57 protein-coding genes and 1 pseudogene (1 of these 58 running past the window's edge) are annotated in these 55643 nt (G+C 67.8%); 37 read left to right on the plus strand and 21 right to left on the minus strand.

All coding sequences use genetic code 11. The annotated features are described in order from the left end of the window. The first annotated feature begins 243 nt into the window (after positions 1–243). A complete protein-coding gene (locus ACFFN1_RS11270; RefSeq protein ID WP_376840841.1) occupies positions 244–957 on the plus strand; it encodes a DUF8548 family protein in 714 nt (237 codons plus the stop codon). A gap of 30 nt (positions 958–987) precedes the next feature. Here the strand turns inward: ACFFN1_RS11270 and ACFFN1_RS11275 are convergent, their stop codons facing one another. From ACFFN1_RS11275 to ACFFN1_RS11285, 3 genes are all read right to left on the minus strand, one after another. Next, on the minus strand, positions 988–1302 hold the full coding sequence (locus ACFFN1_RS11275) for a DMT family transporter (RefSeq protein WP_446680476.1): 315 nt from the start codon (positions 1300–1302) through the stop codon (positions 988–990). Next, positions 1299–1694 (minus strand): DMT family transporter, encoded by a 396-nt coding sequence (locus ACFFN1_RS11280; RefSeq protein ID WP_376840842.1) that lies wholly within the window; start codon positions 1692–1694, stop codon positions 1299–1301. Before ACFFN1_RS11280 ends, ACFFN1_RS11275 begins: the two co-directional genes overlap by 4 nt. Before the next feature lie 72 nt (positions 1695–1766). Next, complete coding sequence (locus tag ACFFN1_RS11285; protein WP_376840843.1) at positions 1767–2111, minus strand: hypothetical protein; 345 nt, start codon at positions 2109–2111, stop codon at positions 1767–1769. 240 nt (positions 2112–2351) lie between these two features. On the opposite strand from ACFFN1_RS11285, the gene ACFFN1_RS11290 reads away from it, so the two are divergent. The 8 genes from ACFFN1_RS11290 to ACFFN1_RS11325 all read left to right on the plus strand — a co-directional run bounded on the left by ACFFN1_RS11290 (position 2352) and on the right by ACFFN1_RS11325 (position 10045). Beyond that, positions 2352–3671 carry a YjiH family protein gene (locus ACFFN1_RS11290; protein ID WP_376840844.1) on the plus strand — a complete coding sequence of 440 codons (1320 nt, stop codon included), beginning with the start codon at positions 2352–2354 and terminating at the stop codon, positions 3669–3671. A 165-nt stretch (positions 3672–3836) separates the two neighbouring features. Beyond that, a complete protein-coding gene (locus tag ACFFN1_RS11295) occupies positions 3837–4271 on the plus strand; it encodes a hypothetical protein (RefSeq protein ID WP_376840845.1) in 435 nt (144 codons plus the stop codon). A gap of 22 nt (positions 4272–4293) precedes the next feature. Beyond that, positions 4294–5256, plus strand: coding sequence for a hypothetical protein (locus ACFFN1_RS11300; RefSeq protein ID WP_376840846.1), 963 nt, complete (start codon positions 4294–4296; stop codon positions 5254–5256). Next, a complete protein-coding gene (locus ACFFN1_RS11305; RefSeq protein ID WP_376840847.1) occupies positions 5253–6596 on the plus strand; it encodes a hypothetical protein in 1344 nt (447 codons plus the stop codon). Before ACFFN1_RS11300 ends, ACFFN1_RS11305 begins: the two co-directional genes overlap by 4 nt. Beyond that, positions 6583–7245: an ABC transporter ATP-binding protein gene (locus ACFFN1_RS11310; RefSeq protein ID WP_376840848.1), complete on the plus strand. Its 663-nt coding sequence runs from the start codon at positions 6583–6585 to the stop codon at positions 7243–7245. The genes ACFFN1_RS11305 and ACFFN1_RS11310 overlap by 14 nt, the downstream gene beginning before the upstream one ends. Before the next feature lie 352 nt (positions 7246–7597). Further along, entirely contained in the window at positions 7598–7885 is a 288-nt protein-coding gene (locus ACFFN1_RS11315) for a hypothetical protein (protein WP_376840850.1), read from the plus strand. 92 nt (positions 7886–7977) lie between these two features. Beyond that, positions 7978–8205 (plus strand): GNAT family N-acetyltransferase, encoded by a 228-nt coding sequence (locus tag ACFFN1_RS11320; RefSeq protein WP_376840852.1) that lies wholly within the window; start codon positions 7978–7980, stop codon positions 8203–8205. Between the two features lie 109 nt (positions 8206–8314). Continuing rightward, the gene (locus ACFFN1_RS11325; RefSeq protein WP_376840853.1) at positions 8315–10045 is read left to right on the plus strand and encodes an ABC transporter ATP-binding protein; all 1731 of its coding nucleotides are present in this window, start codon (positions 8315–8317) and stop codon (positions 10043–10045) included. Positions 10046–10159: 114 nt separating this feature from the next. On the opposite strand, the gene ACFFN1_RS11330 is transcribed toward ACFFN1_RS11325, so the two are convergent. After that, positions 10160–10672 carry a M23 family metallopeptidase gene (locus ACFFN1_RS11330; RefSeq protein ID WP_376840855.1) on the minus strand — a complete coding sequence of 171 codons (513 nt, stop codon included), beginning with the start codon at positions 10670–10672 and terminating at the stop codon, positions 10160–10162. A 240-nt stretch (positions 10673–10912) separates the two neighbouring features. Between ACFFN1_RS11330 and ACFFN1_RS11335 the strand changes: the two genes are divergently transcribed. After that, positions 10913–11665 (plus strand): trimeric intracellular cation channel family protein, encoded by a 753-nt coding sequence (locus ACFFN1_RS11335; protein ID WP_376840856.1) that lies wholly within the window; start codon positions 10913–10915, stop codon positions 11663–11665. Between the two features lie 101 nt (positions 11666–11766). Here the strand turns inward: ACFFN1_RS11335 and ACFFN1_RS11340 are convergent, their stop codons facing one another. Next, positions 11767–13056, minus strand: a complete 1290-nt coding sequence (locus tag ACFFN1_RS11340; RefSeq protein WP_376840858.1) for an aspartate aminotransferase family protein — start codon at positions 13054–13056, stop codon at positions 11767–11769. Positions 13057–13126: 70 nt separating this feature from the next. Between ACFFN1_RS11340 and ACFFN1_RS11345 the strand changes: the two genes are divergently transcribed. From ACFFN1_RS11345 to ACFFN1_RS11355, 3 genes are read left to right on the plus strand one after another with little or no spacing between them, the layout of a single operon-like run. Then, on the plus strand, positions 13127–14164 hold the full coding sequence (locus ACFFN1_RS11345) for a phosphotransferase (RefSeq protein WP_376840859.1): 1038 nt from the start codon (positions 13127–13129) through the stop codon (positions 14162–14164). Next, positions 14161–14826: a DUF421 domain-containing protein gene (locus ACFFN1_RS11350; protein WP_376840861.1), complete on the plus strand. Its 666-nt coding sequence runs from the start codon at positions 14161–14163 to the stop codon at positions 14824–14826. Before ACFFN1_RS11345 ends, ACFFN1_RS11350 begins: the two co-directional genes overlap by 4 nt. Beyond that, positions 14823–15233, plus strand: coding sequence for a Rieske (2Fe-2S) protein (locus tag ACFFN1_RS11355; RefSeq protein ID WP_376840862.1), 411 nt, complete (start codon positions 14823–14825; stop codon positions 15231–15233). Before ACFFN1_RS11350 ends, ACFFN1_RS11355 begins: the two co-directional genes overlap by 4 nt. A 58-nt stretch (positions 15234–15291) precedes the next feature. On the opposite strand, the gene ACFFN1_RS11360 is transcribed toward ACFFN1_RS11355, so the two are convergent. From ACFFN1_RS11360 to ACFFN1_RS11375, 4 genes are read right to left on the minus strand one after another with little or no spacing between them, the layout of a single operon-like run. After that, on the minus strand, positions 15292–15690 hold the full coding sequence (locus ACFFN1_RS11360; protein ID WP_376840864.1) for a hypothetical protein: 399 nt from the start codon (positions 15688–15690) through the stop codon (positions 15292–15294). Continuing rightward, the gene (locus tag ACFFN1_RS11365; RefSeq protein WP_376840865.1) at positions 15687–16844 is read right to left on the minus strand and encodes a serine hydrolase domain-containing protein; all 1158 of its coding nucleotides are present in this window, start codon (positions 16842–16844) and stop codon (positions 15687–15689) included. Before ACFFN1_RS11365 ends, ACFFN1_RS11360 begins: the two co-directional genes overlap by 4 nt. Positions 16845–16861: 17 nt before the next feature. Continuing rightward, positions 16862–17443, minus strand: coding sequence for an ArsR/SmtB family transcription factor (locus ACFFN1_RS11370; RefSeq protein ID WP_376840867.1), 582 nt, complete (start codon positions 17441–17443; stop codon positions 16862–16864). A gap of 55 nt (positions 17444–17498) precedes the next feature. Then, positions 17499–17690, minus strand: coding sequence for a hypothetical protein (locus tag ACFFN1_RS11375; RefSeq protein ID WP_376840868.1), 192 nt, complete (start codon positions 17688–17690; stop codon positions 17499–17501). Positions 17691–17790: 100 nt separating this feature from the next. Between ACFFN1_RS11375 and ACFFN1_RS11380 the strand changes: the two genes are divergently transcribed. From ACFFN1_RS11380 to ACFFN1_RS11400, 5 genes are all read left to right on the plus strand, one after another. Next, positions 17791–18471, plus strand: coding sequence for a hypothetical protein (locus tag ACFFN1_RS11380; RefSeq protein ID WP_376840869.1), 681 nt, complete (start codon positions 17791–17793; stop codon positions 18469–18471). A 147-nt stretch (positions 18472–18618) separates the two neighbouring features. Further along, positions 18619–19026, plus strand: a complete 408-nt coding sequence (locus ACFFN1_RS11385; RefSeq protein ID WP_376840916.1) for an acyl-CoA thioesterase — start codon at positions 18619–18621, stop codon at positions 19024–19026. 155 nt (positions 19027–19181) lie between these two features. Then, positions 19182–21995, plus strand: coding sequence for a trehalose-phosphatase (gene otsB / locus ACFFN1_RS11390; protein ID WP_376840871.1), 2814 nt, complete (start codon positions 19182–19184; stop codon positions 21993–21995). Positions 21996–22153: 158 nt separating this feature from the next. Then, positions 22154–23008, plus strand: coding sequence for a 23S ribosomal RNA methyltransferase Erm (gene erm / locus ACFFN1_RS11395; RefSeq protein ID WP_376840872.1), 855 nt, complete (start codon positions 22154–22156; stop codon positions 23006–23008). Between the two features lie 404 nt (positions 23009–23412). Then, the gene (locus tag ACFFN1_RS11400; RefSeq protein ID WP_376840917.1) at positions 23413–23574 is read left to right on the plus strand and encodes a hypothetical protein; all 162 of its coding nucleotides are present in this window, start codon (positions 23413–23415) and stop codon (positions 23572–23574) included. Between the two features lie 124 nt (positions 23575–23698). Here ACFFN1_RS11400 and ACFFN1_RS11405 read toward each other — a convergent pair. From ACFFN1_RS11405 to ACFFN1_RS11420, 4 genes and pseudogenes are all read right to left on the minus strand, one after another. Next, positions 23699–23800, minus strand: a pseudogene (locus ACFFN1_RS11405) (hypothetical protein); the annotation flags it as partial. Positions 23801–24048: 248 nt separating this feature from the next. Beyond that, entirely contained in the window at positions 24049–25338 is a 1290-nt protein-coding gene (locus tag ACFFN1_RS11410) for a sensor histidine kinase (protein ID WP_376840874.1), read from the minus strand. 9 nt (positions 25339–25347) lie between these two features. Next, the gene (locus tag ACFFN1_RS11415; protein WP_376840875.1) at positions 25348–26262 is read right to left on the minus strand and encodes a response regulator transcription factor; all 915 of its coding nucleotides are present in this window, start codon (positions 26260–26262) and stop codon (positions 25348–25350) included. A 106-nt stretch (positions 26263–26368) separates the two neighbouring features. Beyond that, a complete protein-coding gene (locus tag ACFFN1_RS11420; RefSeq protein WP_376840876.1) occupies positions 26369–26983 on the minus strand; it encodes a hypothetical protein in 615 nt (204 codons plus the stop codon). Between the two features lie 64 nt (positions 26984–27047). Between ACFFN1_RS11420 and ACFFN1_RS11425 the strand changes: the two genes are divergently transcribed. Beyond that, a complete protein-coding gene (locus tag ACFFN1_RS11425; RefSeq protein WP_376840877.1) occupies positions 27048–27323 on the plus strand; it encodes a hypothetical protein in 276 nt (91 codons plus the stop codon). A 123-nt stretch (positions 27324–27446) separates the two neighbouring features. Here ACFFN1_RS11425 and ACFFN1_RS11430 read toward each other — a convergent pair whose 3' ends face one another. The 5 genes from ACFFN1_RS11430 to ACFFN1_RS11450 all read right to left on the minus strand — a co-directional run bounded on the left by ACFFN1_RS11430 (position 27447) and on the right by ACFFN1_RS11450 (position 33114). After that, on the minus strand, positions 27447–28532 hold the full coding sequence (locus ACFFN1_RS11430; protein ID WP_376840878.1) for a Fic family protein: 1086 nt from the start codon (positions 28530–28532) through the stop codon (positions 27447–27449). Between the two features lie 89 nt (positions 28533–28621). Next, on the minus strand, positions 28622–30841 hold the full coding sequence (locus ACFFN1_RS11435) for a heavy metal translocating P-type ATPase (RefSeq protein ID WP_376840879.1): 2220 nt from the start codon (positions 30839–30841) through the stop codon (positions 28622–28624). Next, positions 30841–31053, minus strand: coding sequence for a heavy-metal-associated domain-containing protein (locus tag ACFFN1_RS11440; protein WP_376840880.1), 213 nt, complete (start codon positions 31051–31053; stop codon positions 30841–30843). The genes ACFFN1_RS11435 and ACFFN1_RS11440 overlap by 1 nt, the downstream gene beginning before the upstream one ends. Before the next feature lie 14 nt (positions 31054–31067). Next, entirely contained in the window at positions 31068–31400 is a 333-nt protein-coding gene (locus tag ACFFN1_RS11445) for a metal-sensitive transcriptional regulator (RefSeq protein WP_376840882.1), read from the minus strand. A 70-nt stretch (positions 31401–31470) separates the two neighbouring features. Further along, positions 31471–33114 (minus strand): succinic semialdehyde dehydrogenase, encoded by a 1644-nt coding sequence (locus tag ACFFN1_RS11450; RefSeq protein ID WP_376840883.1) that lies wholly within the window; start codon positions 33112–33114, stop codon positions 31471–31473. Positions 33115–33161: 47 nt separating this feature from the next. Here ACFFN1_RS11450 and ACFFN1_RS11455 point away from each other — a divergent pair, with 47 nt between their 5' ends. Both ACFFN1_RS11455 and ACFFN1_RS11460 read left to right on the plus strand, forming a co-directional pair. Then, a complete protein-coding gene (locus ACFFN1_RS11455; RefSeq protein WP_376840885.1) occupies positions 33162–34478 on the plus strand; it encodes an amino acid deaminase/aldolase in 1317 nt (438 codons plus the stop codon). Beyond that, on the plus strand, positions 34399–35736 hold the full coding sequence (locus ACFFN1_RS11460) for a D-arabinono-1,4-lactone oxidase (RefSeq protein ID WP_376840886.1): 1338 nt from the start codon (positions 34399–34401) through the stop codon (positions 35734–35736). The genes ACFFN1_RS11455 and ACFFN1_RS11460 overlap by 80 nt, the downstream gene beginning before the upstream one ends. 31 nt (positions 35737–35767) lie before the next feature. Here the strand turns inward: ACFFN1_RS11460 and purB are convergent, their stop codons facing one another. Next, a complete protein-coding gene (purB, locus tag ACFFN1_RS11465; protein WP_376840888.1) occupies positions 35768–37189 on the minus strand; it encodes an adenylosuccinate lyase in 1422 nt (473 codons plus the stop codon). 112 nt (positions 37190–37301) lie between these two features. On the opposite strand from purB, the gene ACFFN1_RS11470 reads away from it, so the two are divergent. From ACFFN1_RS11470 to ACFFN1_RS11495, 6 genes are all read left to right on the plus strand, one after another. Then, positions 37302–37724 carry a hypothetical protein gene (locus tag ACFFN1_RS11470; protein WP_376840889.1) on the plus strand — a complete coding sequence of 141 codons (423 nt, stop codon included), beginning with the start codon at positions 37302–37304 and terminating at the stop codon, positions 37722–37724. A gap of 14 nt (positions 37725–37738) precedes the next feature. Beyond that, positions 37739–38452: a hypothetical protein gene (locus ACFFN1_RS11475; RefSeq protein WP_376840891.1), complete on the plus strand. Its 714-nt coding sequence runs from the start codon at positions 37739–37741 to the stop codon at positions 38450–38452. Next, the gene (locus tag ACFFN1_RS11480; RefSeq protein WP_376840893.1) at positions 38449–39975 is read left to right on the plus strand and encodes a hypothetical protein; all 1527 of its coding nucleotides are present in this window, start codon (positions 38449–38451) and stop codon (positions 39973–39975) included. Before ACFFN1_RS11475 ends, ACFFN1_RS11480 begins: the two co-directional genes overlap by 4 nt. Before the next feature lie 379 nt (positions 39976–40354). Continuing rightward, a complete protein-coding gene (gene pdhA, locus ACFFN1_RS11485) occupies positions 40355–41455 on the plus strand; it encodes a pyruvate dehydrogenase (acetyl-transferring) E1 component subunit alpha (RefSeq protein WP_376840895.1) in 1101 nt (366 codons plus the stop codon). Further along, complete coding sequence (locus ACFFN1_RS11490) at positions 41456–42430, plus strand: alpha-ketoacid dehydrogenase subunit beta (RefSeq protein ID WP_376840896.1); 975 nt, start codon at positions 41456–41458, stop codon at positions 42428–42430. 8 nt (positions 42431–42438) lie between these two features. Beyond that, positions 42439–43827 carry a dihydrolipoamide acetyltransferase family protein gene (locus ACFFN1_RS11495; protein WP_376840897.1) on the plus strand — a complete coding sequence of 463 codons (1389 nt, stop codon included), beginning with the start codon at positions 42439–42441 and terminating at the stop codon, positions 43825–43827. A gap of 145 nt (positions 43828–43972) precedes the next feature. On the opposite strand, the gene ACFFN1_RS11500 is transcribed toward ACFFN1_RS11495, so the two are convergent. After that, positions 43973–45148 (minus strand): hypothetical protein, encoded by a 1176-nt coding sequence (locus ACFFN1_RS11500; protein WP_376840899.1) that lies wholly within the window; start codon positions 45146–45148, stop codon positions 43973–43975. A gap of 473 nt (positions 45149–45621) precedes the next feature. On the opposite strand from ACFFN1_RS11500, the gene rpmB reads away from it, so the two are divergent. The 8 genes from rpmB (at position 45622) to mmsB (ending at position 52267) form a co-directional block, all read left to right on the plus strand. After that, positions 45622–45858 (plus strand): 50S ribosomal protein L28, encoded by a 237-nt coding sequence (gene rpmB / locus ACFFN1_RS11505; RefSeq protein ID WP_376840900.1) that lies wholly within the window; start codon positions 45622–45624, stop codon positions 45856–45858. Next, the gene (gene rpmG, locus ACFFN1_RS11510; RefSeq protein ID WP_376840902.1) at positions 45858–46028 is read left to right on the plus strand and encodes a 50S ribosomal protein L33; all 171 of its coding nucleotides are present in this window, start codon (positions 45858–45860) and stop codon (positions 46026–46028) included. Before rpmB ends, rpmG begins: the two co-directional genes overlap by 1 nt. 9 nt (positions 46029–46037) lie before the next feature. Next, positions 46038–46343 (plus strand): 30S ribosomal protein S14, encoded by a 306-nt coding sequence (gene rpsN / locus ACFFN1_RS11515; protein WP_376840903.1) that lies wholly within the window; start codon positions 46038–46040, stop codon positions 46341–46343. A gap of 60 nt (positions 46344–46403) precedes the next feature. Then, positions 46404–46694 carry an HU family DNA-binding protein gene (locus ACFFN1_RS11520; protein ID WP_376840904.1) on the plus strand — a complete coding sequence of 97 codons (291 nt, stop codon included), beginning with the start codon at positions 46404–46406 and terminating at the stop codon, positions 46692–46694. A gap of 199 nt (positions 46695–46893) precedes the next feature. Beyond that, on the plus strand, positions 46894–48993 hold the full coding sequence (locus tag ACFFN1_RS11525; protein ID WP_376840906.1) for a bifunctional copper resistance protein CopD/cytochrome c oxidase assembly protein: 2100 nt from the start codon (positions 46894–46896) through the stop codon (positions 48991–48993). A 155-nt stretch (positions 48994–49148) separates the two neighbouring features. Next, a complete protein-coding gene (locus ACFFN1_RS11530; protein ID WP_376840908.1) occupies positions 49149–50531 on the plus strand; it encodes an MFS transporter in 1383 nt (460 codons plus the stop codon). Between the two features lie 9 nt (positions 50532–50540). Next, the gene (locus ACFFN1_RS11535) at positions 50541–51314 is read left to right on the plus strand and encodes a 3-hydroxybutyrate dehydrogenase (RefSeq protein WP_376840909.1); all 774 of its coding nucleotides are present in this window, start codon (positions 50541–50543) and stop codon (positions 51312–51314) included. A gap of 44 nt (positions 51315–51358) precedes the next feature. Beyond that, entirely contained in the window at positions 51359–52267 is a 909-nt protein-coding gene (gene mmsB / locus ACFFN1_RS11540; RefSeq protein ID WP_376840910.1) for a 3-hydroxyisobutyrate dehydrogenase, read from the plus strand. Positions 52268–52319: 52 nt separating this feature from the next. On the opposite strand, the gene ACFFN1_RS11545 is transcribed toward mmsB, so the two are convergent. Continuing rightward, positions 52320–53084 carry a YggS family pyridoxal phosphate-dependent enzyme gene (locus ACFFN1_RS11545; RefSeq protein WP_376840912.1) on the minus strand — a complete coding sequence of 255 codons (765 nt, stop codon included), beginning with the start codon at positions 53082–53084 and terminating at the stop codon, positions 52320–52322. Positions 53085–53193: 109 nt separating this feature from the next. Here ACFFN1_RS11545 and ACFFN1_RS11550 point away from each other — a divergent pair, with 109 nt between their 5' ends. After that, positions 53194–55101: an NHL domain-containing thioredoxin family protein gene (locus tag ACFFN1_RS11550; RefSeq protein WP_376840913.1), complete on the plus strand. Its 1908-nt coding sequence runs from the start codon at positions 53194–53196 to the stop codon at positions 55099–55101. A gap of 283 nt (positions 55102–55384) precedes the next feature. Next, positions 55385–55643, plus strand: partial view of a hypothetical protein gene (locus ACFFN1_RS11555; RefSeq protein ID WP_376840914.1) — the start only. The gene runs 743 nt beyond the window's last position; only the first 259 of its 1002 coding nucleotides appear in the window; its start codon is at positions 55385–55387; the stop codon falls past the right edge of the window.

Consider the following 55643-nt stretch of genomic DNA (forward strand, 5'->3'; position numbering starts at 1 on the left):
ATTCCGCTCACCCGAGCCCCTGATCGGCCTCGCCATGCTCACACTCGGAGGCCACCGCCCCCTCCTGCCCGGCCGCTGAAGACCCACGGATCAGTCAGTAGAGCCGGAATTAAGCACTGAGGACATGCCGACAGACTACGTGACCACCTTGGCGACACAGCTGGAAACGGACCAGTGGATAGACTCTCTTTACGGCGGCGATTCAAGGGAGAGGCCGACATGGAGTGTTCAGATGAGGACGTAATGGCTCTTTGCAAGCTCATCAAAGAAGAGCTGGGCACCGATGAGCAGAAGCGGTTCCAGCCTGATGGGTATGGCTGCGTTGCCTTGTCCGTCATCGACGCGATCTACTCGACCGGCAACCATTATTCAGGTGTTCTGAACGTTGTTTCTCGGTATCGTGCGCGACGCTCCAGTGAGAGCGGCAGCTGCGATGAAGAGAAGTGCGAGGACACTGCGTCGGACTTGGTGGAGGCCTTCGACCGATGGGGAGGAATCGAAGGATTCGTTGAAGCAACCGCGAATCGCTGGAAGACCTCGTCGAAGAAAGGCGCTCCGTACAAGGCATACGCGGTGTATGAGGCTGCCAAAATTCTGAAAGAGCATGGACTCGAAACGCCGCACGACTTGAAGGACAAATTCTCCTGTCGTGAGAATCGCGAAAAGTCAGACGTCACTCACAAGTGGAAGGCCATTACTGGTCAGCGCAGCGACCTGACGTGGCATTACTTTCTCATGCTCGTCGGAATTCCTGGGGTCAAGGGCGATCGAATGATCACCAGTTACGTCTCACGGGCGCTAGGGAACCGCCATGTTTCGCCGACTGAAGCCTCCCGGCTCGTTGAAAGAGCCGCAGACGAACTGAACCTCGCATACGGCCGACTCGATCATGCAATGTGGCGAAAGGAATCGGGGCGCGACTTCATTGACGATTCGGCCCAAAAGTCGATGACGTGACCACCGCCTCGGCGGCGGCTTCCTCCCTCGTTACCCGAGCTCAACCATCAGCACACCGGCTGCCACGAGCACAATGCCCAATCCCATCACCCAGGTGAGCGGCTCGCGGAAGAGCAGGTGGGTCAGCACCGCGGTCAGGGCGACGCCGCCGGCGGCCCAGATGCCGTAGGCGACGGACAGATCCATGCCGCTGGCGAGCGTGAGCGACAGGCATGAGAACGCGATGACATAACCGAGACCGACGGCGACGTACCAGCCGCGGCCGGCAGTGACGGCCATGCGCAGACACAGCGTGCCGGCGACCTCGGAGACGACCGCGGCGGTGAGGAACACCCAGGCGATCATGCCGGCCCCTCAGCGGTTTCGAGCCCATCGATTGAACGATTCGCGGCGTGGGCGCCGAGCTCGATGCACAGCACCCCGGCGATGATGACGATGATGCCCGCACTCATGAGCCAAGAAAACGGCTCGGCGTAGATGATGACCGAAAACACCGCGGTGAGTGCGACCCCGAAGGCCGCCCACACGCTGTAGGCGACCCCCAGGCTGATCCCGGCGCGCAGCACCCCGGCCAGGCAGCTGAAGGCGATGAGGAACCCCGCCGCCACAGCGACATAGAGCAGCGGTTGGCTCAGGGCGCCCTTGAGCGAGAGCGAACCGGACGCCTCGGCGCCGATCGCAGCGATGAGCAGCACCCAGCCGCGCGCACGCCGCGGCGCCTCAGCAGTCTCCGCCACCGATCCCTCCCGTCATCTGCAGACCCGGCAGAACTCGGGTCAGCTCAGCGGTTCGGCGCAGGCTTCGGCAGCTCAGAGTCCAGCGGACGGGCTGCCCGGCAGGTCGGTCTGGCGTTCGCCGTAGACGAGGACGAACTCCTCGATCGCCTTGCTGACGAGGTGGGCGATATCGCGGTTGAGCTGCTCCTGCAGCCGCAGCTGCTCGGCGAGGAGTTCGGCGTGGGCTTCGCGGGCTTCATCAGCGGCTTCGAAGAGGGCTTCGCGCTCCTCTCCATCGAGGTCCGGATCACCGGCGGTGATGCGCAGGCACTGCTCGCAGCGAGCGAGCTCGCGCCGGGCCTGCTCGGCGGCTTCGGCGAGGTCGTTGAGGACGGATTGGTTGTCGAGGCAGTCTTCCCAATGGATCTGCGGCGTCATGGCTTTCACCTTTCTCGCTCCCCTGATCCAAGCATAAGCAACACCGCTGACATTCGAGCTGTGAATCGCTGATGCCCGCCTGTGGGCACGGACTGGACCCCCACCTCGGGCGCGGCCCCAACCCACCCGCCGAGATTCCGCTATTTCGGACAGCGGTTCATGCGCTGTGGCGCATCAAACAGGTGATGTACCTTACAGTGAGCGGGAGAGGCCCACCTGAACGACCGCGGAGACCCGACCATGACGACACACACCGAAGCGAGTTCCCCGACCCGGCCGCGGGGCATCTGGCGGATCTTCGTCTACTCCGCCATCGGCATCTTCATGTTCTTCGTGCCGATCACCATCGGCGGCACCAACACGATCCCACTCGACCACATCGTCACCGGCATCAAGACCTACGCCGCACCGGTCGTGCCCTTCATCGTCCTGGCGATCATCCTGCTGGGCACGGTGCGCCCATTCCTCACCGGCAGCTGGCGGGACTCACCGACCCGCACCGTGTTCTCCTTCCTCAACATCGCAGGCCTCATCGTCGCGATCCTCATCCTCACCTCACCGCCGGCCTGGCTGGCGGCTGAGGACATCGGGCCGTTCCTGTGGGAGAAGCTCGTCATCTCCGTCGGGCTCATCGTCCCGGTCGGTGCGATCTTCCTGGCGATGCTCGTCGGCTACGGGCTGATGGAGTTCATCGGCGTGCTCGTCCAGCCGATCATGCGCCCGGTCTGGCGCACTCCCGGCCGCTCGGCGATCGACGCGGTCGCCTCCTTCGTCGGGTCCTATTCCCTCGGCCTGCTCATCACCAACCGCGTCTACCACCAGGGTAAGTACACCGGTCGTGAGGCCGCGATCATCGCCACCGGCTTTTCGACGGTGTCGGCGACCTTCATGATCATCGTCGCCAGTGCGCTCGACATCATGGACCACTGGCTGCTGTACTTCTTCACCACCCTGGTCGTCACCTTCGTCGTCACCGCGATCACCGTGCGCATCCCGCCGCTGTCGACAATCCCGCAGGACTACTGGCACGAAGCGACCCCGCAGCCGGAGGAGAAGCCCACCGGCTCCCGCCTGCGCGCCGCCTGGACCGAGGCGCTCGACGCCCTCGACCGCGCCCCGAGCTTCGGCCGCAACATCTGGGTGAACTTCCGCGACGGCATCTACATGGCCGCCTCGATCCTGCCCTCGATCCTGTCGGTCGGGCTCATCGGCCTGCTGCTGGCGAAGCACACGCCGCTCTTCGAATGGTTCGGCTACCTGTTCTACCCGTTCACCTGGATCACCCGGATGAGCGAACCGCTGCTGACCGGCCAGGCGCTCTCGCTCGGCCTCGTCGAGATGTTCCTGCCCTCCACCCAGGTCGCCGATGTCGACTCGCTCGTCACCCGCTTCGTCGTCGGCATCATCTCGGTCTCAGGCATCATCTTCTTCTCCGCCATGGTGCCCTCGATCCTGGCCACCGACATCCCGATCAAGCTGTGGCACCTCGTCGTCATCTGGTTCGAACGCGTCGCCCTGTCGATCCTCATCGCCGCCCCGCTGGCCCACCTGCTGCTCTAGTCCGGCATAATTGGGGTGAGATGTGATGAACGTCTCGTTGAGAAAGTCGCCTGGCTTTCGACGATCGTGCTAGACTTCGCCTATCTGCATGACCACCACTCTTGTGAAGGCCCGGCGTAGCTGACGTGCGGGTTCCCCTCTAATCCCTAAATATTCGGAGTTCTCATGCGCATGATTCTCGCGTCCGTTTTTTCGATTGTTTTCTTGGTTTCAGGATTCGCAGTTCCAGCCAGCGCCAACCTCGGGCAGGTCGAGGGCGGCTGGCGGGAGGACGGTGGTTACTTCACCTCACCTTCGCCATCGACGAGTTCGGACCGCGTGGCTTCTGCTGCTAGGGGATCTGTCAATCACCGTGGGAAGGCAGAAGAGAAGATCATTCGAGGTACTACCCACAAGCGCTCGCATGGCTGGACAACCTGGAAAGGCGTGCGTCATTACACCACTGCTCGCCTGGAGCACTACCACGGGGGTGGGGTCATCACCTCGTCCGGTCGGCAGTGGGGCGTCAACGGAACTGAAGCTGTGACGAAATGGCGAGCATTCAATCCGCACGCCAAGAGTAACGGGTACGGCAAAGCTCGGACCTATTATGGCCGCTGACTGTGCGTCATAGCCAACGGTTGTGAACCGACGACACTCCGGCGCGGTGCGCTTCCTGCCAGCGATCAGGCTGGTAGTCATTCTCTCCGTCCTCGGATCCCTGATGGTGTCCCTGCTTGTCTTCCATCGGCAGCAGCAGGCGCTGCTGCTGGAAGGCAATGATCTGCTGTCCGGTGACGCGGTCCTCGTCAAGAACGCCGACAGGCCTCTGTCACAGGTCATCTCAGCTCTAGGGCCTGATGCACGGCTCATCACCGTTCCCGATGCGGAGGGCGTTCGGTTTATCCACGCGGTTGACGTCACCCGTGTCCCATTGCCGATCTACTCCGGACGCGGGTTCACAGCCGGCGAGACAGCCGCCGTCGTCGGTGCCGGGGTCAGCACCGAGCCGGCGAAGCCGACCGGTCCCTTCGCGGGAGCGGAGACGATTGCGCTTGACGGAAACCGCTATCCGGTCGTCGGGCGGCTGGGTGGCTCGTCAGCGAGCCTGTTGTCGACGACAGTTCTTGTGCAGGATTCCGCTGCCCTCGCACGCCGCGGCGGCGCGTCGGTCTACATCGATGCCCCCGAGGCAGTTCGCCGAGTACCGGAACTGCTGCCGAACGCCCAGGTGGAGAAGGTCCAGCCGGGCGTCGCCCAGCGCACCTCGGTCGACTTCTTCTCGCCGGTGGTTTTCACCTTGGGCATCGTCGTCATCGGTCTCGGGTGGATGAGCGCCGGAGTCCAGTGGAGTCTGTCCCGCAGGGAGCACTACCGGTTCGACCGGCTGCTGGGTCGGACTCGACTGACCTGCCTGTGCCGCCTGTTCGCGCTTCCCCTCACACTTGCCGCTGCAGCAGTGCTCAGTGCATATGCGGTGAGCCGGGCAGTGTTCGCTGTTGCTGTTCCGACCCTGCACGCCGGGGCCGTCGCAGCTGCGCTGATGGTGTTCATGGCGGTGGCGGTCATCGTGCCGACACGCTGGGGAGAGAGGAACGTCCTGTGAGCGAGGTGCTCTTCGACCTGCGACGCAACGGTGTCATCATGATGCTCAAAGCCGCTCTCGTGGCTGCGCTGTTCCTGGGCGTCCACACTGTCATCGCATTCAGCTTCGATACGGATGAGGCCCTCGATCAGCACTTCTCCGCATCGGCTGACACCAACATGTACGGCATTCTCGACAGCCTGGCGGAAGGGGACGCTTTCGCGGAGTTCCGCGAGTCACCCCAGAAGCTCACGCAGCTGGCTGACTTCTACCACGAGCTCAACTCCAACAGCACCCTCAAGCACCTGTCCGTCTTCAATCAGAGTCTTCCGGTGCGCAACTTCACCGGTGGGCCGACATTCGAGCACGGCTACGGCACTGAGTTGGCAACCGCCGGCGCCTATTACGATGAGGTGCTCGGCGGCACCGCAACACCAGCAACATCTGTGCAGCTCAACCGCAGTGCCTACGAGTTCTATCAGCTGGATGTCGCAGCCGGGCAGAGCATCGACTTCTCGACAGTCGACTACAGCAGCGGCACGATTCCCGTGGTCCTCGGCAGCGATTATGCCGGCGTGTACGACATCGGAGACACCCTCACGGCCTCGCTGTACTTCCAGAAGTTCGATCTCCGAGTGGTCGGAATCCTCGAGAGATCCGCAGCTGTCTACTTCGACGGCGACATCAACCACTACCTCAGCAACGCAATCGTCGTGCCCTACCCGGACCGCATCCCGGCCATCACCCCGGAGAACCAATACTTCTGCGGAATTCTGTCGTTTGCGATGCTCGGCGGAACGCTGGCAGCACCGCAGGACACCTCAGCCGAGGAGGTGCTGAACCTGCTGGGACAGATCTCCGATCGCACAGGGTTTCACGACTACGCAGTGCAGAACCTGCCGCAGTACCTCGTCTCCTTCACCGCAGTCCGTTCGCTCATCACCTCCAATGCGGATCTGCTCGTCATGATCGAGGTGCTGACAGGGATTGGAGTCGCAGTGCTCGCCATCGCAGCCAATGTCACGATGCTCGCCCGCCGGCGAGCGGTGACGGGGTATGCGGTAACCCTCGGCACGCCCCGACAGTTGATTCGCGTGATGCACTCACGGATGTGGGCGGTGGAGCTTGCCGGCACCGTGCTGCTGCTTGTCGTCGGCACTGCCGTGACACCTGGGGCTACGCCATACGCACTCGGCTTGACAGCTGCACTGCTCGCAGTATGGGTCGCCGCGGATCTCGGGGTTCAGCATCGGCTTCTCACCCGAATGCTCTCCCAGCTGACCACGCGCATGTCAGGTCACGACCACGGCGTTGCTGAACCCATGTCGTCGAGGGAGGATACCCGCCATGCTGACGCTTGAGAACATCCACAAGACCATCACGGAACCGAACGGTGAGGTGCGGACGCTGTTCGACGGTCTCAACCTCTCGATCAGCGCTGGCGGCGCCGCCACGGCCATCCTGGGCCGCAGCGGGTCGGGGAAGTCGACGCTGCTGCGGATTCTGGCTGGCCTCGACAACGATTACTCGGGAACATATGCCTTCAACGGCCGCGTCCTGCCGAGAACGGCGGCAGCACGTGACCGGCACCGCTTTGAGCACATCGGCATCGTCACCCAGGACTACCAGCTGCTGACAGACCGCAGTGTGCGCCAGAACGTCATGGCGGGCATGACGCGCAGACGCGCTGATGCCCGCGAACTCGCAGCAGATCTGCTCGACCTCGTCGGACTGTCCGGATACGGCCGCCGGCGCGTCGGCGACCTCTCCGGTGGTGAAGCTCAGCGTGTGGCGATCGCACGCGCTCTGGCCAAGGATCCGGAGATAGTACTCGCCGATGAGCCCACTGGCGCGCTCGATGCTGACACCGAGAATGAAATCCTCGATCTCTTCGAGCACCTGCAGGAGACCGGGGTGGTGTTCGTCATTGCGACCCACAGCGAGGCGGTCGCCGAGCGGTGCCAACGCCGTCTGCGTATCGACGACGCCGTGCTGCGAACGGGATCCTGACCTATCTGACCCCGGCCGTGCGACACTGATGCCATGACCGAGTCGCTCACCCGCCTGACCACTCGCGATGGTGCGGAATTCGCCGTCCGCCGCGCCACCGCAGGCGACCTTCCAGCGATCGTCGCGCTGCTCGCCGACGACCCGCTTGGCCAGTCACGCGAGTCCGCCACTGTCGATGACGCCTACCAGCAGGCCTTCGACGCTATCGACGCCGATCCCGGTCAGCTCCTCCTCGTCATCGAACCTGACTTCCACAATTTTTGGGGTTTTCTTCGCGTCTGGAACTGTTTGCGCTGGTCAGCGTGTTGCGCGGTTCGCTCGTGGGTAACTACATGGTGTCTAGAATGGGGTTATGAGCCCGTCTGTCCGTCGTGTTCCTGGAAGACCGGGAGTCACGCTTGTGCAGATCGTGGACAAGCCTGGCGGGCAGTACACGCTCGTTAAGCATATTGGTCCGGCTCGAACTGAAGCGGAACTGGCTGTGATGATGGACGAAGCGCGGGAGTTCCTCAATCCCGGCCAAGGTGTTTCGGACTTCGATGCTGTCGGCTCCGCAGCGGTCGGACATACCGTCGCTGCCGCCGACCCAATCAGCGAAGACGTCGCTCACATCCGCGTCGCAATCACACCGCCTGGGTAACTACAGTTGTGGAAGTCAGGTCGAAACCCCTGGCCCCGCGCCCGAGGTGGTGGGCACCTGCCAGCTGACCTTCATTCCCGGCATCTCCCGGCATGCTGCGTGCCCAGATCGAAGCTGTGCGCATCCGTGCCGACCACAGCGGACAGGGCCTGGGCACCGCGCTCTTCACGTGGGCGATCGCCCACGCCGGCTCCCGCGGCTGTGGCCTCGTCCAGCTCACCACCGATCGCTCCCGCACCGACGCCCACCGCTTCTACGACCGCCTCGGCTTCACCGCCAGTCACACCGGCTACAAGCTGCTGCTGTCCGCCGACAGCTGAGCCGGGCTCCAGCCATGCGACTCGTCCAGCAGCGATGATACGATGAGACGGATAACAGCTGGACTTCTGCATACGTGGGGTTTCCGGCCTGATCGTCGGCGGAGGCATGATGAGCGCCGGTGCGCTATTGCGCGACACACTGAGATTTCACTGGCGACCCCTGACCGCCGCTGCTGGGCTCTCAGTTGTCGGCGCACTGTTGAGCCTCGGGCAGCCGCTAGTGGTCAACCATCTCATCGAGTCGATCAGCGCCGGAACAGGCACAGCCTCCCTGACGACGTGGATCGCCGGGCTGGTCCTGCTCGTCATCGGGGCCGCTGTCGTCGACGCGGGTGCCCAGCTGCTGGTGACACGAACAGCAGAGTCGGCCATCCGTCGCCTGCGCAGCACGATTGTGCTGCGCGTGCTCCGACTGCCGATGCGCGTGCTTGACCGGCAGCGTTCCGGTGACCTCGTCACTCGCGTCGGATCCGACGCCACTCTGGTGCGAGAGATGTTCACCGGCGGTCTTGTCGACGTCTTCGGCGGCCTGCTGCTCTTCGTCGGCGCCATCGCCGCCATGGTGTGGATCGACCCGGTCATGCTCGCAATCGTCCTGGGCATCGGCGGTACGGCGGTCATCGTCGTCATCGCAGCATCGGCGAAGATTCAGACGCTGACCCTGCAGGCCCAGAATGCCGTCGGCGAACTGTCTGCGCAGTTGGACCGTGCGATCTCGGCGGTGCGTACGATCCGCGCGGCGAACGCTGAACAGCGGGTTGGCGCAGACATGGATGCAATGGCCGACCGCGCCTACTATCGGGGAGTGCGCATCGCCCGAATCGAAGCGATGCTCGGGCCGGTCAGTGGCCTGACTCTGCAGGTGGCTTTCCTCGCCGTGCTCGGCATCGGCGGCATGCGGGTGGCGACAGGAGCGATCAGTGTCGCGGACCTCGTCTCCTTCATCCTCTTCCTGTTCCTCATCGCCGCCCCGCTCGGCCAGGCATTCTCTGCGATCACCACCGTACGCGCAGCCCTTGGAGCTTTCGAGCGAATCCACGCAACGGTGAGCCTGCCGCTCGAAGGCGAGCAGGATCCACCGCACCCAGCCGGCTGCACACACGAGCTCGGGCCGCGCAACGAGATCTCGGCACACGCTGTCGGATTCGCATACGAACCCGGCCGACCCGTGCTCACGGACGTCAGCTTCAGCATCGCCGACGGGTCCACAACTGCGATCGTCGGCCCTTCCGGGTCCGGGAAATCGACACTGCTGGCGCTGCTCGAGCGCTTCTACGATCCTGATTCAGGTGTGCTGTCGATCGACGGCACCGACATCACCTCGGTCTCTCGCCAGCAGCTGCGCACACGCATCGGCTATGTCGAGCAGCAGCCGCCGGCATTGGCCGGGACCGTGCGAGAGAACCTGCTCCTCGGCGCACCTGCCGCCACCGACGAAGAATGCGCCTCCGTCCTGGCCGCAGTGCGTCTGACCGATCGCTTCGACGCAGCCGAGGGGCTGGACACACAGCTCGGAGAGCGCGGCGTTAATCTCTCCGGCGGGCAGCGACAGCGCCTGGCGCTCGCTCGCACACTGCTGGCAGATCCCGGCATCCTGCTGCTCGATGAGCCGACCGCCAGTGTCGACTCGCTGACCGAAGAGGTCATCCAGGACGCCATCGCCCGGCACAGCCACAACCGCACCACCGTCATCGTCGCCCACCGTCTGTCCACGGTCACCGCCGCCGATCAGATCCTCGTCCTCGCCGACGGTCAGATCGAAGCTGCCGGCACGCATACCGAACTGCTGGAAACGAGCTCCCTCTATCGCGATCTCGCCGACCGTCAACTGCTCACCTGAACCCGGCCACCTCGCTGGCAGACACGACCGCGCCCGAGGCGGGTCCCACCTCGGGCGCGGATCTCACGCACGCAGCACGATCGGGTCGCCCATGAGCGCGCGGGTGCGAGCGGATCATGGGGTGACCGGCGCATCGGAGCCGGCGTTGACGCCCTTGCGCTTGAGCCAGTCGTGCGGGTCGATGAACCCGGTGTTCGTCACGGACGTCCACTTCGCACCGTTCGGCTCATCGCTGTTGACCATGACACCGAAGTGCAGGTGCGGGCCGGTGCTGTTGCCGGTGTTGCCGGCCTTGCCGACGACGGTGCCGGCCTCGACCGTGTCACCGGGCTTGACGTCGACGGCGCTCAGGTGGCCGTAGTAGCTGTACATCTCATCGCCGCCGATCTCGCCGTGCTTGACGACAACGCCGTTGCCGGTGTGGTGCTTGAGCGCGGAGCTCAGGCTCGTATCGCCGACCTTCTTGCCGGTCTCGACGCGCAGCACCTCGCCGGCGAGCAGGCCGATGCCGGCCGCGGTGCCGACAGCGGCAGCGAGCAGGGTGCCGCGGCGCTGGGTGGCGGTTGCTGCACCCGTGGCGGCGGTGGTGGAGGCAGTGTTCTGGGGGATGGGGAGTGCGGGGGACATGGAGCTCATCGCCCTTTCTGAGGATTGGGATCTGATTTCTCCGGGCCGGCGTGTGTGGCCGGGTTGGCCGTGGGGAACCGGCCATAGATTCAGCCAAACAAGCGAATCTCCACGCTGCGTCAGTCCAGCCTCAGAGTTCCCTGGCCGAGCGTCCAGACTGAGTTCCCAGGCCGAGCCCCCTGAGCGGAGGACGTCCCCGCGGGGACGTCGTGGGCCCGGGCGGTGGCATAGGCTGGCGGGGTGAATGTCTCAGCTGCCCTGTTCGTCCTGGACCTCGTCGGCGTCTTCGCCTTCGCGATCTCCGGCAATCTGCTGGCCGCGCGTAAGAACTTCGACATCACCGGCGGTGTGGTCCTCGGGTTCCTCGCCAGCCTGGGCGGCGGCATCATCCGCGACGTCATCCTCGGCCAGACGCCCACCGCGCTGCGCGACCCGATCTATCTGCTCATTCCGCTGCTCGCGGCCCTCATCGTCTACTTCATCGGCCGGCACACCGAACGCGCGCGTCTGCCGATCGTCGTCGCCGATGCCGCAGGGCTCGCGCTCTTCTGCACCACCGGCACGATCATCGCCCTCGAAAACGGCATGAACATCTACGGCTCGATCATGCTCGGCATCATCACCGCTGCCGGCGGGGGACTCATGCGCGATGTCGTCGCCAATGAGATCCCGGCGGTGTTCTCCGGCTCCGAGCTCTACATCATTCCCGCGTTCAGCGGTGCGCTGCTCGCCGTCCTCGGCCACCAGACCGGCATCTGGAACACCTGGGTGACGATCGGTGCCGCCGGCTTCGTCTTCGCCTTCCGCCTCATCGCGTGGTTCCGCGGCTGGCGGGCCCCGGGCAGCATGCGCGACTGGACCTACCGCGGGGTGGGCGCAGGGATGCGGCGCACCGCCTCGGCCTTCCGCGCCCCCGTGCGCCGCGGCAGGAGCACCGGCGAGGACGACGCCACGGGCACCGGCGACGAGCGCCCGCCCAGCTCGGCACAGTGAGCTCGCACCAGCCGGAACTCTGACAGGCCGGCACGACGTCCCCGCGGGGACGTGCCCGAGCCTCGGTAACGTCCCCGCGGCGACGTCTGCAGGGGTTCGGCTCAGCTCGGCTCCAACTCCTCGAGGGTCTCATCGAGGGCGGCGAAGAACACCTCGGCCTCGGCTGAGTCGAAGACCAGCGGCGGGCGGATCTTGAGCACATCGGCGCCCGGTCCCGAGGCGGAGATGAGCACCCGGCGTCGCCGCAGTCCGTTGACAATGGCCGCGGCGGTCGCCGCATCGGCGGTGTCGACGCCGATGAACAGGCCGGCCGCACGCACCTGGCCGAGCAGCTCGGTGCGTCCGGCACGAACGGCTAAGCCGTCGGCGAGCACCTGGCCGAGCTGCCGCGCATGCGCCGGCAGCCGCTGCTCGCTGACGACGTCGAGGACCGCGTGGGCTGCGGCGACGCAGACCGGCGACCCGCCGAAGGTGTTGAAATAGCGCACCCGCCGGCCGAACTCATCGGAGACCTCACGGCGGCTGACGACCGCCGAGATCGGCATCCCATTGCCCATCGGCTTGCCGAGCACCACCAGATCCGGGATCATGTCGTGCCGGGAGAATCCCCACATCGTGCCGGTGCGGCCGAACCCCGGCTGCACCTCATCGGCGATGACGATCCCACCGAAGGCCCGCGCGACATCCGCCGCAGCGGCTAAGCCGCCCACCGGGTCCGGCAGCACGCCATCGGAGGAGAAGATCGAGTCGCACAGCAGGGCCGCCACCCCGTGCCCGCGGGCCTCCAGCTCGGCGGCCGCCTGCCGCACCCGGGCGGCCAGGGTCTCCACGCTCATTTCGGGACGCATCTTGACAGTCGCAACCGCCTCGGCGACGGGATTGTTGACCCCCAGGCTCGGCGACAGACCGGCCGCCAGCGCGGTCGTGCCGTGGTAGGCGTGGGCGGAGATGATGACTCCTTCGCGCCCGGTGGCGAACCGGGCCATGCGCACCGCCAGGTCCACCGCCTCGGACCCGGAGCAGGCGTAGGTGACTTGGTCGAGTGCGGCCGGGAAGGTCTCCAGGAGGGCGTCGGAGTAGTCGAGGATCCCCTCGGTGAGGTAGCGGGTGTGCGTATTGAGCCGTCCGAGCTGCCGGGTCACCGCCTCGGTCACGGCCGGATGCGAGTGCCCGATCGCCGGGACGTTGTTGTACATGTCCAGGTGCGGGCGCCCGGCGGAGTCGTAGAGCCAGGCGCCTTCGGCGCGCACGACCTCGACCGGCTGCCGGTAGAACAGCCGGTAGCTGGCCGAGAGCACCGCGTCTCGCCGGGTGAGCAGCTCGGTGGTGCGAGCCGACACCTCGGGAGCGGATTCGGGATCGAAGGCGTTGGCCATGTGCATCTGCGCCATGGCCCCAGCGTCCCACATCCGCGGCCCGGACGGTACAGATTCCTCGCGCCCGACCCGATACCCTGAACGTATGAACCGGCCGCTGCACACGCTCACCGCTGGCGAGATCGCCGACATCTGCGGCACGCACTTCGGTCTCGACGCCGAGGTGGGCGATTTCCTGCCCGGTGAGATCGCCATCAACGTCCGCCTGCGCGCTGATGGACGCGACTGGGTCCTCAAGGCCGAATACCCCACCCGCACGATGGGGCCCGGGCACATCGGCTGGATCACCCGCGTGCAGGACACCGCCGCGCGTGCCGGTCTGCCGGTCGCTGCTCAGGTGCCGGCCCTGGACGGCTCGCATGTCGCGGCCGTCGACGTCCCCGCGGGGACGCAGCCGGCGCTCATGCGCATCCAGGAGTATCTGCCCGGCCGGGTCGCCGCCGGCAGTCAGCTGCCGGCCGACTACCCCGAGCAGGTCGGACGCACCGCAGCCCGGATGGTCACCGCGCTGGCGGAGATGGTTGGCGAACCGGGACCCGTGCAGCATCCCTGGTCCTTTGAGACCACCGGCGCGAATGTCCTCTTCGCCTGCCAGCGGATCGGCAGCCTGGAGGCGTCCGGGCATGTGCCGGCCGAGGTCAGCGGGCAGCTCTCCGGCGATCTGGCGCTCGCCCGCGCCGCCGCCCAGCGCTTCGAGGCCGAGATCGTCCCGCAGCTTGACGGGCTCACTCGCCAGGTGCTCCACCAGGACCTCAACGACTTCAATCTGCTCGTCGAGGACGGGCAGATCAGCGGCATCATCGACTTCGGCGACGCCCGCACCGCCCCGCGGGTGGCCGAACCGGCGATCGCCGCGGCCTATACGATGCTCGGCACCGACCGGCCGCTGGCCGCCCTGCGCCAGACCGTGGCGGCCTATCAGGAGGCGGCGACCGGCACCTCGGCGGAGCTCGACGACACAGAACTGAGCCTCATCGAGCATGCGGCCATCACCCGGCTGTGCCTCAATGCCTGCATCTGGACCTCGCGCACCCTCACCGCCCCGCCGGACGACCGCCGGGCGGCCTATGGGCGTGAGCGGATGAAGCGCACCTGGCCGGTGCTGCGCGAGGTGCTCCCATGACCCCGCCGGACGGCTGGTCGGCTGCGCTGATCGGGGCGCTCGGCATCGAGCCGTGGCGGATCCCGATCGTCATCGCCTCTGCCGTCATCATCTATGCCGTGTTCGTCGTGCTGCTGCGGATCTTCGGCGCCCGGGTCCTGACGGGCATCACGAGCTTCGACGCCGTCGTCGTCATCATGGTCGGCGCAGTCGCCGGCCGCGTCATCATCGGCCACCCGCCCACGGTGGCCACCGGCGCGATCGGGCTCGTCACCCTCATGTGCCTGGAGGCGCTCACCGGGGCGATGCGGCAGTCGCTGCCGATGCGCCGGGCGCTGAACAATCAGCCGACCCTCATCGTGGCCAATGGGGTGCCGCTCAAGCGCGTCATGCGCCGCGTGCACGTCACGCTCGAAGATGTGCAGATCGCCCTGCGCAGGGCGGGGCTGGGGCGGCTGCAGGATGCGCAGTGTGTCATCCTGGAGCCGAGCGGAGTGTTCAGCGTCATCCCCGTCGGCACCCCGGTCGACCGGTCGATGATGCAGGGTGTGGCCGGCGCCGATGCGCTGCGCGGCACATGGACGAGCCCGGGCGGAAGCACCCGCACGGTCATCGAGGACACCGTCACCCAGCGCCGGCACCCGCAGTCGGGCCGGACGGAAAGAGGAGAGCAGAGCGTATGAGCAGTGAGATGAGCCGCAGGCGGATGGTGCAGCTGACGACGCTGGCCGGTGGTGCCGTGGGCGTGGGCGGCAGCGTGATGCTGTCCGGTTGCGCCGGCGCCGAGGAGGAGGTCGCCGAACCGTCGACCGTTTCCGCAGCCGAGGTGCCGGTGGGCTCCGGCACGGTCGTCGACGACCGCTATGTCGTCGTCCAACCGACCGAAGGCGAGTTCTACGCCTACACCGCTGTCTGCCCGCATCAGGGATGCCTCGTGCAGACGGTCACCGAAGAGGAGATCATCTGCCCCTGCCACAGCTCCCGGTTCTCACCGACGACCGGTGAGCCGCTCTCCGGGCCGGTCGATTCCGGCCTCGCCGAGGCGAAAGTCGAGCAGTCCGGCGAGGAGCTCACCATCAGCATGGGCTGAGCTCAGGGTGCGGCGGCTGAGCTCAGGGTGCGGCGGCTGAGCTTGGGCCTCCGCGGCGTCACCGCACTGCCAGCACGACGGCTGCTGCCGCGACGACGATGATGAGCACGGTGAAGACCGCCTCACCGCCGGCCGCGACGAGGTCCGAGCGAGCGCGCCCGGGACGCAACCATGGCAGCTGCGGGCCGAGGCGTGCGGCCTCGAACGCGGCGACGACGACGGCCAGTGCTGCCGGCACCCACACCAAGAGCGCCCAGCTCGGCAGGCTGACGAGCAGCCACTGCATGATGAACACTGTGACGGCAGCGATGATGCCGACGGACAGTCCTATCCGGGAGACGGGAACGTCCTGGCTGCCTGCTGCCACTGCGCGCCGAGCGCGGATGACGCGCCACACGGCCTGCCCGGCGTAGGCGAGGATGAAGATGAGGAAGAAGACCGCGAAGATCGTGCTCATGACTGCTCCTGTCCGTCGATGAGGACGTCGAGTGCATCGTCGACCGAGCGACTCGTGTCCGAGAGCACGATGAGTGCCTCGCCTTCAGGGGTGAAGCCGACGATCGAGCTGAAGCCGCCGGTGCCGCCGTTGTGCAGAATCACGTGCTTCTCACCGGCATCCGGCACCCGCAGCATCCAGTTGAAGCCGATCTCCCGACCCTCGCGCAGCAGCGCATGTCGCGTCGTGGCCTGCTCCGCGCCGGCCAGCTCACCGGTCATCACCGCCTGTACGTAGCGGGTCATATCGGCCGCAGTCGAACGGATCCCGCCGGCCGGTGCGTTGGCGTTCATCGTCCACGGTGAGGCGGGGACGCCGCCGGCAGCGTAGCCGTGCGGAGCATCGGCGGCTAAGCCGTCGCGGGTGACCGGCAGATAGCTGTCGTACATGCCCAGCGGCTCGAAGATCCGCTCCTGCAGCAGGGCGGGGTAATCCGTGCCGGCCGCCTCGGCCAGGGCGAGCCCCAGCAGCGCGACCCCGTAGTTCGAGTATTCGCCATCGCCGGCATCCGGGTCGACCGGCTTGGGCGCGTCGAGCGACTCCAGCCCGGCGAGCAGTTCGCTTTCGGAGGTCTGGTACGGGTCGGTGTGCAGCACCTGGGCGATGAGGGGTGTGAGCGGTCCGCTGGGCTCCAGGCGCGGCAGTCCCGAGGTGTGGGTCGCCAGCTGCATGAGCGTGATCTCAGCTGCCCCGCCGGCCTCGTCGCCGAAGATGTCGCCGAGCGTCGTGTCGAGGGTGACCTCCTCCTTCTCGATCGCCTGGCCGAGCAGCACGCCGGTGAAGGTCTTCGTCACCGAGCCGATCTCGAACTCGGTGTTCTCATCGGCGCCGAAGCCGGCGAACCGCGGCCCACTGCCGTCTGCGCTCAGCCGGGCGATCGCCACATGATGGCGCTGATGGGAGCCGAGGATCTCGATGATCTCCTCACCGAGCTCTGCGTCCCCGGTGCTGCCGCCGAGGCGCGGGAGCAGCGGCGAGACGAAGGTGAGCACGAGCGCGGTCACGAGCGCCGCGGCAGCCGGCAGCAGCCAGCCGCGGCGGCGAACGGAACCGCCGGCCGTGGTCTTTGCAGGTGTGTCTGGGAGCGGGCCAGGGGCGCGGCTGGTGTCTGTCATGAGGTCTCCGTTGCTGTTCAGCCGAGTGCGGCAAGGATGATCGTGAGGACGGGCACGAGCCGGTGGGCGGGGATCCGCCACTGCCCGCGCTGGGGTGATTCGAGCCAGCCGGCGCTCGCCAGCTGCTGCAGATGGTGGTAGATCTGCCCGGTCGAGCCGAAGAGGCCGAGTTCGGACAGGCCTGCGACCGAGGTGGTGCCGCGGTGGATCTCCTGCAGCAGTCCCAGCCGCACCGGGTGGCCGAGCGCGTCGAGACTGCCGGCGGCGGTGGTGAAGTCGAGGCTGTCGAAGTGGGCGGCCGGCCGGCCGTACTGCCACGCCACGGGACCGGCAGCCGTCTGCGGCAGGTCACCGGCGAAGACGATCCCGCCACCGACGCCGGCCTGCTCCTGCAGCCCGGTCAGCGCCCACATCGGGTCAGCGTTCGCAGGACCCTGGGGTGTGTGGCTGCCCTGCGGTGCGCGCGCGTCCTGGAGTGCGCTCGGGGTCGCCGCGCCCGAGGCGGTGGTCGCCTCGTCGTCGCTGGCCTGCTGGGCTTCGAGGGCGGCGATGCGGTCCTCGAGGGCGCGCAGCCGCTCATCAAGCGTGGGATCGTCCACACCCACAATTATACAAGAAATACGGAATTATCAAAAGACCAGAGTTTCGGGTGGTTCAGTGACGGGTGCTGTGGCGCCACACCCACCACACGACAGCGGCGACGATGATGAGGATGCCGACGGCGGCGAACTGCGTCCACAGCGGCAGCCCGCGCACATTCAGCAGCCCGGCCAGCAGCAGCGCACCGACGACGATGAGCACGATCGACCACACAGGGTTCGGGGCAGGAGACTGGCGGCGAGTCATGCCGCCAGACTAGGCCGGCCGGCCTGCGGCCGATACCACCACGAGATGAACACCTGGCCACATCTGCGCCGGGAGCGCAGGCGGCTACACTTGTGCGGTGATGTCTGATACCCCCGCAGGAACCCCCGAGCCCGACGAGACGGCCAGCCCGGAAGCAACGCAGAGCCCCGCCGAGATCCGCGCCGGGCACGCCGCCCGCGGCACCTGGATGCTGTTGCGCGGTGCCGCCGGCTTCATCTTCGGCATCGTCACCGTCTTCTTCCCGCGCGAACAGCTCGCCGGCCCCACTCAGCTGGCGCTGCGCGTCGACACCGCCGACTACCTCATCATCGGCTACCTCATCGTCCAGGGCCTGCTCATCCTCGGATTCGCCCGCCACGTCACCGCCTCGGCGCGCACCCCGGTGCTCGGCCAGGTCGTCATCGTGCTGCCGGCGCTCATCTTCCTCTTCCTCGCCGATCAGCCCGGTCAGCTGCGCGCCGCAGTGGCCGTATGGGCGCTGCTGCATGCGGCCTGCGAGCTGTGGCTGTGGTCGCTTGTGCGCAGCCTGCCGAACTCCTCGGACTTCCTCATCGTCGGCGGCATCCACGCGCTCGTCGGCGTCATCATCGCCTTCGGCGACGATATGGGGGCGCTCACCGTCATCGGCTTCACCGGTGCCGGCATGCTCGCTTCCGGAGTGCTCTACATGCTCGGCGGCTATGCACGGCGCAACCTCGCCACACGGGCCGCCGAGGCTCCCGGCACCGACGGCGCTCCCGGAACCGCCGGCACCGACTGAACCCCCGCCTCGGGCGCGGGGTCACCGGCACCCGGTGAGCTGAGCTGCGGCAGGTGCTCTGCCTAGACTTGGGGCATGAGCGATGAACTGCGACCGCAGCCCGGCAGCGACGATACGACCGCCCGTGATGAGCTTGGGCGCCCGGCGATGAACTTCCACACCCGCAAGTGGGTGCGACCTGAGGACCTCAACGCCAACGGCACGCTGTTCGGCGGCTCTCTGCTGCGGTGGATCGACGATGAAGCCGTCGTCTACGCGATGATCCAGCTGGGCAATCAGCGCATCGTCACGAAGTTCATCTCCGAGATCAACTTCCGCGCCTCCGCCACCAAGGGCGACATCATCGAGATCGGCTTGGTGGCGGCGAAGTTCGGGCGCACCTCGCTGACGATGCGCTGCGAGGTGCGCAATATCATCACCGGCGAGATCATCCTGTCGATCGACAAGATCGTCTTCGTCGGCCTCGATGAGCACGGCAGGCCCGTCGAGCACGGCTACGACTCCGTCACCTACGAACGCGACCGCTTCCCCGACCACCTCCGCGGCGGCCGGTGAGGCGCTGTTCGCCCCGCCGGTGAGGCGCTGTTCGCCCTGGGCGGGGCCAGCCACTACACTGGACCCGTTTTGCCCGGCGTGGGACCGGGCGCACCGCTGACGCACCGCACTGCTGACGCACCCGCTCGCCTGACCGCCGCACCGCAAGGACCGCTATGACCGCATCTCTCGACCTGTTCGACGCCTGGGATCCCGCAGCGCCCATCTCGGGACCGCTGACGGACCTCGCCGAGGCGGTTCGCACCCTCGACCCCGAGCTGTTCGCTGAGATCGTCCGCCTGGCCCGCACCCCCAGACTCCTCATCGCCACCGACTACGACGGCACCATCGCTCCGATCGTCGACAAGCCCACCCAGGCCTATCCGCTGCCGGCCAGCCTCATCAGCATGCGGGTGCTCGCCGCGCTGCCGGACACCAGCGCCGCGGTCATCTCCGGCCGCTCGCTGCGCGACCTGGCCGCCATGTCCCGGCTGCCGCGCGAGGTCCATCTGGTGGGCTCGCACGGATCCGAGAGCGATATCGATGCGATCGACGCGCTCGATGCGCAGGCCGCTGCAGCGCTCAAGGACCTGCACCAGTCGGTGGCCTCCCTGGCCCGGATGGTGCCCGAGGCGCACATCGAGCTCAAGCCCACGGGCGTGGCCGTGCACCTGCGCGGGCTCGAACCGTCCGCCCGCGCCGTCGTCGAGGCCGCGATCGCGCAGATGTCGCGGCACGTGGCCGTCACCGAGGTGCGCGGCAAGGAGGTCGCCGACCTCACCGTCGACGCCGCCACCAAGGGCGATGCGCTGCGGGACCTGCGGGAGCGCCTCGGCGCCGAGGGGGTGCTCTATATCGGAGACGACACCTCCGATGAGCGCGCCCTGGAGACCCTCGGCGCATCCGACCTGGGCATCAAGGTCGCCCCGCTCGACTGTCGCGCAGCCGTCTCCGGGCGGCCCTGCGTCGAGACGGCTGCCCGCTTCCAGATCGCCGACCCGGAGACCGTGTCGCTGGTGCTCACGAGCATCTTCGAGCTGCGCCGCTCCTGGCTGTTCGGCCAGACCGCCGTGCCGATCGAGCGTCATTCGATGCTCGGCAACGGGCAGTCGACCGCCCTCGTCGACCCCGGCGGGCGGATCTGCTGGATGCCGCATCCGCTGCCGCACTCGGCCTCGATCTTCTCGGAGATCCTCGGCTCCCCGGCCGCCGGCTACTACTCGGTCGCCCCGGCCGGTCCCGAGGCGGGCGCGGGGTCGGGCACGGCGGCGACCGGCACCTCGGGCGCGGCTGAGCGCAGGCAGAAGTCGCTGACCCAGCGCTACCAGCGCGACACCACCATCGTCGAGACCCGGTGGGCCGGGCTCACCGCCTGCGACTACCTCGCCCCGGTCGCCGAGGACAGCCTCGACACCGTGCTCGTGCGGGTGCTCACCGGCGACGCCGAGGCGGAGATCCGCTTCGCTCCGCGCCCGGACTTCGGCTCGTATCCGATCCGGCTGGAGAAGGTCGGCGATGGGGTGCGCGTGCTCGGCACCTCCGAACCGATCATGCTCCACGCTCCCGGGGTCGACTTCGACATCGTGAGCGAAGACGGCTCCGATACGGCTGTCGCGCGCGTCGTGCCGACGACGGCTGAGCGCGCCGAGCTCGTGCTCGTGCTGGTGTGCGGCGGCTCCTTCGACGACACCGACTATCTGCTCGCCGGCGGGGAGAGCCTCGTGCGGCGCCGGGCGGCCGGCTACTGGCGCAACTGGGTCTCCAGCCTCGACCTGCCGCAGCTCAAGACCGATGAGGTGGCCCGCTCGGCGATCACCCTGCGCGCCCTGTGCCACGTGCCCACCGGCGGAGTGCTTGCCGCCGCAACCTCGTCCCTGCCTGAGGGGATCGGCGGCATCCGCAACTGGGACTACCGCTACTGCTGGCTGCGCGATGGCTCGATGACCGTGCGCACCCTGCTGAGCCTGGGCTCCACCGCCGAGGCGGAGGGCTTCCTGGCCTGGCTGGCGGGCATCCTCGAGATGACGGTCGGGCCCGAGCAGCTGCATCCGCTCTACGCTGTGGACGGCTCGGCCCTGACGACCGAGGCGGTGCTGGAGCATCTGCCCGGCTATGCCGGTTCGCGGCCGGTGCGGGTGGGCAATGCCGCTGAACACCAAGTGCAGCTTGACGTGTTCGGTCCGGTGACCGAGCTGCTCGACGATCTCACCGCGGCGGTCGGTACGCTGTCGGAGGAGAACTGGAAGCTCACCTGCGATATGGTCACCGCCGTTGAGCGCCGCTGGCAGGAGCCCGATCACGGCATCTGGGAGGCGCGCCGGGCGCCGAAGCACAATGTGTACACGAAGGTGATGTGCTGGGTGACCGTCGACCGTGCGATCCGCATTGCCGAGCGGTTCGGGCGCACGATGCCCGGGGCGTGGCGGCGGCTGCGCGAGACGATCGCCGAGGACGTCATCGCACGCGGCTGGAATGAGAAGGTCGGCGCTTACACCGTGGCTTATGGCGAGGACGATCTCGATGCGGCGTGCCTGTTCGTGGGCCTGTCCGGCCTGCTGCCGGCTGATGATGAGCGGTTCATCGCCACCGTCGATGCGATCGAACGCGTCCTGCGGGTGGGGCCGACGGTGTTCCGCTACCACTACGATGACGGGCTGCCCGGTCTGGAGGGCGGCTTCCACATCTGCACGACCTGGCTCATCGAGGCCTTCATCATGGTCGGCCGGATCGATGACGCCCGGGACCTGTTCCGCCGCCTCGACAACCTCATGGGGCCCACCGGGCTGTTTCCCGAGGAGTATGAGCCGATCGCCGAACAGCACCTGGGCAACCACCCGCAGGCGTACTCGCACCTGGGCTATATCCGCGTCGCCCGGCAGCTCGACGAGCTGCTCAATGTGGCCTCCGATGCCGAACTCGACGACGACAGCCTCGACGAGGTCGACATCGACACCACCACCTCGGGACGGGTATCATCGGTATCATCATGATGTCAGCAACTGAGGCTATCGTTTGGGGTCGTCTCCGCTTCTGAGCGGCGGACCCTGATTCGAATTCCCCATTCCCAGGTTTCGCCGCTCCGCTGTGACCAGCCGGGCGGAGACATTGAGCTGCCCGGACGCCAGACTTCTTTGGAGCGTCCCACATCATGCCCACGTATCGTGGCTGCCGTCATGAGCACGGCCAGAACTACCTCATCGACTCACACACCATCACCACCCTCATCGGCGCCGTCGCCGAATCCCGCGGACCGATCATCGAGATCGGGCCCGGGCGCGGCGCCCTGACCCACCGGCTCGCCGCGCTCGGCCGGCCTCTCACTGCCGTGGAGATCGACCCGCGCAACGCCGCCGCGCTGCGCCGCGAGCTCACCGCACCCACCGGCGGGCCGCCGGTCGAGATCGTCACCGCCGACTTCCTGCGCTGGCATCTGCCGGCCGACAGATGCGTCATCGTCGGCAATCTGCCGTACCACCTGACGACGGCGATGCTGCGCCACATCCTGCCGATCCCGCACTGGCAGGTGGCAGTGCTGCTCGTGCAGTGGGAGGTCGCCCGGCGTCGGGCCGGGGTGGGCGGTGCGTCGATGATGACCGCCCAATGGTGGCCGTGGATCGACTTCACGGTGCTCGGCCGGGTGCCGCGCAGTGCCTTCCGGCCGATGCCGAGTGTCGACGGCGGGATGTTGCGGATGACTCGGCGCACTGAGCCCCTGCTCGCCGAAAACGACCGGCGAGCCTACCGTGGGTTCGTCCACGCGGTGTTCACCGGCCGCGGCCGCGGGCTGCCGGAGATCCTCAGCCGGATTGTCGGGCAGCGCGCCCGTCAGGCGGTCAAGGGCTGGCTGGCCCGCGAGCGCCTTGGCGCGAGCGCCCTGCCCAAGGACCTGTCGGCTGAGCAGTGGGCTGGCCTCTACAAGCTGGTCGCCGGCTGCGGCTGGTCACCAGGTGGTGCGGTCTCCCGTTCCCGAGGTGGCCGTTCCCGAGGAGGTGGCCGCCGCTGATCTGACTGGCCAGCGACTTCCCGGTCGCCATCGTCGCAGGTCAGCGCACGATGTCTGTGCCGGAGTCTAGCGTAGGTGTACGCATCGAATGGGCAGGTGACTGCCCGGTGACAGGGGACCGTGATGATGGCGACGGATATGCCCGACGCGTACGAGACCGATACCGCGACCGGCAGCGCAACCGGGGCCGATGAGCTCGGCGCACAGCTGAGCATGATCGAGGGCTTTCCCTCCCTGGGTCCCGGCAGGGACGCACCGGGTTCGTCTTCCTCACCGAAGACGGCCGGGATGTCGGCAAGTTCGAAGCCCATCTGCTCCTGGCGGCCCCGGGACACACGCAGGACACTATCGACTGGACGCCGCTGGAACACCCGCCCGAAGACCTCGACGACGTCTCCGAGGTTATGGCAGAGCCGCTGAATCTCACGGCCTGCCCGTTCGAGCAGCTTTACGGACCTGATCGCATCAGCACCTTCGGCGGCGGTTATGGCTTCGATCTCGCAGAGTGCGTCTCCTGGCTCTTCGACGTGGAGAAACCACAGGATGATCTCGGCTTAGCCGCCTAGATAGGGGGCTCGCACCGCGCCTGCCCTCAGGCTGCGCATCGTAGGTGATCGTCTGAACTGCCAACTGGTCGTACAGCGACCGGGCAGCTGAGTTGTCCTCGGTGGTGATCCACCTGACGACCGAGCAGTCCGGTGCGCGCGCTTCAGCGCGGATCCTGTCGATGAGCGCGCTGCCGGCGCCGCGCCCGCACGCCTCGGGAGCAGTGAAGAGGTCATCGAGCCGCACACCGACGGTACCCGTCGAAGGGCGGGCAAACGGCGGAAAGGCGCGATCCCCACAATCGACTCATCTCGTCTGCCTGCGGATTCGGCTGAATCGACGAGAGCCACCAGCCCGCACAGCTCATCGCCCTCATCGTTGAGCCACGCCCACACCCGGTCGACGACCGCCTCATCAGGGGTGAGCCGGTAGAAGTCCCGGTAGGCGGCTAACAGCTGCCGCCACCGCTGCGCGCCCACCTCGGGGCCGGGCCTTCAGCCCACCTGGGGGAGCGCGCCGGTGTGGGTCTTGACGATCTCCTCTTCGACCCTCGCCTCGGGGAACACCACCTCGGTCACGGCACCGCCGTCCGGGGCGTTGCGGAACAGCAGATGCATGCCCAGCAGCTTCGCCTGGCCCTGCGCGATGACGAGGCCCAGGCCCATGCCGCCGCCGCCCGAGGACACGAACCGCGTCGGCCCCGAAGCCAGGATGTCAGCCGGGTAGCCCGAGCCGGCATCGCTGACGATGACCGAGCTGGGGGTCGTGCGCACCACGATCGGCGCCTTGCCGTGCCGCACCGAGTTGACGATGAGGTTCGAGATGATCCGCTCGAAGCGCCGCTGATCCGTCCACACCGCGCGCCCATTCGAATCGAAGGCGGACTCCACCTCGACGCCGGACAGCGCCCCAGAGCCCTGCAGAGTCGACAGCAGCGAGCGGATGGAGTTGTCGACGTTCATCTCCGCGATCGTCGGCGTCACCCGCCCGGCATCGAGACGCGAGACCTCCAGCAGATCCTCAACAAGCACCTGCAGCCGGTTGACCCGCTCCTTGACGAGCTCAGCCGGCCGGGAATCCTCCTCCAGCAGATTCGCGGCATTCACCAGTCCGGTGAGCGGGGTGCGCATCTCATGGGCCAGATCCGCGGTGAAGCGCTGCTCCGAATCGAGCCGCTCCACCATCCGGGCCACCGCGGTATCGGCCGCCTCCGCGAAGGCGGCGACCTCATCGTCGCCGGTGTCGATGACATCGGAGATCCGCACTGAGGTGTCCCCGCCGGCGATCTTGCGCGCGGCCTGCGCGCCCAGGGTCAGGCGCCTGGAGATCTGCCCGGCCGCCAGTGAGCCGATGCCGCCGATGACGACCGCGGCGCCGATCATGCCGAGCAGGATCGCCCGGTCGATCTGGTTGAGCAGATGCTGCGATTCCTCCGTCGAGTTCCGCACCGAGATCACCGCCGTGTGCGAGCCGACATTGATCGGCGCGGCCGCCCACATCGTCTCCTCCCACTCGACCGTGGAGCGGATCGTGACGCTCTTGCCCTGCCGGGCGGCGGTCTGCGCCTCCTCCGGCAGATCCGGGTCGTCGACAGTGGCGTTGAGGGTCAGCACCCCGGTGTCGGAGTAGATCGAGATCGCGTCCTCAAGCTGATCGGAGACCCGCTGACGCATTCGGTCGTCTTCGGCCGAAGCCGCGGACTGCCGCACGATGACACCGCAGGAGAGCACCGCGATGATGACGGAGACGACGATGAGGAGAACGATCTTCCACCTGAGCGACACGCGCAGCCCCTACCCGGCGAACCGGTAGCCGAAACCCCGCACAGTCTCGATCATGCGCGCGCCGATCTTCTTGCGCAGCCGCTGGATGTGGACGTCGACGACCCGCGAGTCGCCGGCCCATTCATACCCCCACACGGTGTAGGCGATCTTCTCCCGCGAGTACACGTGCCCCGGCTCCTCGGTCAGCAGGAGCAGCACCCGCAGCTCGGTCGGCGTCAGGTGCACCTCCTCATCGTCGACCAGCACCGTCAGCCGGGCACTGTCGAGCACGAGCGAACCCAGCCGGGTCCGGTACGGCCCGCGGTCGGCATCCGCGCCCGAGTCGGGGGTCGCCTGCGCGGTCCCGCCTCCAGTTCCGGCGCCTCCGGTCCCGGCGCGGGCGTGCGGCTGGGCTGCGGGGGCAGCCGCAGCCGAGGCGGCACTCGGGTTCGACAGTCCGGGGGAGGGGCCGAGCACCTCGGGAATGCCGTCGATGCCGATCGTCGTGCTCGCCTCGGGTTCGGGGGCCTTGGCCGCCGGCGGGCCGATCTCGTCGGGGGAGAAGCCCATCGGCTCATTGCCGGCGGTGATGAAGCGGCGCACGACCGCGCGGATGCGGGCGTTGAGCACCTGCATGTCGAAGGGTTTGACGAGGTAGTCGTCGGCGCCGGCTTCGAGCAGCTGGACGATGTCGATCGGCTCGGAGCGGGCGGAGATGATGACGATCGGCACGGTCGACTTCTCGCGGATCGCCCGGCAGATTGAGGCGCCGTTCATGGTGGGCAGCATGAGGTCGAGCAGCACGACATCGGCACCGTGGGCGGCGACGAACTCATAGCCGTCGCGGCCGTCTTCGAAGGCGCTGACGGTGTAGCCGAAGCGCTCGAGGGAGATCTGTGTGGTCTCGCGGATGACTTCATCGTCTTCGACCAACACGATATGCATGAAGGACCTCGTTTCGCTTCACATGAGCGGTGTGACTGCAGTGGGGACTGACATACAGCTTAGCGGCCAGGGACGTCGCGTGTCGGGCTCATCCGCGGGCGCGGCATCACTCGCTGCTGTTGCGGCTGATGCGCTGGCCGGCCTCGAACTGTCCGCCGTGATACCGGTAGACCCGCACCGACCAGCCCGAGGGGCAGCAACGGGCATCCCCGTCGCGGTACAGCGACTCCTGCGCCACGAGCGTGCCGCCCTGGCCGGGAGTGAGGGTCAGGTCCGTGCCGGAGACCACGAGCTCGACGGTCGGCTCACCATCATCAGCGCCGACGACGAGCCCGGCGAAATGCTGCTCATTGCGCGGGGCGGAGACCATCGCCAGCTGGAAGGTCTCATCACCGACGACGAGCGGCTGGCTCAGCGTCAGGCATTCGGTGCAGTACAGCAGCGTCTCCAGCACCTGCGAGCTGGTCCCATCGTTCGTCAGCGTCGCATCGCTGACGGCCGCCTCACGGATCTCGGCGGCGCTGAAGGGCACATCGACCGGCAGATCTTCAGCCTGCTCCGAGGCCGAGGGAACCGGCTGGCCCTGCGGGCTCTCGACCCGCAGCCCGCCGTCGGGACTGCACCCGCTCAGCAGCATGAGACCGGCGCACACGGCAGCGACCGCACCACCGCCTTGGGCGCGGAAGGAGGCCGCAGCAGCGGCCGGAAGCGATGCAGTCATGTCTCTAGTGTGCCAGGTGACCCGCTTCGCCGGTCCAGCTGCGACGGAGTAGAATGGGGGCACTATGGCTGATGAACAGGACAATCACTCCCCGGCATATCCGTCGAACACGACTGTGAGTTACAAGGACTCCTTCATGTTCGGTGTCGTCGCCGCCGGCATTGTCCTCATCTCAACGATCATCTTCACCGCAGCCTGGTCGAGCCTCCGGGCGATGGCCCTCGTCGGCCTCTACACCGTCGTCACCTTCCTCGTCGTCTTCTCCGTCACCGCGCTGCTCAACTGGATCAGCAGCCGCCGCGGCGATCAGGACCAGAAGTCCTTCCCGGTGCTCAAGTAGGCCGGCCCGCTGCAGGCGCTCGCCGTTCCCGAGGTGGTGGGCGCCTTCTGCATAGGCGCTGACCTGGGACGTTTAAAGAATTCGGCAGAATCTTTCAATATCCCAGCAACGTTGCAAGCGGTTTTACATATCACTGGTGAGGGCCGCGAGCAGCTGGGTGTTGCGGAACAGGACGTCTCGGCCGGAGCGCTCTTCAGCGAGGATCCCGGCATCCGCCAGAGCGCGCAGCCAGCTTGCCGCCGTCGGACGTGAGACGGAGCAGGCCTCCATGACGGTGCTGATGCGGCAGTACGGGTTCTCGAACAGCGCATCGGCGAATCGTGCATGCGGTCCCGCCGGGGTCACGTCGTTGATGGCGGTGAGGGTGTCCTTCTGCAGCTGCTGGATCCGTTCGACGAGACGCAGCGTCGCAGAGGCTGTCTCCTCGACTCCGGCCAGGATGAAGAGAATCCATTCCTCCCAGTTCTGCTCGGTGGTGACGTTCAGCAGCAGGCGATAGTACTCGTCTTTGTGCTCGATGATGTAGCGCGAGAGGTACAGCACCGGGTGGGACAGCAGGCCGGCGGTGACGACGAGCAGCACGTTGAGGATTCTGCCGGTGCGGCCATTCCCGTCGGTGAAGGGGTGAATCGCCTCGAACTGGTAGTGCGCGGCGGCCATCGCGATGAGCGGGTCGAGCTCGCCGGGTTCGTTGACGAATCTCTCCCAGTCAGCGAGCAGGGCGGTGATCCGCTCGAATCCCTCAGGCGGCGAGTAGATCACGGCTTCCGTCTGCGGATTGGCGATCCGGGTGCCTGGCAGCGTTCGGACCGACATCTGCCGCTGGTGGATTGTCGTGCAGATCTGCTCAGCAAGCGCTGCGGAGATCGGGCGATCGCGGATCCATTCGACACCGTCGAAGAGCGCCCGGCTGTAGTGGTACGCCTCTTTCGTCGCAGGGCGAGCCCGAACATCGGCGACCTGGGAGAAGCGCAGGAGCTCATCGGTCGTCGTCACGATGTTCTCGATCTCCGAGCTGGCCTGTGCCTCGATGTAGGGCAGGGAGTTGACGAGCACTGCCGGGTTCGGAATGCGTCTGCACGCCTGATCGAGCCCGGCGAGCGCAGCGCGCGCCGTGATGGCAGACTTCAGCGTCCGGCGGGTCTCGAGAACGTCTGCCGACGGAACCGGAGGCAGCTCGTCAAACGGAATCTCAGGGTTCCAGGCCATGCACCGAGTTTATGAGCTGAGCTTGCGATAGTGAAAGAATTCGGCAGAATCTTTCAATATCCCAGCAACGTTGCAAGCGGTTTTACATATCACCGGAACCGCAGCAGGCGCAGGCTGTTGAGCACGACGAACACCGAGCTCAGGGCCATCGCGGCCCCGGCGATCATCGGATCGAGCAGTCCGAACGCGGCGAGCGGGATCGCGGCGACGTTGTAGGCGAAGGCCCAGAACAGGTTGCCGTAGATGATCCGCAGGGTGCGCCGGGAGAGCCGGATCGCCTGCGGGATCTGGGCCAGGTCGTCACGGACAAGCGTGATGTCGGAGGCTGCGATCGCGGTGTCGGTGCCCGAACCCATCGCCAGGCCGATGTCGGCCTGCGTCAGTGCCGCGGCATCGTTGACCCCGTCGCCGACCATCGCCACCGACCGGCCTTCAGCCTGCAGCGCGGTGATGACCTCGACCTTCCCGTCCGGGCGGACATCGGCGTGCACGCGCTCGATGCCGGCCTCGGCGGCGACCGCCTCGGCGACCCGGGCGTTGTCGCCGGTGAGCAGGATCGGCTCCAGGCCGAGCTCCCGCAGCTGGGTGATCGCAGCCGCCGCGGACTCCTTGAGGGTGTCGGCCACGGCGATGCAGCCGGCGAAGCGGTCGTCGATCCCGACGGCCACGATCGTCGCCGGCAGATCCGGCACTGCCTCGGCGGGCACGTCGAAGCCGTGCTCGCGCAGCAGGTCCGGGCGGCCGATGAGCACCGCATGCGCCGCTCCCGAGGCGGTGCTCGCTTGTGCGCGCACGCCGCCGCCGGGGATATTGGCGAAGTCAGTGACCGTCACCGCAGGCGCGCTGGCGGCCTCGGGCCGGCTGGGTGCCGCGGCGATGGCCTGGGCGATCGGGTGCTCCGAATGCGCCTCGACGGCCGCAGCGATGGCGAAGTCCGCATTGGACAGCTGCGCCGCGATGACCTGCATGCGGCCTTCGGTGACGGTGCCGGTCTTGTCGAGCACGATGGTGTCGAGGCGCCGGGTCGATTCCATCACCTCGGGCCCGGAGACGAGGATCCCGAGCTGGGAGCCGCGCCCGGAGGACACGGCGACCGCTGTCGGGGTGGCCAGGCCGAGCGCGCACGGGCAGGCGATGATGAGCACGGTCGTGGCGGCGATGAGCCCGCCGGACCAGGAGCCGGCTGCCAGCCCCCAGATGAGCAGGGTGGCGGCGGCGATGACGAAGACGATCGGCACGAAGACCGCCGAGATCCGGTCGGCCAGCCGCTGCACCGGGGGTTTGCCGGTCTGGGCGCGGGTGACGAGCTCGGCCATCTGCGCCAGCGTCGTCTCGGCGCCGACGCGGGTGGCGCGCACGGTCAGCGACCCGGAGGTGTTGATCGTCGCGCCGGTGACTGTGTCGCCGGGGCCGACCTCGACGGGCACGGACTCGCCGGTGAGCATCGACTCGTCGATCGCGGAATGCCCGCTCACAACCTCGCCATCGGTGGAGACCTTCTCACCAGGGCGGACGCGGAAGATCTCGCCGGCGGCCAGGTCCTCGATCGGCACCTCGACCTCGGCGTCGTCGCGGATGACGCGCACCTCGGTGGCGCCGAGGCTCAGCAGCTCGCGCAGCGCCTCGGTCGCGCGGCCCTTGGCGCGTTCCTCGATGAGGCGGCCGGTGAGCAGGAAGACGATGATCGCCACGGCAGCTTCGAACCACACGTGGTAGTCGTGTGGGATGTGCCACAGGTGACCGGCCGCCACCGCCCGGGCGAGCGCGGTGAGTGAGACGACGGTGGCGATGATGACGCCGACGCTCACAAGGGTGTCCATCGTTGTCGAGCGTCCGCGCGCGGCCTTGTAGGCGGCGGTGTAGAACGGCCAGGCGCCCCAGGTGACGACCGGCAGGCTGAGGGCTGCGACGAGCCACTGCCAGCCGGGGATCCCCAGCCCCATGCCCATCGAGATGACGACGACGGGCACGCCGAGGATTGCTGAGCCGATGAGCCGCGGCCGCAGGTGCCGCGGATCGTAGTCGACGACCTCGGGCCCGCGGCCTGGGGCCATGGGCGCGCGCACGGTAGCCGAGTACCCGGCCTTCTCAACAGCAGCGGTCAGCTGCTCATCGGTGACACCGGGCCCGGCGGTCACGCGCGCGGAGTTGAGCGGCAGGTTGACGGTCGCCTCGACGCCGTCGAGGCGGTTGAGCTTCTTCTCGATCCGCGCCGAACATGACGCGCACGTCATCCCTTTGATGTCGAGATCGACGCTGCGCGCCTGCTCGGCAGGATGGGTGCGATCGGCTGCGGGGCCGGCGCTCATCAGCGGACCTCGTATCCGGCCTCATCGACGGCGGCTTCGATGGCGACAGCCGAGAGCTCGGCATCGGATTCGATGCGCACGATCGAGTCGCCGCCGGCGACGAGGTCGACGTCGACGCTGCGGACGCCGTCGAGCTCGCTGAGCTCCTCCTTCACGGCGCGCTCGCAGTGCTCGCAGGTCATGCCGGAAACGGTGATGGTGGTGGTGTGCATGGGGTTCTCCCTTCTCAGCTCTTGATGAGCCGGCGGATGGCGGCAGTGGCCTCATCGACCTTGGCGGCCGCCGCCTCCGGGGACTCCTGGGCAGCAGAGACGACGCAGTGGCCCATGTGTTCGCGCAGCAGCTCGACGGAGACCGAGTGCAACGCGGCAGTCGCCGCCGAGATCTGTGTGAGGATGTCGATGCAGTAGGTGTCCTCTTCGATCATCCGGCCGATCCCGCGCACCTGGCCTTCGATGCGCTTGACCCGGTTGCGAAAGGCCTGCTTGTCGTCCAGGTAGCCCGGATCGGCCGGTCTGCTCTCCGGTCCCGAGGCGGTGGCTGTGTGCGTCTCTGTCATGCCCCGATGATATACCCTTAGGGGGTATCGGATCAAGGGGTGCCGGGTTACCTCGGGCCCCGCGCCGGCCTCAGCGCATCCGCAGGGCGCGCATGACGGCCAGCGCCGTCGTCATCGTCTGCTGGAACCTCTCCGCCGGCAGCAGCCTGCTGGGGGCCAGCGGCAGCAGTGACTGCCGGGCGATCGAGCGGGTGCGGGTGAAGGCGAGCAGCGCCTCGGTCCCGTGTCGGTGCCCGAGCCCGGAGTCCTTGATCCCGCCGGAGGGAGCGGCGATCGAACCCCAGACGGCGGCGAAGGCCTCATTGATGTTCACCATCCCGGCCTCGACCTGCCAGGCGACCTGCCAGCCGTGGGCTGCCGAGGCGGAGATGACGCTGGCGTTGAGGCCGACACTCAGGCTGTTGGCCGCCGCGATCGCCTCCGCATCGCTGGCCGCCGGATAGACGCTCACCACCGGCCCGAAGGTCTCCGCGGCGAACAGATCCGCCTCCGGGGTGACATCGGTGAGCACCGTCTGGGCGTACATCCACGGGCCGGCCGCGGTGCGCAGGCGGCCGCCGCAGCGCACCGTCGCCCCCGTCTCCCGGGCCTGCTCGACATGGGCGTGGACCTTCTTCACCTGCTGAGCCGAGGTCAGCGAGCCGAGCTCATGGGAGTAGTCGAAGGACGCCCCCTGGACCAGCGCCTCGGCGGCGGCGACGAACCGGTCGACGAACTCCTCATAGCGCTCGCCGACGACATAGATCCGCTCGATCGACAGGCACAGCTGCCCGCCGGAGGAGAAGGCCCCGCGCAGGGCGCAGTCGATGGCGGTGTCCATGTCCGCATCAGCGCACACGATCATCGCATTCTTGCCCCCGAGCTCCAGGACCACGGGAATGAGCCGACCGGCCACCGCCTCGGCGATGGAGCGCCCGGCCGCAGTCGAGCCGGTGAAGGACAGCCCGTCGACCCCGCCCAGCAGCGGATCGGAGACCTCCGCGACATCACCGGGCACAAGCTGCCACAGCTCCCGCGGCAGCCCGGCCTCGATCGCGAGCCGGCGCATGAGCACGGCGGAGAGCACCGTCTGCGAATCGGGCTTGTGGACGACGGCATTGCCGGCGATGAGCGAGGCGATGAGGTCATTGGCGCCCAGGGACAGCGGATAGTTCCACGGCGAGATGAACCCGATGACCCCCAGCGGGGCGTGATCGACCTGCGTGCGGGTGAGGCCCGGAACCGCGCCGCGGCGACCGGAGGCACCGAGTGTGCGCGGCGCGGCCAGCGCGGTGAAGCGGCTGACATTGTAGGAGTCGAGCACCTCGTCATAGGCATGCTGGCGGGCCTTGCCGGTCTCGGCCTGCACGACGTCGAGGAGCAGCTCCTCATTGCGCCGGACGAGATCGTGCAGGGTGAGGAACACCTCGGCACGTTCGCGCACACTGCGGGCGGCCCAGGCCTGCTGGGCGCGGCGGGCGCGCGCGATCGCCGCCGTGACGTCCTCCCCGCGGGCACCGCTGAAAGACGCCAGCGGATCGGCGGTGAAGGGCAGCCGGATGGTGATCTGCTCACCGGTGCCGGCGACATCGGACAGCGGGTCGGCGGAGAGGAACCCGCGCAGCCGCTCCGGCAGCTCGACCGGATGGGCCGGCGCCGGGCGGACCGGTGCAGGATGGGCCGAAGCGGGGCGGGTGCTCGTCAGCGAGGCGGTCGCATCTGTGCCAGTCATCATGAGGACAGTGTCTCATCTGCCCCTGACAGGACGGCTAGACTGAGACAATGGTCACAGCTGGACTGCGCCGTGCCGTGGCGCACCTCAACGCTCCCTTCGGCGTCCTCGACCGGGACGCCTTCGACGCCAACGCCGCAGCCCTCCGCGACCGCGCCGGCGGCCTGCCGATCCGCGTCGCCTCGAAGTCCCTGCGCGTCCCGGCTGCCATCGAGCGGGTGCTGGCCCGTGACGGCTTCGCCGGCGTCCTCGCGTTCTCCCTCGCCGAGGCGCTCGCCCTGCACGCCCGCGGCATCCGTGACATCGTCGTCGCCTATCCGAGCGTCGACCGCACGGCGCTGGCGGCGCTCGCCGCCGCGCCGGAGGCCGCCGCCCACATCACCCTCATGGTCGACCATCCGGATCAGCTCGACCTCATCGAGCAGGCTGCCGCTGCGGCCGCGCCCGAGGCGGTGCTGCGGGTGTGCATCGACATCGACGGTTCGCTCAGGCTCGCCGGCCTGCACATCGGCGCCCGCCGCTCGCCGCTGCATGAGATCGGCCAGGTGCTCGCCCTCGTCGGCGACATCGGCGCCCGGCAGCGGGTCCGGCTCGTGGGGCTCATGTGCTACGAAGGCCAGATCGCCGGGGTCCCGAACGCCGGATGGCAGCCCCGGCAGGCGATGCTGCGCCGCCTGCAGTCCCATTCGGTGCGCGAACTGGCCGAGCGCCGCAATGCGATCGTCGCAGCCGTGCGCGCCGAGGCGGAGCTCACGTTCGTCAACGGCGGGGGCACCGGCTCCCTGGAGACGAGCGCGGCCGAAGGCTCGCTGACCGAAGTGGCCGCCGGCTCCGGGCTCTTCGCCCCGGCGAGCTTCGACCGTTTCGCCCACTTCCGCCATACCCCGGCGGCCTATTTCACCGCACCGGTGGTGCGGATCCCAGCCCCAGACTGGGTGACGGTCTCAGGCGGAGGCTGGATCGCCTCGGGCGCGGCAGCAGCCGACCGGCTGCCCACTGTCGCCTGGCCGACAGACCTCGCCCCCAGCGGCAGCGAAGGGGTCGGCGAGGTGCAGACCCCGCTCACCGGGCGCGGGGCGCGGCAGCTGCGCATCGGCGACCACGTGTTCTTCCGGCACGCGAAGGCCGGCGAGCTCGCCGAGCACCTCAGCAGGTTCCATGTCGTGGCCGGTGGGACGATCGTCGACACCTGGGAGACCTACCGGGGTCTGGGGTGGAACTTCGAGACCGGCATGAACGAGCAGCCCCGGGACGCCGCTGGCAGCCCCGAGCAGAAGGAGCACGCGCATGACAACCACTCTCCGCAACTGGTCGGGCAGCGTCTGGTCCCATCCGCAGACCCTCCACACGCCCAGCAGCGCCGATGAGGTCCAGGACATCGTCACCACCGCCGCGCGCGCCGGCCAGCGGGTGCGGGTGCGCGGGGCCGGCCACTCCTTCACCCCGGTCGCCGCCAGCGCTGACCAGCTGCTGCAGCTCGACGGTCTCTCGGGTCTCATCAGCGCCGATCCGGCCGCCGGGCGGGCCCGCTTCCACGCCGGCACCCGCCTGCGCGACATCCCCGCCCTCCTCGCCCGGCACGGCCTGGCCCTGCCCAATCAGGGCGATGTCGATCCGCAGGCGCTGGCCGGTGCGGTCTCGACCGGCACACACGGCACCGGCCTGGGTTACACCGGATTCGCCGGCGCGGTCACCGGCCTGACCCTCATCGACGCGACCGGCACCCGGCGTGAGCTCTCAGCCGACAGCGAGCCGGAGATCTTCGACCACGCCCGCCTGAGCCTCGGCGTCTTCGGCGTGCTCACCGAGATCGAGCTCACGACCGTGCCGGCCTTCGACCTCATCGCCAGCGAGACCAGCGAGCCCTTCGACGAGATCCGCACGACGATGGCCGACCGCGTCCGGGAGGTCGACCACATCGAGTTCTACTGGTTCCCGCACACCCAGCACGCTGCGGTCAAGACGAACACCCGGGTGGCTCCCGGAGCCGAGGCGCCGGCTGCGCTGGCGCATGTCCGGCACCGACCCACGTGGCAGCGGCTGCTGAGTGAAGAGGTCATCGACAACGGCGCGCTCGCCGCTGTCTGCGCGATCGGCGCGCGGGTGCCCGCACTCGTGCCGCACTTCAACCGGCTCGCCACCGCCGCGCTGTCGAACCGCGCCTACCGGGCGGCCGCCCATGAGGTGTTCGTGTCCCCGCGCCGGGTGCGGTTCAACGAGATGGAGTACGCCGTGCCGCTCGAGGCCGGCGCCGAGGTGCTCGCCGAGATCGGCCGGACGATCACCGCCCGCGGCTGGCGAATCTCCTTCCCGCTCGAAGTGCGGGTGGCGGCGGCCGATGATGTGCCGCTGTCGACCGCCTCGGGCCGGGAGTCGATGTACATTGCCGTGCACCGCTATGTCGAAGAGGAGTGGGAGCCGTACTTCCGCACCCTCGAAGACATCCTGCTGGCAGCCGGCGGCCGCCCGCACTGGGGCAAGATCCACCGCCTCGGGCGCGCGGAGCTGGCCGAGCGCTATCCGCGGTTCGAGGAGTTCTGCGTGCTGCGCGAGCGGCTCGACCCGGCCGGGATGTTCTCGAACCCGTACACGGATACGCTCTTCGGCCGCTCCCGCCGCAGCTGAGCCGGCAGGGTCAGCGCTCAGTCCCGCCCCGTCAGCGCTCAGTCCCGCGCCAGGCGGCGACCGCCTCGCGGGCGATATCGGCAGCCAGGCCGGTGTAGGAGGCCGGGCTGAGAGCGGCAAGGCACTCGGCATCCGAGTCCGGCAGCCCGAGACCGCGGACGAAGGCCTGCAGCTCAGCCTGGTCGACGCGGTGACCGCGGGTGAGGTCCTTGAGCTTCTCGTAGGGATTGTCCATCCCGGGCACACCGGAGAGGTAGGCCGCGCGCATGACCGACTGGATCGCCTCGGCCAGCACCTCCCAGTTGGACTCCAGATCGGCAGCCAGCGCGTCCCGGTCGATCGCCAGCTTCTGCAGGCCCTTGACGAGGTTGTTGAGTGCGAGCACCGAATGGCCGAGCGCCACGCCGATGTTGCGCTGGCTCGTCGAGTCGGTCAGATCGCGCTGCAGCCGCGAGGTCACGAGCGTGGCACCGAGCGTGTCGAGCAGCGAACAGGAGATCTCGAGGTTCGCCTCGGCGTTCTCGAACCGGATCGGATTGACCTTGTGCGGCATCGTCGAGGATCCGGTCGCACCTTCGACGGGGATCTGCTTGAAGTAGTGGATGGAGATGTAGGTCCACATATCGGTGGCGAGATTGTGGGCGATCCGGTTGAACCGGGCGATGTCGGCGAACAGCTCCGCCTGCCAGTCATGCGATTCGATCTGCGTGGTGACCGGGTTGAAAGTCAGCCCGAGCTTCTCGACGAAGGACCGGGCCAGGGCAGGCCAGTCCGCCTCGGGAACGGTGACCGTGTGCGCCGAATAGGTGCCGGTCGCACCATTGATCTTGCCGAGGAACTCCGTGTCGCGGATCCGCTCGTACTGGCGGCGCAGCCGGTGGACGAAGACGCCGAGCTCCTTGCCCATCGTCGACGGGGTCGCCGGCTGGCCGTGCGTATGCGAGAGCATCGGCACATCGGCCAGCTCCTCGGCCATTTCGGCGAGCTGATCGATGAGCGCAGCCGCACGCGGCAGCCAGATGTCCGTGATCGCACCCTTGATGCCGACGCCGTAGGAGAGGTTGTTGATGTCCTCGGAGGTGCAGCAGAAGTGGACGAGCTCGGAGAGGTCATCGGCGCCGATCGCCGACAGTGACTCCTTGATGGTGTACTCGACGGCCTTGACGTCGTGGACGGTGACCGCTTCGAAGGTCGCGAGCTGGTCGATCGTCTCCTGCCCGTAGTGGGTCACGAGCGCGCGCAGCTGTGCCTTCTCATCGTCGAGCAGCTCGCGGGTGCCGGGCACGACGTGGTTTTCCGCGAGGTGAATGAACCATTCGACCTCGACGTGGATGCGGTTGCGGTTGAGCGCGGCCTCCGACAGGTAGTCGAGCAGCGGCGCGGCGTCGGCGCGGTAGCGGCCGTCGAGGGGTCCAAGGGCAAGGTCAAGCGAAGAGAGCGATGCGCGAGTCATGGCTCCTATCATCTCATGCGGTGCGCGCCGGCGCCTGTGGACGCCTGAGCGTCATCCACACCCCGCGCCCGAGGCGGTGCCCGCCTTCGCAGGTCCGGCCAGACTGCACGGCATGGGTGAGATGGGAAACGCCGGAAACATCTGGCCGGTGGCCGAGCCGATCGTCGACGAGGCGGTCGGCACGGCCATCGAATACGGCCGCAGGGGAATCGACTGGGCAGAAGAGCCGCTCGAGGACTATGTCATCGATCCGCTCGTCGTGCCCGCACTCAGCGGGCTGGTCGCTGATGTCGAGCAGTCGCAGACGGTGTGGGTGCGCGTGGTGGAGGAGTGCGCCCGCGCCGAGGCGGTGTGCCGGCAGGCAGGTGCGCTCGGCTGGGTCTCGACCGCTGCCGAGGGGTTCCGCGCCCGGGTCGATGAGCACGGCCGGGAGGTGGGGTCGCTGGCGACTGCGGCGCAGGCAGTCGTCGAGGCCTATGAGCAGTATCTGGTGGAGCTGCGCAGCTCCCCGGTCGGACAGGCGCTGGGACTATGACACAGCCGAAGGACATGAGCACCAACCCGGGCGCCGGCGCACACGCACCGTGGACCGGGCAGTGGTTGCCGATCGCAGCAGCCGCACTGGAGAGCCTGAGCGCAGCAGAGCGTGCCCACTGGCCGCCGGCCTTCACACCTGAGCGCCGGCCCCGTGAGAAGAAGGGCGGCGCACGTCTGCTGCCGGCTGGTGGAGGCCTGCCGCGCACCGGCGCGGTGCCGGACGTCGGCGAGCTGCCGAGCGCTGCGCAGATGGAGGAGTGGCTGCAGCAGGTCAGCCCGATCATGGCCGGCGGGCGGCTGCGCCTCACCATACACCTGTCCGTCGGCGATGCACCGGGCGTCATCGCTGCCGCGCTGCTCGGGCACAGCTGTGTGGTGCTGTGCCGCAATGCGATCCCCGATCCCTCGGCGCTGACCGGGTTCCTCGGCACCACCTGCACACCAGCGCAGCTCGGGCAGGTTGTCACCTCGGTCATCCCCGATGACGGCGTCCGCACGGTCGTCAGCGTGCTCGGTGACCGGGTCGACTCCGCGCACGTGCGCCGGTGGCTCATCCACTACTGCCCTGACTGCCCGCACGGAGGCCCCATGCTCCTCGTCAACGGGGTGGAGGAGCGCATCCGCACGGAGCTGGCAGGGACGGGCTTCCAGAGATGGATCCGCACGCGGCTCGCCGATGACCTCATGGCGGTGACCGCGGCACTGGCGATCAAGGAGGACCAGTGATGGGGGAGTTCGAGGTCAGGGGCGGTGCCGGAGGGATCCACGCCCGGCTCGATGACGTCGACCGGACCGCCGAGGTGCTGCGGGCGACCGCCGGCGACCTCGGCGAGGTGCTGCGCGGGGCGGCCGGATCGGAGGCGACGATCTCGCGGCTGGCCACCAGCCCGCTGGCACTGCCGGCAGCCCTGCAGCTGCAGGGCCGGATCAGCGACTTCCTGCTGCAGAGCGGTTCGACAGCCGGTTCGCTCGTCTTCACAGCCGGGGCGCTGAGCAACAGCGCTGCCGCCTACCGGGCCACCGAGCAGGCCGCCGAGCGGATCTTCGCCGATGCCGCCAATGCCGCGGGCTTCGCCCTCGGTCACCTCACCCGCACCGCGATCGGCGTCGGCGCCGGTGTCGGGGTGGCCCTCGGCGTTGTGCTGCTGGCGAACCCGGTGACGCTCACCATCGTCGGCGGGACGAGCCTGTGGTTCGTCACCACCGGCCGGCACACCGTCGTCGCCGATGCCGCCGGAAAGCAGCTGCAGCAGATCGGCACCGCCCTGGCACATCATCCGGAGTGCGCCCAGCCGCTCGTCGAACACGTCCTGCCCGGCTTCGTCAGCGGGTTCCTCGGCATCCCGCTGCCGCCGAGCATGTACGGCGGGCCGCAGTCGAGCGAGGACCTCGCCGGGCTCCTCCTCATCACCGGCCGCCAGTTCGGGCTCTTCGACGACACCGCGGTCGATGTCGCCGGCGGCCGGCACCGGCAGCTGGACCCGCAGCGGGCCGAAGCCCCGCAGGATGCGACCGAGGTGCTCGAACGCACCCTGGCCTCGCACCGGGGCAAGGACAACGGCGATGTGCAGATCGAGAAGATCGTCGATGCCGACGGCACCACCCGGTGGATCATCTACGTCCCGGCCACCACCGACTGGAACCCCGACCCCAGCCGCAACGGCACCGATATGACGACGAACCTCGAAACCGCCGCCGGCCACGACAGCGTCATGCGCGAGACCATCCGCCACGCCATCGAGGACGCTGGGATCCCACCCGGAGACGAGGTGATGATGAGCGGATTCTCCCAAGGCGGGATGACGGCGGCGAGCCTGGCTGCGGATCCGGAGTTCCGCCAGCGGGTCAACGTCACCGCCGTCATGACCACCGGCAGCCCGGTCGGCGACTTCGACATCCCCGAGGACGTCGAGGTGCTGTCCCTCGAACACGCTCAGGACATCGTGCCCACCCTCGACGGGACGGAGAACCCGGCCGGACGGAACTGGACGACCGCCCGCGTCGAACTCGACTACGAGGCGCTGCGCGATCATCCGATGTTCGCCGGCAAGTCCGATGCCGAGATCGACGCGGCGCTCGCCAGCCCCGGCTTCGCCCACAACGGCACCCTCTACACCGAGAGCATGGAGCGCCTGCTCGCCTCCGGCGACCCGAGCGTCAGGGCCTGGGCGTCGGGGAGCGCAGCGGGGTTCTTCGCCGGCACGACCACCGCCCGATACTCCTACAAGGGGACTCGCCGGCAGCCCTGACGGCGCTCTCACCTGGGATTCGGTAGGGCGTCCAAGCAATTGTCGGCAAGGTCACAAACCCGGCTCCCACCTCGGTGGCGGGCTACGATCCGCCCAGGTGCGCGCATAGGCTGAAGGCAGGTCGGTGCACAGTGCGGCGCGGCTGCGGAACACCGTTTCGAGACAACTCGCCAGCTTGGCACGCCCGGGCCGAATCCGCTAATGTGTGACCACATTGTGAAATGTCTCACTGCCGGGGATCGGGTGTGCTACCGCGCTGACCCCACTTGCTCGGACCGCTCCGCCGACGAACTCGAAGAAGCGGCCACGACGTTAGGAGAATGCCATGACATCGAACATTGCGCAGGGCGCCAGCCCTGACATTGGGTCGGGTCCGCGAATGATTCAGATGCTGACTCCCGAGGGCGAGCGCGTCAGTTCCGGAGAGTACGACGCTTTTGCCGCAGAACTCACCGACGAGGATCTGCGCGGCTTCTACAAGGACATGGTGCTCGTGCGCCGCGTCGACGCTGAGGGCAATGCGCTGCAGCGCCAGGGCCAGCTCGGACTGTGGGCTCCGCTGTACGGCCAGGAGGCCGCCCAGATCGGCATGGGTCGCGCCAGCCGCCCCCAGGACTTCGTCTTCCCGACCTACCGTGAGCACGGCCTGGCCTGGTGCCGTGGTGTGCCGCCGGAGACCCTGCTGGGCATGTTCCGCGGCCAGAACCACTCCGGCTGGGATCCGCAGGCGCTGCGCTTCCACGCCTACACGATCGTCATCGGCTCTCAGGCGCTGCACGCCACCGGCTATGCGATGGGCATCCAGATGGACGGCGATGTCGGCACCGGCGATATGGAGCGCGATGCTGTGGCGATCGCCTGCTTCGGCGATGGCGCCACCAGCCAGGGCGATGTCTCCGAGGCGCTCACCTTCGCCGGCGCGTTCAACGCCCCTGTCCTGTTCTTCTGCCAGAACAACCAGTGGGCGATCTCCGAGCCGACGAGCGTGCAGACCCCGGCTCCGCTCTATACCCGCGGTCAGGGCTTCGGCGTGCCCGGTGTGCGCGTCGACGGCAACGACCCGATCGCCATGTACGCCGTCTCCCGCGCCTCGCTCGACTCGGTGCGCGCCGGCCACGGCCCGATGCTCATCGAGGCCTACACCTACCGGATGGGTGCGCACACCACCGCTGACGACCCGACGAAGTACCGCGATGACGCGGTCACTGAGACGTGGAAGGCGAAGGACCCGATCAAGCGCCTGCGCATCTACCTGGAGAACGAGACCGACACCGCGCCGGAGTTCTTCACCGCTGTCGACGATGAGGCCGACGCGCTGGCCGCCCGCATCCGCGAAGCCTGCGTGTCGATGATCGAACCGGATGCCTCCGAGATCTTCGACCACGTCTTCGCTGAGCCGCATGCGCTCATCGAAGAGGAGAAGGCAGCCTACCTGGAGTACCTCGACTCGTTCGCGGACGCAGCTGAAGGAGCGCGGTAAATGACGACTCTGGCGCTGTCCAAAGCGATCACCGCAGGCCTGCGCAAGGCGATGGAGGACGACCCGAAGGTCGTCCTCATCGGTGAGGACATCGGTAAGCTCGGCGGCGTGTTCCGCGTCACCGAGGGGCTGCAGAAGGACTTCGGCGAGCATCGGGTCATCGACTCGCCGCTGGCCGAATCCGGCATCGTCGGCACCTCGATCGGCATGGCCGTGCGCGGCTACCGCCCGGTCATCGAGATCCAGTTCGACGCCTTCATCTTCCCGGCCTACGACCAGATCGTCACCCAGCTGGCGAAGCTGCACAACCGCACCCTGGGCCAGGAGCAGATGCCGGTCGTCATCCGCGTGCCCTACGGCGGCGGCATCGGCTCCCCGGAGCACCACTCGGAGAGCCCCGAGGCGGTCTTCGCCCACCATGCCGGGCTGCGGCTCATCTCGCCGTCGACCCCGCATGATGCCTACTGGATGATCCAGGAGGCGATCAAGAGCCCGGATCCGGTGATGTTCTTCGAGCCCAAGCGCCGCTACTGGATGCGCGGGGACGTCGACATGGACAACCGCGGCCTCGACGTGCACTCCGCGCAGGTGGTGAGCGAAGGCACCGACCTCACCCTCCTGTCCTACGGCCCGCTCATGCCGCCGGCTGCCGATGCGGTGGCCGCAGCAGCCGAGGAGGGTGCGAGCATCGAGCTCATCGACCTCCGCTCGCTCAACCCGATCGACTTCGACACCGTCGAAGCCTCGGTGAAGAAGACCGGCCGGCTCGTCATCGCGCACGAGGCCCCGGTGTTCCTGGGCCTGGGCTCGGAGATCGCCGCTCGGATCACCGAACGCTGCTTCTACCACCTCGAGGCGCCTGTGCTGCGGGTCGGCGGCTTCCACACCCCGTACCCCGGTTCGAAGCTCGAGCACCACTACCTGCCTGACCTCGATCGCATCCTCGATGGTGTCGATCGCGCCCTCGCCTACTAAGGAATCGCATGTCGAACCTCTTCAACCTCCCCGATGTCGGTGAAGGTCTGACCGAAGCCGATATCGTCTCCTGGAAGGTGGCGGTCGGCGACACCGTCACCGTCAACCAGATCCTCGTCGAGATCGAAACCGCCAAATCCCTCGTCGAACTGCCCAGCCCGCAGGCCGGCACCATCTCCGCGCTCCTCGTCGACGAGGGCCAGACCGTCGAGGTCGGCACCCCGATCGTTGAATTCGACGGTGACGGCTCCGGCGGCGGCGCTGCCGCAGCCGCTGGCGGCGACCAGGCCCGAGGCGGGGACGACTCGGCTGCCGATGCCTCCGGTGAGTCCGGTGACGGCTCCGGCTCTGCCGGGCCCAACCTCGTGGGCTACGGCGTGCGCGCCGACGCCTCGAAGCGGCGCCCGCGCAAAACCAAGACCGCACCGGCCGGTGCCAGTGCCGCGAGCACTGCGCTGGCCGCACCGAGCGCCCCTCCGGCAGCACCGAGCACAGCATCCGCTGCCGAGGTGGAGCGCCCGAAGGTGCTCGCCAAGCCGCCGGTGCGCAAGCTCGCGAAGTCCAAGGGCATCGACCTCAACGACGTCACCCCCACCGGTGCGCGCGGTGAAGTGACCCGCGAGGACCTGCTGGGCCACATCGAATCCGATGGCGCAGCCGCCCAGCCGACCACCGCCTCGGCGGCGGCCGGCCAGCCGGTGACCGGCACCGAAGAGCGGATCCCGTTCAAGGGCGTCACCAAGTTCATGGCGCAGGCGATGGTCGATTCGGCCTTCACCGCCCCGCACGTCACCGAGTTCCTCGACGTCGACGTCACCGCGATGATGGAGCTGGTCAAGCGGCTGAAGACGAAGAAGCAGCTCGGCGAGGACGTGCGCGTCTCCCCGCTGCTCATCGTCGCCAAGGCCGTGTGCTGGGCTGCGTTGCGCAACCCGCGGATCAACTCGTGCTTCGACGGCGATGACATCCTCGTCAAGCACTACGTCAACCTCGGCATCGCTGCGGCCACCCCGCGCGGCCTCATCGTGCCCAATATCAAGGGCGCCCATGCGATGGGCCTGCGGGACCTGGCCATTGCGCTCGGCGAGCTGACCGCGACCGCGCGGGCCGGCAAGACCGCCCCGGCCGACCAGGCCGGCGGCACCATCACCATCACGAACGTCGGCGTGTTCGGCGTCGATGCCGGCACCCCGATCATCAACCCGGGTGAGGCCGCGATCGTGGCCTTCGGCCAGGTGCGCAAGCGTCCGTGGGTCGTCGACGATGAGATCGTCGCCCGCGACATCACGACGCTGGCCGTCTCCGCCGATCACCGGCTCGTCGACGGCGAGGTCATCTCGAAGTTCCTCGCCGATGTCGGCCGCGCACTCGAAGACCCGGCACTCATGCTCATGTGAGTTCCGCGGCCCCGGCACTGTCCGCGGCCGCACACACACCGAGGGCCCGACTCCCGCAGTGGAGCCGGGCCCTCGGCGTGCTGGGGCTGGAGTTCCGAACCGGCCGTCTGAACTGGGCGGTGGGCTCAAGGGTTGGGCGGTGGGCTCAGGGGTTGAGCTTCGTCGTGCCCTCGGGGTCCTCGGTCGAGGAGATCTTCTTGGCAAAGCAGTTGTCGCGGTCGATCCCCAGATCCGTGCACACCGCAAGCGCGTCATCGGGGTCGTCATAGGGCTCGTTGAGCACCGTGATCCAGTAGTCATCGAGCTGGTAGCTCGACCAGTCCGAGCTGTTGAGCAGCACCGCGTTCGAATGCTCGCTGCGCAGCTCGTTGAACTCCGTGAGGATATCGTCCTCGGTCCACGTGCGGTCGTCGGTCGTGAGCCCCTCCTGTTTGGCGCTCAGCTGCACCACCCAGTGGCCGTCGAGCCGATCGGCGACGGTGTCATGGTCCTGCTCAGCGATCTGCGCCAGCTGCTCAGCGGCCGGCGCCTCGCTCTCCGGAGCTGCAGACTCCTCGGGGCTGCCCTCATCGGTGCTCCCATCGCTGTCCGCGCTCGTGGGCGGATCCGGCTCCTGCGAGGGGCGCAGCTGCTCATTGGGGCCTAGCAGCGGCAGGCCGAGAAACACCGCCAGCGCCACGACGAGCGTCGCAGCGATCGCGCCGATGACGGTGAGGACCGTCCGGCGCCGTCGCGGCCCGGGATCCGGTGGGCCGGGAACCGCCTGCTGACCGCCGGTGGCGGCCACACGCTGCTCGCCGGTGTGAGCGGCGATGTACTCGTAGTAGGTCGAGCGGTCATCCGCCGCCGAGGTGCCGGCCGCTGCTGCGGTCCCGGCCGGATGCGTGCCGGGCTGGTGCGCGCCGGTCTGGTTCGTGTGTGCCGCTGCTGCAGCGGTGGGCGTCTGCTGCTGGGCGGCCAGGAGAGCTGCGACTGGATAGAACTTCCCGTCGGAGGCCTGATAGTAGTCCTGGCCGTCAGCGGCCCGGTAGTACAGCTGCCCGTTGGGCGTCGACCAGTAGCCGAGCGGCTGAGCGGACTGTCCGCCGGCAGCCGGCGGTGATGCCGGGGCGGCCGCCCCAGTGGGAGCAGAACCGGGTGCCGAGCCGGCTCCAGGATCCGGTTCGCGGCCCCACTTCTCGCTCTGTGCGGGACGGATGCGCGGGCGCGCCGGCTGGGACGTGCGGTCGCCAGCTGGGGTGCCCGGCGCCTCGGGAGCGGACGACGGGCGCGGCTGCTGCGGCGAGCCCTGCGGGCGAGGCGGGATGTCCGGCCCGGTCATCGCCGGCCCTTCGCATCGAGCCGCGCGGCCCGGGGCGCTGCACCGTCGCACGTGCGAACACTGTCCATGTGCATATACATTGGCAGAGCCGATGTGTGAGTTCAACTGAATTTGCCTGGGATGCGCGCAGGTCAGTAAGATGTTCTCTTGTTGACTCGTCAGACGGCATCGGCTGTTCTGATGATCGTGCTCATTGAGCGCTGCACGATAGCTTCGGCCCTCTCTCACAGGCCTCAACGGCTTCAGCGCTGGTGAGACATCACGTCGCTGCTGGCGGCGTACACAAACCCTTCACCGGGGTTCCATTCACGTCCACCGCAGTGTGTTCCACGGGTGTGCGCTGACCGCTCAAGCGGGCGGCGCATGGGAATGCAGCACCGGTGACGACGATGTGTTGATGTCTTCGGCGAACCCGCAATCCGCCCACCGGCGACACGCGGAGTCCGCCGCTCAAGTGAACTGGAGGAGAGAAGATGGCAGCAGTCTGCCAGGTGACCGGAGCAGTTCCCGGTTTCGGACACAATGTGTCCCACTCGAACCGCCGCACCAAGCGCCGGTTCAACCCGAACATTCAGAAGAAGCGCTACTATGTGCCCTCGCTGCGCCGGACTGTGACCCTGACCGTGTCCGCCAAGGGCATGAAGGTCATCGACGCACGCGGCATCGACGCTGTGGTGACCGAACTCATCGCGAAGGGAGTGAAGCTCTGATGGCAGCCAAGACCAAGGACATCCGTCCGATCATCAAGCTCAAGTCCACTGCCGGCACGGGCTACACCTACGTCACCCGCAAGAACCGCCGCAACAACCCGGATCGCATCGTGCTGAAGAAGTACGACCCCGTCATCCGCAAGCACGTTGATTTCCGAGAGGAGCGCTGAGCGCACACTATGGCTAAGAAGTCCAAGATCGCACGCAACAAGCAGCGCGCCGAGGTCGTCGAGCGCTACGCCGAGCGCCGCGCTCAGCTCAAGCGCCAGCTGGTCCACCCCGACTCCACCGATGAGCAGCGCGAAGAGGCTCGCCTGGGTCTGCAGAAGCTGCCCCGCGACGCCTCGCCGATCCGCCTGCGCAACCGCGACCAGGTCGACGGCCGTCCGCGCGGATACCTGCGCAAGTTCGGTCTCTCCCGTGTGCGCTTCCGTGAGATGGCTCATCGCGGAGAACTGCCCGGAGTTACCAAGTCGAGCTGGTAATCTCTGGTAAGTTCGGAATCGGTTACATTACCGACCTATGTCCTGAAGGAGGACAACCTTATGGCTAAGAACCGCAGTGAACTCGTTTCCGAGGTTGCCGAGAAGACCGATCTGACCCAGAAGCAGGTGTCGGACGTTCTCGACGGTGTGTTCGAGTCGTTCAGCGAGGTCGTCAAGAACGGCGAGAAGCTGACGATCCCGGGCTGGCTGTCCGTTGAGCGCACCGAGCGTGCCGCTCGCAAGGGCCGCAACCCGCGCAGCGGCGAAGAGATCCAGATCCCTGCTGGCTACTCGGTCAAGCTCTCGGCTGGCTCGAAGCTCAAGGCAGCTGCTGGCACGCCCAAGAAGTGACCTCCTCTTCCGGATACGGAACTTCACAGAAGCGCCCGGGACCATCACGGTCCCGGGCGCTTCTGCTCTGGTGGGCCCCGGCTTGGGCCGGCCCGAGACCGGCGACTACCCTGGAGGGCATGCGAATGTCTGCGATACAGCCGGGCTGTCTGCGCTGCTCGGCTCCTGCCGACGCTGAGCTCAGGACCCGAATCCGCCAGTGACCCCCACCTCGGCCCCTGCCGCCCGGCGCACCTCGCCTGCGACCGGCCCCGCCCGAGGCGGCACCCCAGATGCGACCGCAGCCCGCCGGCTGCGGCTGGCCGCCCTGCCCGGGTTCCTCCTCATCGCCGCTGTGTGCGGCGCGCTGGCCCTCGACTTCACCGGCGCGGCCGCCCCGTTGCTGCTCAACGACTCCGGCCCGCTCGGCCGCTTCGGCCTGCCGATCGCCGAGCTGCTCTTCAACCTCTCGATGTCGGTCACGGTCGCCGCGCTCATCCTCGCGACCCTCATCTTCCCCCGCGATCACGGCGGCCGGCGCCGCCACCGGGGCCGTAGAGCCGCCCGCGACATCCCGCTCGACCCGCTGTGGGAGCGCACGCTGACGATCGCGCAGATCTCCTCGATCGTGTGGACCGTCTCCGCGGTCGCCGTGCTCATCTTCGCGTTCATCGACTCCGTCGGTGCGCAGGCCTTCGGCGGTGAGTTCTCCCAGCAGCTCGGCGTCTACGTCACGCAGATCCCCTACGGCCAGCTGCGGCTGCTCATCGTGCTCAGCGCCGCGACCCTCTCAACCCTCGTCTTCGCCACCCGTTCCTTCATGGGCATCGGGCTCATCACCATCCTCGGTGTGCTCTCCCTCGTGCCGCTGGCGCTCATGGGCCATTCTGCTGAGGCCTATGGGCACATGCAGGCGGTCAACAGCATCGGCCTGCACCTGCTCGCCGTCGTCGCCTGGCTCGGCGGGATCATCGTCATGGCGCTGCTGGCACCGCAGCTCACCGGCCGTGAGGACCTCGCCGTCCTCGTCTCGCGGTTCTCGACGCTGGCGCTCATCGCCTTCGTCATCATGGTCTACTCCGGCTTCGTCAACGCCCTGCTGCGGGTGCGCGAGCTCGACGACTGGCAGACCCCCTACGGGCTCGTCGTCGTCGCCAAGGTCGTGCTCACCGTCATCCTCGGCGTGATCGGCTACTGGCACCGCAGCGTCGTCATCGGCCGGCTGCAGCAGGCCGCGGCGGCCCGGCGGGAGTTCTGGCGGCTGCTCGGCGTTGAGACCCTCGTCTTCGGCGCCGTCATGGCGCTGGGTGTAGTGCTCTCCCGCTCGCAGCCGCCGATCCCGGACGAACCGCCTCCGGCTCCCACCCCGGCGGAGATCCTCACCTCCGAGCCGCTGCCGCCGCAGCCGACGTGGACCTCGTACTTCACCGAATGGCGGGTCGACCCGCTGTGGACGGTCATCACCGTCGGCTTCGTCATCGGCTACCTGCTGGCGGCGCGCGAGCTGTACCGCCGCGGCGATGCCTGGCCGGTCGGGCGGACGATCAGCTGGGTGCTCGGCATGGCCGGACTGTTCTACATCACCTCCGGCGGGCCGATGGTCTACGGGCAGGTGCTGTTCTCCGGGCACATGATCCAGCACATGCTCCTCGTCATGGCGGTGCCGCTGCCGATGGTGCTCGGGGCGCCCATCACGCTCTTGATGCGGGCGACGAAGCCGCGCACCGACGGCTCCCGTGGCCCGCGCGAATGGATCCTCGGCGCGGTGCACTCCCGGTATCTGCGGTTCTGGGCCCATCCGATCGTGGCGGCGATCAACTTCGCCGGCTCGATGATCATCTTCTACTACAGCGGCGTCATGTACCCGGCGCTCGACACCCACCTCGGGCACGAGCTCATGATGGTCCACTTCCTCGCCGCCGGCTACCTGTTTGCGCAGTCGCTCATCGGCATCGACCCCGGCGTCAACCGGCTCGCCTACCCGATGCGGCTGCTCATGCTGCTCATCACCATGACCTTCCACGCCTTCTTCGGCGTGTCGATCATCTCCTCCGAGGCGCTCATCGAACCGGACTGGTTCGGCAATATGGGCCACGGCTGGATGCCGGCGCTGGAGGACCAGCGGCTCGGCGGGGAGATCACCTGGGGGATCGGCGAGTTCCCAACGCTGGCGCTGGCGATCATCGTCGCCGTCCAGTGGTCGCGCTCCTCCGACCGCGAGGCCAAGCGCCGCGACCGCGCCGAGGACCGCAGCGGCGATGCCGAGCTCAAGGCCTACAACGAGATGCTCGCCAATCTGCAGCGCGGCAAGCGCGGCTGAGGCGGACGCGCCAGGGCGCTCGCACGGCCGGCGCGGAGTCGACATGGTGCTTGACCGAATGTGAAGCAGATCTCATAATTGGGTGAGTCTTAACCGCAGTGACGAACAGCCCACGTTGCTGTGGCGCCGTTCTTCCGCACGCAAGGAGCACCATCATGAGTGCAGCACCACCCCAGGACACTCCGAGCGTGCGCCGCAACCTCCAGCGCGTCGTCGCCGCCTCGATGGCCGGCACGATCGTCGAATGGTACGAGTTCTTCCTCTACGCCTCAGCGGCCACCCTGGTCTTCAACGTCATCCTGTTCCCAGCCTCGGACAACCCGCTCGACGCGATCATCGCCGCGTTCGCCACGTATGCGATCGGCTTCATCTTCCGCCCGCTCGGCGGTGTCGTGTTCGGCCACTTCGGCGACAAGTACGGGCGCAAGAAGCTGCTGCAGCTCTCCATCATCCTCGTCGGCGTCTCCACCTTCCTCATGGGCTGTCTGCCGACCTTCGACCAGTGGGGCTACGCAGCCCCGATCATCCTCGTGCTGCTGCGCGCGGCGCAGGGATTCGCCGTCGGCGGCGAATGGGGCGGAGCCGTCCTCCTCGTCGCCGAGCACTCACCGAACCACTCCCGCGGCTTCTGGGCCTCCTGGCCGCAGGCCGCTGTTCCGCTGGGCAACCTGCTGGCCACTGCGGTGCTCTTCGCCCTCTCGACCGCACTCAGCGATGAGGCCTTCATCTCGTGGGGCTGGCGGGTGGCCTTCTGGCTGTCGGCCGTCATCGTCTTCATCGGCTACTACATCCGCACCCGCGTCTCCGACGCCCCGATCTTCGAAGAGGCCCAGCAGGAGGTCCACGAAGAGGACGCCGGCTACGGCGTCATCGAGGTCTTCAAGCGCTACCCCCGCGGCGTCTTCACCGCCATGGGCCTGCGCTTCATCGAGAACGTCATGTACTACGTCGTCGTGACCTTCTCGATCACCTACCTCAGCCAGCAGGTCGGCATCGAACGCGGCGAAATCCTCGGACTGCTGCTCGGCGCCCACGTCATCCACGCGATCATCGTGCCGATGATCGGCCGACTGTGCGACATCCTCGGCCGCAAGATTCCGTATCTGCTCGGCATCCTGGCCACCGCCACCTGGGGCTTCTTCGCCTTCCCGATGTTCGAAACCGGAGAGGGGCTGCCGATCTTCATCGCGATCGTCGTCGGGCTCATCTTCCACGGCTTCATGTACGCCGGCCAACCGGCGCTCATGGCCGAGATGTTCCCCACCCGCATGCGCTACTCGGGTGTGTCGCTGGGCTATCAGGTGACCGCGATCGTCGCCGGCTCCTTCGCCCCGATCATCGCCACCGCCCTGCTGCGGGCCTTCGACTCCAGCATCCCGATCTCGATCTACCTCGCCATCGGAGCCGGCATCAGCCTCATCGCCTGGTTCTTCACCCGTGAGACCAGCGGCATGGACCTGGCCGAGATCGACCGGATCGACAACGAGCGCCGTGCCACGGAGCGGGCCGCTCGTGCTGGCGCGGCCGGGCAGAAGTAGGCTGAGCGCATGGAACACGATTCGCAGCTCGACTTTGAGAAGGAACTCTCCGGCCGCCGCGCGCTCGTCACCGGTGGCGGTTCGGGCCTCGGCAGGGCGATCGCCGCCCGGTTCGCCCGGATGGGCGCCGAGGTGACCGTCGCCGATGTCTCAGCCGAGGCCGCCGAGTCGGTTGCCGAGGAGATCGGCGGGAAGGCCTGGGTCGTCGACCTGTCCGACACGCAGGCGCTCGACGGACAGCCGATCGACACCGACATCCTCGTCAACAACGCCGGCATTCAGCGCATCCACCCGATCGAGGAGTTCCCGCTCGCTGAGTGGCAGCTCATCCAGAAGCTCATGCTCGAATCGCCCTTCGTGCTGACGAAGGCCGTGCTGCCGGGAATGTATGAGCGCGGCTGGGGCCGCATCATCAACATCTCCTCTGTCCACGGGCTGCGCGCCTCGGCGTTCAAGAGCGCCTATGTCGCGGCCAAGCACGGGCTCATGGGCCTGACCAAGGCGACCGCGCTGGAGGCCGGTAAGCACGGGGTGACCTGTAATGCGATCAATCCTGGCTATGTCATGACGCCGCTGGTCGAACAGCAGATCGCCGATCAGGCGGCCTCGCACGGGATCTCCGAGGACGCCGTCCTCGACGAGGTGTTCCTCGCCCACTCGGCGCTGCCGCACCTCGCCCAGCCGGAGGACGTCGCCGCGATCGCCGCGCTGCTCGCTGGCGAGGGCGGCAAGGCGATCACCGGAGCCGCACACTCCGTCGACGGCGGCTGGGCAGCGGCCTGACCTGACCGTCTGCACCTGAGACGGCACGAGAAGAAGGAGACCTCATGGCCACGATTGGATGGATCGGCCTGGGCAATATGGGCCTGCCGATGACGAAGAACCTCATCACAGCCGGGCACAGCGTGCGCGGATACGACCTGAGCGAAAGTGCCCGCAGTGCGGCCGAAGCCAACGGTGTGACCGCCTGCACCACCGTCGCCGAGGCGGTGGCCGGTGCCGATGCCGTGTTCGGGATGCTGCCCAACGGGAAGATCTCGAAGGAGGTGTTCTGCGGAGACGGCGGCGTGCTCGAATTCGCCGAACCCACCGCGCTGCTCATCGACTCCTCGACGATCGACGTCGCCTCCGCCCGGGAAATCCACGAGGCGGCCCAGCAGGCCGGTTTCGCCTTCGTCGACGCCCCGGTCTCCGGCGGCATCTCCGGTGCCGCGGCGGCGACACTGACCTTCATGCTCGGCGGCCGCCCAGCCGACACCGCCCGGGCGAAAGAGCTCGTCGAGCCGATGGCCGGCAACATCTTCGACTGCGGCGGGCCCGGCAACGGGCAGGCGGCGAAGATCGTCAACAACATGATGCTCACCGTCAGCCTGCAGGGCGCAGCCGAAGGTGCGGTGCTCGCCGACAAGCTCGGCCTCGACGCGCAGACGTTCTGGAACGTCGCCAGCGTCTCCTCCGGGGACTCGTGGCCGCTGCGCACCTGGTACCCGGTGCCCGGCATCGTCGAGACCGCCGCGTCCAACAACGGCTTCGAGGCGACCTTCTCCGCCGCGCTCGCCCACAAGGATGCGGGCCTGGCACAGGCGGCGGCCGCCGATGTCGGCGTCACGCTGCCGGGGGCGAAGGTGGCGTTCGAGAGCCTGCAGAAGCTCATGGATGAGGGCTACGCCGAGAAGGACTGCTCGCTCATCATCCGCAACATCGATCCGCAGGCACCCGGCGTCCCGCAGGAGTGAGCCTGCGCTCTTCGGCGCGTGTCCGTCAGGCCGGTGAACCGGTACGTGTCGGTCAGGTCGGTGAACTTGCAGGCGGTCGCGCGCCGAAGACGCTCGAGCCGATCCGCACAATCGTTGCACCCTCTTCGATGGCCAGCGCGAAGTCAGCGCTCATGCCCATCGACAGTTCCGTCGCACCCTCAGGCAGGGTCCCGTCGTCGATGAGCCGGTCGCGCAGCTGACGCAGATCGGCGTAGCTGGGGCGGATGACCTCGTCGCTCTCCCCGGGCAGCCCAATCGTCATGAGCCCGCGGATCCGCAGCCGGTCGAAAGGTGCCAGCGACTCGATGAGCTCAGCTGCCGCCTCGGGAGCGGTGCCGAACTTCGAATCCTCACGCGAGGTGTTGACCTGGACGAGGATGTCGATCGAACGGTCGAGGGCTTCCAGGCGGTTGTGCAGCTTCTCAGCCAGCGGCAGGTTGTCGACCGACTCGATGCACGTGCATGTGTCGACGCGCAGGGTGTGGTTGACCTTGTTGCGCTGCAGCGGCCCGATGAGGTGCGTCTCGTGCGCCAGATCGGCTAAGCCGTCGGCCTTGCCGACCAGCTCCTGGACGCGGTTCTCGCCGATGAGGGTGAAGCCGTGCTCGATCGCGACCCGGATCTTCTCCACCGGCTGCGTCTTCGTCGCCAGCATGATCCGCACATCCTCAGCGGTGCGCCCGGAGCGCAGCGCCGCCTCGGCGGCCTGGGCTGCCACCGCATCGAGGCGGTCGCGGATCTCCTGCGCCTGCTCGGGGGAGAGGGACTCGGGGCTCATCGCGGCTGCATCGTTCATGGCTCCATCATGGCACTTTTCGGCCCCTCCGTGGCCACCGTGCCCGGTGTCGCTGACACATATGACAGCGGAGCGGCAGGCAGCTGAGTCTCGATGGCACAATGAGGACATGACCACCACTCCGCGCCTGCGCGCACCCGAACTCACCGGCCGCCGCTGGATCAACACCGGCGGCACCGACCTCAGCCTCGCCGACCTGCGCGGCAAGGTCGTGCTGCTGGACTTCTGGACCTTCTGCTGCATCAACTGCCTGCACGTGCTCGATGAGCTGCGTCCCATCGAGCAGAAATACGCAGACGAGCTCGTCATCATCGGCGTGCACTCCCCGAAGTTCGAGTTCGAGCGCACCGTCGAAGCCGTCGACAAGGCCGTCGAGCGCTACCAGGTCGAGCACATCGTCCTCGACGACCCGGACCTGCAGACCTGGCAGGCGTATTCGGCCCGGGCCTGGCCGACCCTGGCCCTCATCGACCCCTTAGGCCACCTCGTCGCCTCGATGTCCGGTGAAGGACACGCCGCCGGTCTCGCCTCCCTCATCGAAGACCTCATCGCAGAGCATTCGGCCAAGGGCACCCTGCGCCGCGGCGACGACCCCTTCGTCCCGCCGGCGCCAGTCGAGACCGACCTGTTCTACCCCGGCAAGCTCATCCGGCTCACCACCGGCGAGCATGCAGGCAACCTGCTCGTCGCCGACTCCGGGCACCACTCACTCGTCGAATACGACCCGTCGGGCAGTACGATCCTGCGCCGTTACGGCTCCGGCAACCGCGGCCGGGCCGACGGGCCAGCCGAGACCGCAGGGCTGAGCGAACCCGGCGGCTTAGCCGAACTTCCCGCCGAGCTGGCGGCCGAGGTCGGCTACCACGTCGTCATCGCCGACACCGTCAACCACCTGCTGCGCGGCCTCAACCTCGACACCGGGCAGATCACCACGGTCGCCGGCACCGGTCAGCAGTACATGGTCGGCGCCGTCGACAACGTCACCGGCACCCACGGCGACACCGGCCGCTATGACGGGCCAGCCGATGCCATCAAGCTCTCCAGCCCCTGGGACGTCCACTACTCCGAGACCACCGGCGAGGTCATCATCGCGATGGCAGGCAACCACACCATCTGGTCGTTCAACCCGCAGACCGGCACCATCCGGCTGCTGTCGGGCACGATGAACGAAGGACTCGTCGACGGTGACGCCGAAACTGCCTGGTATGCGCAGACCTCCGGCGTGGCAGCCGCTTCGGACGGCTGCGTGTGGCTGGCCGATTCGGAGACCTCGGCACTGCGACTGCTTGACCCGGCCACCGGTGTGGTCGAGTCGAAGCTCGGGCAGGGCCTGTTCGACTTCGGGTTCCGCGACGGGACCGCCGCCGAGGCGCGCCTGCAGCATCCGCTCGGTGTGACCGAACTGCCCGACGGGTCGGTGGCGATCGCCGACACCTATAACGGTGCGATCCGCCGCTACGAGCCCCGCACCGATGAGGTCACGACGTTGGCCCGCGGGCTCGACGAACCGTCTGACATCCTCGTCCTGCCCGGCAGTGACGGCGAGCAGCCGAGCCTGCTCGTCGCCGAATCGGCAGCCCACCGGCTCACCCGGGTCGCCATCCCGGCTGAGGCACAGCATGTCGACGAGGGCGCCCAGCAGACCTCCCGCCCGGCCACCGAGCTCGGCACCGGCACGCTGACCCTCACCGTCGGGTTCAGCGTGCCTGCCGGGCAGAAGCTCGACGACCGATTCGGCGACCCGACTCACCTGCAGGTCTCGTCGACTCCGCCGGAGCTCATCACCGCAGGTGCCGGCGGCAGCGAAGGACTCGAACGCACCATCGAGATCGCAGGCGGCATCGACTCCGGTGTCCTGCACATCACCGCCCGAGCCGCGGCCTGCGACGGCTCTGAAGACGGGGAGATCCCGCTGCACGCCGCCTGCCACCTCTACCAGCAGGACTGGGGCATCCCGGTGACGCTGAGCCCTGAGAGCCCGCACGAGCTGCGCCTCGACCTGCGCGGCACCAGCTAGGAAGCGTCTGCAGCATCTGAGGACTAAAGAATGACCCGGTCTTTGTAACCGGTACTTCGTGACTCGTCTTTGACGAAGACGGCTGAGGGGCTCCGGGAGTGGACGGATCGTTGCTGAAGGACGTGTCTATAGTTCGCGCGGAGGGCGGAGCCTTTTCGATCACAGTTTGGTAACGGTGGGGTGTTGGGTGGGGTTGGGGTGGTTGGTGTGCAGTTTACTCCAAGGTAAGACTCGGCGCCTTTCTGGGAATCGAGTTTCGGTTTCTTAGGTGGGGTGGGTTCGGGTGTTTTGGTATGTGTATGCGAATCGGTGGTTCGCGGTTGTTGCTGGGGTGTGTGCGTTTGTTCTGATTCCGTCGATGGGGTTGCCGAATGTTGTGGGGCCGGCGGTGGCGGTGTCGGCTTCGTCGTCTGCGGTGGTGCCGGTGGTTTCGCGGCCGGATTTGGTGTCTGCTCAGGTGAGTGCGCGTGCGCAGGGTTCGCGTGTTGAGGTTGAGGATGCGCGGTCGGTGGATTCGTCGACGTTTGCGAATCCGGATGGGA

This window comes from Brevibacterium otitidis, assembly GCF_042429315.1.
Taxonomy (GTDB): Bacteria; Actinomycetota; Actinomycetes; order Actinomycetales; family Brevibacteriaceae; genus Brevibacterium; species Brevibacterium otitidis.

Bases quoted from the DNA above. Each gene is read 5' to 3' on its own strand.
- ACFFN1_RS11315 (WP_376840850.1), top strand. From the start codon at position 7,598: ATGAGCCCGTCTGTCCGTCGTGTTCCTGGAAGACCGGGAGTCACGCTT.
- ACFFN1_RS11455 (WP_376840885.1), top strand. From the start codon at position 33,162: ATGGTCACAGCTGGACTGCGCCGTGCCGTGGCGCACCTCAACGCTCCC.
- erm (WP_376840872.1), top strand. From the start codon at position 22,154: ATGCCCACGTATCGTGGCTGCCGTCATGAGCACGGCCAGAACTACCTC.
- ACFFN1_RS11415 (WP_376840875.1), bottom strand. From the start codon at position 26,262: ATGCATATCGTGTTGGTCGAAGACGATGAAGTCATCCGCGAGACCACA.
- ACFFN1_RS11270 (WP_376840841.1), top strand. From the start codon at position 244: ATGGCTCTTTGCAAGCTCATCAAAGAAGAGCTGGGCACCGATGAGCAG.
- purB (WP_376840888.1), bottom strand. From the start codon at position 37,189: ATGACTCGCGCATCGCTCTCTTCGCTTGACCTTGCCCTTGGACCCCTC.
- rpmB (WP_376840900.1), top strand. From the start codon at position 45,622: ATGGCAGCAGTCTGCCAGGTGACCGGAGCAGTTCCCGGTTTCGGACAC.
- ACFFN1_RS11460 (WP_376840886.1), top strand. From the start codon at position 34,399: ATGACAACCACTCTCCGCAACTGGTCGGGCAGCGTCTGGTCCCATCCG.
- rpsN (WP_376840903.1), top strand. From the start codon at position 46,038: ATGGCTAAGAAGTCCAAGATCGCACGCAACAAGCAGCGCGCCGAGGTC.
- ACFFN1_RS11420 (WP_376840876.1), bottom strand. From the start codon at position 26,983: ATGACTGCATCGCTTCCGGCCGCTGCTGCGGCCTCCTTCCGCGCCCAA.
- ACFFN1_RS11320 (WP_376840852.1), top strand. From the start codon at position 7,978: ATGCTGCGTGCCCAGATCGAAGCTGTGCGCATCCGTGCCGACCACAGC.
- ACFFN1_RS11360 (WP_376840864.1), bottom strand. From the start codon at position 15,690: ATGAGCACGATCTTCGCGGTCTTCTTCCTCATCTTCATCCTCGCCTAC.
- ACFFN1_RS11350 (WP_376840861.1), top strand. From the start codon at position 14,161: ATGACCCCGCCGGACGGCTGGTCGGCTGCGCTGATCGGGGCGCTCGGC.
- ACFFN1_RS11435 (WP_376840879.1), bottom strand. From the start codon at position 30,841: ATGAGCGCCGGCCCCGCAGCCGATCGCACCCATCCTGCCGAGCAGGCG.
- ACFFN1_RS11365 (WP_376840865.1), bottom strand. From the start codon at position 16,844: ATGACAGACACCAGCCGCGCCCCTGGCCCGCTCCCAGACACACCTGCA.
- ACFFN1_RS11520 (WP_376840904.1), top strand. From the start codon at position 46,404: ATGGCTAAGAACCGCAGTGAACTCGTTTCCGAGGTTGCCGAGAAGACC.
- ACFFN1_RS11545 (WP_376840912.1), bottom strand. From the start codon at position 53,084: ATGAACGATGCAGCCGCGATGAGCCCCGAGTCCCTCTCCCCCGAGCAG.
- ACFFN1_RS11345 (WP_376840859.1), top strand. From the start codon at position 13,127: ATGAACCGGCCGCTGCACACGCTCACCGCTGGCGAGATCGCCGACATC.
- ACFFN1_RS11470 (WP_376840889.1), top strand. From the start codon at position 37,302: ATGGGTGAGATGGGAAACGCCGGAAACATCTGGCCGGTGGCCGAGCCG.
- mmsB (WP_376840910.1), top strand. From the start codon at position 51,359: ATGGCCACGATTGGATGGATCGGCCTGGGCAATATGGGCCTGCCGATG.
- ACFFN1_RS11475 (WP_376840891.1), top strand. From the start codon at position 37,739: ATGAGCACCAACCCGGGCGCCGGCGCACACGCACCGTGGACCGGGCAG.
- ACFFN1_RS11550 (WP_376840913.1), top strand. From the start codon at position 53,194: ATGACCACCACTCCGCGCCTGCGCGCACCCGAACTCACCGGCCGCCGC.
- ACFFN1_RS11430 (WP_376840878.1), bottom strand. From the start codon at position 28,532: ATGGCCTGGAACCCTGAGATTCCGTTTGACGAGCTGCCTCCGGTTCCG.
- ACFFN1_RS11425 (WP_376840877.1), top strand. From the start codon at position 27,048: ATGGCTGATGAACAGGACAATCACTCCCCGGCATATCCGTCGAACACG.
- ACFFN1_RS11495 (WP_376840897.1), top strand. From the start codon at position 42,439: ATGTCGAACCTCTTCAACCTCCCCGATGTCGGTGAAGGTCTGACCGAA.
- ACFFN1_RS11500 (WP_376840899.1), bottom strand. From the start codon at position 45,148: ATGACCGGGCCGGACATCCCGCCTCGCCCGCAGGGCTCGCCGCAGCAG.
- ACFFN1_RS11290 (WP_376840844.1), top strand. From the start codon at position 2,352: ATGACGACACACACCGAAGCGAGTTCCCCGACCCGGCCGCGGGGCATC.
- ACFFN1_RS11440 (WP_376840880.1), bottom strand. From the start codon at position 31,053: ATGCACACCACCACCATCACCGTTTCCGGCATGACCTGCGAGCACTGC.
- ACFFN1_RS11445 (WP_376840882.1), bottom strand. From the start codon at position 31,400: ATGACAGAGACGCACACAGCCACCGCCTCGGGACCGGAGAGCAGACCG.
- ACFFN1_RS11275 (WP_446680476.1), bottom strand. From the start codon at position 1,302: ATGATCGCCTGGGTGTTCCTCACCGCCGCGGTCGTCTCCGAGGTCGCC.
- ACFFN1_RS11330 (WP_376840855.1), bottom strand. From the start codon at position 10,672: ATGTCCCCCGCACTCCCCATCCCCCAGAACACTGCCTCCACCACCGCC.
- ACFFN1_RS11355 (WP_376840862.1), top strand. From the start codon at position 14,823: ATGAGCAGTGAGATGAGCCGCAGGCGGATGGTGCAGCTGACGACGCTG.
- pdhA (WP_376840895.1), top strand. From the start codon at position 40,355: ATGATTCAGATGCTGACTCCCGAGGGCGAGCGCGTCAGTTCCGGAGAG.
- ACFFN1_RS11380 (WP_376840869.1), top strand. From the start codon at position 17,791: ATGTCTGATACCCCCGCAGGAACCCCCGAGCCCGACGAGACGGCCAGC.
- ACFFN1_RS11530 (WP_376840908.1), top strand. From the start codon at position 49,149: ATGAGTGCAGCACCACCCCAGGACACTCCGAGCGTGCGCCGCAACCTC.
- ACFFN1_RS11490 (WP_376840896.1), top strand. From the start codon at position 41,456: ATGACGACTCTGGCGCTGTCCAAAGCGATCACCGCAGGCCTGCGCAAG.
- ACFFN1_RS11285 (WP_376840843.1), bottom strand. From the start codon at position 2,111: ATGACGCCGCAGATCCATTGGGAAGACTGCCTCGACAACCAATCCGTC.
- ACFFN1_RS11325 (WP_376840853.1), top strand. From the start codon at position 8,315: ATGAGCGCCGGTGCGCTATTGCGCGACACACTGAGATTTCACTGGCGA.
- ACFFN1_RS11400 (WP_376840917.1), top strand. From the start codon at position 23,413: ATGGCAGAGCCGCTGAATCTCACGGCCTGCCCGTTCGAGCAGCTTTAC.
- ACFFN1_RS11375 (WP_376840868.1), bottom strand. From the start codon at position 17,690: ATGACTCGCCGCCAGTCTCCTGCCCCGAACCCTGTGTGGTCGATCGTG.
- ACFFN1_RS11385 (WP_376840916.1), top strand. From the start codon at position 18,619: ATGAACTTCCACACCCGCAAGTGGGTGCGACCTGAGGACCTCAACGCC.
- ACFFN1_RS11295 (WP_376840845.1), top strand. From the start codon at position 3,837: ATGCGCATGATTCTCGCGTCCGTTTTTTCGATTGTTTTCTTGGTTTCA.
- rpmG (WP_376840902.1), top strand. From the start codon at position 45,858: ATGGCAGCCAAGACCAAGGACATCCGTCCGATCATCAAGCTCAAGTCC.
- ACFFN1_RS11450 (WP_376840883.1), bottom strand. From the start codon at position 33,114: ATGATGACTGGCACAGATGCGACCGCCTCGCTGACGAGCACCCGCCCC.
- ACFFN1_RS11535 (WP_376840909.1), top strand. From the start codon at position 50,541: ATGGAACACGATTCGCAGCTCGACTTTGAGAAGGAACTCTCCGGCCGC.
- ACFFN1_RS11340 (WP_376840858.1), bottom strand. From the start codon at position 13,056: ATGGCGCAGATGCACATGGCCAACGCCTTCGATCCCGAATCCGCTCCC.
- ACFFN1_RS11310 (WP_376840848.1), top strand. From the start codon at position 6,583: ATGCTGACGCTTGAGAACATCCACAAGACCATCACGGAACCGAACGGT.
- otsB (WP_376840871.1), top strand. From the start codon at position 19,182: ATGACCGCATCTCTCGACCTGTTCGACGCCTGGGATCCCGCAGCGCCC.